This is a genomic window from Pseudomonas sp. BN417 (assembly GCF_029871205.1).
In the GTDB taxonomy this organism is placed as follows: Bacteria; Pseudomonadota; Gammaproteobacteria; order Pseudomonadales; family Pseudomonadaceae; genus Metapseudomonas.
Window position 1 is genome coordinate 1 of sequence record NZ_SSOJ01000067.1, and the last position, 57671, is coordinate 57671.

Annotated in this window: 45 protein-coding genes (1 of these 45 running past the window's edge); 19 read left to right on the forward strand and 26 right to left on the reverse strand. The window is 66.0% G+C overall.

Features of this window, described 5'->3' with window-relative positions; translation table 11 throughout:
• Positions 1–261: 261 nt before the first annotated feature.
• From E8F11_RS06610 to E8F11_RS06620, 3 genes are all read right to left on the reverse strand, one after another.
• Positions 262–1170, reverse strand: a complete 909-nt coding sequence (locus E8F11_RS06610) for a DMT family transporter (RefSeq protein WP_280288037.1) — start codon at positions 1168–1170, stop codon at positions 262–264.
• A gap of 227 nt (positions 1171–1397) precedes the next feature.
• Positions 1398–2129 (reverse strand): TorF family putative porin, encoded by a 732-nt coding sequence (locus E8F11_RS06615; RefSeq protein WP_280288038.1) that lies wholly within the window; start codon positions 2127–2129, stop codon positions 1398–1400.
• 101 nt (positions 2130–2230) lie between these two features.
• Positions 2231–3973, reverse strand: a complete 1743-nt coding sequence (locus E8F11_RS06620; RefSeq protein ID WP_280288039.1) for an amidohydrolase — start codon at positions 3971–3973, stop codon at positions 2231–2233.
• A gap of 105 nt (positions 3974–4078) precedes the next feature.
• On the opposite strand from E8F11_RS06620, the gene E8F11_RS06625 reads away from it, so the two are divergent.
• Positions 4079–4996 (forward strand): LysR family transcriptional regulator, encoded by a 918-nt coding sequence (locus E8F11_RS06625; protein WP_280288040.1) that lies wholly within the window; start codon positions 4079–4081, stop codon positions 4994–4996.
• A gap of 157 nt (positions 4997–5153) precedes the next feature.
• Here E8F11_RS06625 and E8F11_RS06630 read toward each other — a convergent pair whose 3' ends face one another.
• Positions 5154–5885 (reverse strand): TorF family putative porin, encoded by a 732-nt coding sequence (locus E8F11_RS06630; RefSeq protein WP_280288041.1) that lies wholly within the window; start codon positions 5883–5885, stop codon positions 5154–5156.
• Between the two features lie 103 nt (positions 5886–5988).
• Positions 5989–7731, reverse strand: a complete 1743-nt coding sequence (locus E8F11_RS06635) for an amidohydrolase (RefSeq protein WP_280288042.1) — start codon at positions 7729–7731, stop codon at positions 5989–5991.
• Between the two features lie 107 nt (positions 7732–7838).
• On the opposite strand from E8F11_RS06635, the gene E8F11_RS06640 reads away from it, so the two are divergent.
• The 6 genes from E8F11_RS06640 (at position 7839) to E8F11_RS06665 (ending at position 15132) form a co-directional block, all read left to right on the forward strand.
• Positions 7839–8753: a LysR family transcriptional regulator gene (locus tag E8F11_RS06640; RefSeq protein ID WP_280288043.1), complete on the forward strand. Its 915-nt coding sequence runs from the start codon at positions 7839–7841 to the stop codon at positions 8751–8753.
• 133 nt (positions 8754–8886) lie between these two features.
• Positions 8887–10623 (forward strand): bifunctional isocitrate dehydrogenase kinase/phosphatase, encoded by a 1737-nt coding sequence (gene aceK, locus E8F11_RS06645; protein WP_280288044.1) that lies wholly within the window; start codon positions 8887–8889, stop codon positions 10621–10623.
• 13 nt (positions 10624–10636) lie between these two features.
• Positions 10637–11656, forward strand: coding sequence for an AraC family transcriptional regulator (locus tag E8F11_RS06650; RefSeq protein ID WP_280288045.1), 1020 nt, complete (start codon positions 10637–10639; stop codon positions 11654–11656).
• A 569-nt stretch (positions 11657–12225) separates the two neighbouring features.
• Entirely contained in the window at positions 12226–12597 is a 372-nt protein-coding gene (locus E8F11_RS06655) for a hypothetical protein (RefSeq protein ID WP_280288046.1), read from the forward strand.
• A gap of 412 nt (positions 12598–13009) precedes the next feature.
• On the forward strand, positions 13010–14050 hold the full coding sequence (locus tag E8F11_RS06660; RefSeq protein WP_280288047.1) for a histone deacetylase family protein: 1041 nt from the start codon (positions 13010–13012) through the stop codon (positions 14048–14050).
• The gene (locus tag E8F11_RS06665; RefSeq protein ID WP_280288048.1) at positions 14047–15132 is read left to right on the forward strand and encodes an extracellular solute-binding protein; all 1086 of its coding nucleotides are present in this window, start codon (positions 14047–14049) and stop codon (positions 15130–15132) included. The genes E8F11_RS06660 and E8F11_RS06665 overlap by 4 nt, the downstream gene beginning before the upstream one ends.
• A 69-nt stretch (positions 15133–15201) precedes the next feature.
• Here the strand turns inward: E8F11_RS06665 and E8F11_RS06670 are convergent, their stop codons facing one another.
• The gene (locus E8F11_RS06670; protein WP_280288049.1) at positions 15202–16392 is read right to left on the reverse strand and encodes an MFS transporter; all 1191 of its coding nucleotides are present in this window, start codon (positions 16390–16392) and stop codon (positions 15202–15204) included.
• Positions 16393–16500: 108 nt separating this feature from the next.
• Between E8F11_RS06670 and E8F11_RS06675 the strand changes: the two genes are divergently transcribed.
• Entirely contained in the window at positions 16501–17406 is a 906-nt protein-coding gene (locus tag E8F11_RS06675; protein ID WP_280288050.1) for a LysR family transcriptional regulator, read from the forward strand.
• Positions 17407–17611: 205 nt separating this feature from the next.
• Positions 17612–17749, forward strand: a complete 138-nt coding sequence (locus tag E8F11_RS06680) for a PA1414 family protein (RefSeq protein WP_280288051.1) — start codon at positions 17612–17614, stop codon at positions 17747–17749.
• Positions 17750–17754: 5 nt separating this feature from the next.
• On the opposite strand, the gene E8F11_RS06685 is transcribed toward E8F11_RS06680, so the two are convergent.
• From E8F11_RS06685 to speB, 9 genes are all read right to left on the reverse strand, one after another.
• Positions 17755–18480: an MBL fold metallo-hydrolase gene (locus E8F11_RS06685; protein ID WP_280288052.1), complete on the reverse strand. Its 726-nt coding sequence runs from the start codon at positions 18478–18480 to the stop codon at positions 17755–17757.
• A gap of 241 nt (positions 18481–18721) precedes the next feature.
• A complete protein-coding gene (locus E8F11_RS06690) occupies positions 18722–20101 on the reverse strand; it encodes a sodium:solute symporter (RefSeq protein ID WP_280288053.1) in 1380 nt (459 codons plus the stop codon).
• Between the two features lie 108 nt (positions 20102–20209).
• Positions 20210–20932 (reverse strand): class II aldolase/adducin family protein, encoded by a 723-nt coding sequence (locus E8F11_RS06695; RefSeq protein ID WP_280288054.1) that lies wholly within the window; start codon positions 20930–20932, stop codon positions 20210–20212.
• Positions 20932–21663, reverse strand: a complete 732-nt coding sequence (locus tag E8F11_RS06700) for an amino acid ABC transporter ATP-binding protein (RefSeq protein WP_280288055.1) — start codon at positions 21661–21663, stop codon at positions 20932–20934. The genes E8F11_RS06695 and E8F11_RS06700 overlap by 1 nt, the downstream gene beginning before the upstream one ends.
• 10 nt (positions 21664–21673) lie before the next feature.
• Complete coding sequence (locus E8F11_RS06705; protein ID WP_280288056.1) at positions 21674–22417, reverse strand: amino acid ABC transporter permease; 744 nt, start codon at positions 22415–22417, stop codon at positions 21674–21676.
• 78 nt (positions 22418–22495) lie between these two features.
• Positions 22496–23320: a transporter substrate-binding domain-containing protein gene (locus E8F11_RS06710; RefSeq protein ID WP_280288057.1), complete on the reverse strand. Its 825-nt coding sequence runs from the start codon at positions 23318–23320 to the stop codon at positions 22496–22498.
• Positions 23321–23393: 73 nt separating this feature from the next.
• Entirely contained in the window at positions 23394–24914 is a 1521-nt protein-coding gene (locus tag E8F11_RS06715) for a cytosine permease (RefSeq protein ID WP_280288058.1), read from the reverse strand.
• 23 nt (positions 24915–24937) lie between these two features.
• On the reverse strand, positions 24938–25342 hold the full coding sequence (locus E8F11_RS06720; RefSeq protein WP_280288059.1) for a nuclear transport factor 2 family protein: 405 nt from the start codon (positions 25340–25342) through the stop codon (positions 24938–24940).
• 8 nt (positions 25343–25350) lie between these two features.
• Positions 25351–26310, reverse strand: coding sequence for an agmatinase (gene speB, locus E8F11_RS06725; RefSeq protein WP_280288060.1), 960 nt, complete (start codon positions 26308–26310; stop codon positions 25351–25353).
• A gap of 308 nt (positions 26311–26618) precedes the next feature.
• On the opposite strand from speB, the gene E8F11_RS06730 reads away from it, so the two are divergent.
• Together E8F11_RS06730 and E8F11_RS06735 are read left to right on the forward strand one after the other, a co-directional pair.
• Positions 26619–27512, forward strand: a complete 894-nt coding sequence (locus tag E8F11_RS06730; RefSeq protein WP_280288061.1) for a LysR family transcriptional regulator — start codon at positions 26619–26621, stop codon at positions 27510–27512.
• A gap of 12 nt (positions 27513–27524) precedes the next feature.
• On the forward strand, positions 27525–28127 hold the full coding sequence (locus E8F11_RS06735; protein WP_280288062.1) for a DTW domain-containing protein: 603 nt from the start codon (positions 27525–27527) through the stop codon (positions 28125–28127).
• A gap of 131 nt (positions 28128–28258) precedes the next feature.
• On the opposite strand, the gene E8F11_RS06740 is transcribed toward E8F11_RS06735, so the two are convergent.
• From E8F11_RS06740 to E8F11_RS06750, 3 genes are read right to left on the reverse strand one after another with little or no spacing between them, the layout of a single operon-like run.
• A complete protein-coding gene (locus tag E8F11_RS06740; RefSeq protein WP_280288063.1) occupies positions 28259–29611 on the reverse strand; it encodes an HlyD family type I secretion periplasmic adaptor subunit in 1353 nt (450 codons plus the stop codon).
• Between the two features lie 11 nt (positions 29612–29622).
• A complete protein-coding gene (locus E8F11_RS06745) occupies positions 29623–31782 on the reverse strand; it encodes a type I secretion system permease/ATPase (protein ID WP_280288064.1) in 2160 nt (719 codons plus the stop codon).
• Between the two features lie 22 nt (positions 31783–31804).
• Positions 31805–33160: a TolC family outer membrane protein gene (locus E8F11_RS06750; protein ID WP_280288065.1), complete on the reverse strand. Its 1356-nt coding sequence runs from the start codon at positions 33158–33160 to the stop codon at positions 31805–31807.
• Positions 33161–33626: 466 nt separating this feature from the next.
• On the opposite strand from E8F11_RS06750, the gene E8F11_RS06755 reads away from it, so the two are divergent.
• A complete protein-coding gene (locus E8F11_RS06755) occupies positions 33627–40103 on the forward strand; it encodes a retention module-containing protein (RefSeq protein ID WP_280288066.1) in 6477 nt (2158 codons plus the stop codon).
• A 66-nt stretch (positions 40104–40169) separates the two neighbouring features.
• Positions 40170–40508 carry a tryptophan synthase subunit beta gene (locus E8F11_RS06760; protein WP_280288067.1) on the forward strand — a complete coding sequence of 113 codons (339 nt, stop codon included), beginning with the start codon at positions 40170–40172 and terminating at the stop codon, positions 40506–40508.
• 170 nt (positions 40509–40678) lie between these two features.
• Here the strand turns inward: E8F11_RS06760 and lapD are convergent, their stop codons facing one another.
• The 4 genes from lapD to E8F11_RS06780 all read right to left on the reverse strand — a co-directional run bounded on the left by lapD (position 40679) and on the right by E8F11_RS06780 (position 44399).
• Positions 40679–42625: a cyclic di-GMP receptor LapD gene (gene lapD / locus E8F11_RS06765; protein WP_280288068.1), complete on the reverse strand. Its 1947-nt coding sequence runs from the start codon at positions 42623–42625 to the stop codon at positions 40679–40681.
• A 3-nt stretch (positions 42626–42628) separates the two neighbouring features.
• The gene (lapG, locus tag E8F11_RS06770) at positions 42629–43324 is read right to left on the reverse strand and encodes a cysteine protease LapG (protein ID WP_280288069.1); all 696 of its coding nucleotides are present in this window, start codon (positions 43322–43324) and stop codon (positions 42629–42631) included.
• A 72-nt stretch (positions 43325–43396) separates the two neighbouring features.
• Entirely contained in the window at positions 43397–43798 is a 402-nt protein-coding gene (locus E8F11_RS06775) for a YbaN family protein (protein WP_280288070.1), read from the reverse strand.
• 13 nt (positions 43799–43811) lie between these two features.
• Positions 43812–44399 carry a YecA family protein gene (locus tag E8F11_RS06780; RefSeq protein ID WP_280288071.1) on the reverse strand — a complete coding sequence of 196 codons (588 nt, stop codon included), beginning with the start codon at positions 44397–44399 and terminating at the stop codon, positions 43812–43814.
• A gap of 137 nt (positions 44400–44536) precedes the next feature.
• Here E8F11_RS06780 and recQ point away from each other — a divergent pair, with 137 nt between their 5' ends.
• From recQ to E8F11_RS06810, 6 genes are all read left to right on the forward strand, one after another.
• Positions 44537–46666, forward strand: a complete 2130-nt coding sequence (gene recQ, locus E8F11_RS06785) for a DNA helicase RecQ (protein ID WP_280288072.1) — start codon at positions 44537–44539, stop codon at positions 46664–46666.
• A gap of 235 nt (positions 46667–46901) precedes the next feature.
• On the forward strand, positions 46902–48074 hold the full coding sequence (locus tag E8F11_RS06790; RefSeq protein ID WP_280288073.1) for a GGDEF domain-containing protein: 1173 nt from the start codon (positions 46902–46904) through the stop codon (positions 48072–48074).
• An 87-nt stretch (positions 48075–48161) separates the two neighbouring features.
• The gene (locus E8F11_RS06795; protein WP_280288074.1) at positions 48162–49178 is read left to right on the forward strand and encodes a DUF2804 domain-containing protein; all 1017 of its coding nucleotides are present in this window, start codon (positions 48162–48164) and stop codon (positions 49176–49178) included.
• A gap of 76 nt (positions 49179–49254) precedes the next feature.
• Entirely contained in the window at positions 49255–49689 is a 435-nt protein-coding gene (locus tag E8F11_RS06800; protein WP_280288075.1) for a MarR family transcriptional regulator, read from the forward strand.
• Positions 49689–51092, forward strand: a complete 1404-nt coding sequence (locus E8F11_RS06805) for a DHA2 family efflux MFS transporter permease subunit (RefSeq protein ID WP_280288076.1) — start codon at positions 49689–49691, stop codon at positions 51090–51092. The genes E8F11_RS06800 and E8F11_RS06805 overlap by 1 nt, the downstream gene beginning before the upstream one ends.
• A 334-nt stretch (positions 51093–51426) precedes the next feature.
• Positions 51427–53490, forward strand: a complete 2064-nt coding sequence (locus E8F11_RS06810; RefSeq protein WP_348529759.1) for a FimV/HubP family polar landmark protein — start codon at positions 51427–51429, stop codon at positions 53488–53490.
• A 151-nt stretch (positions 53491–53641) separates the two neighbouring features.
• Here E8F11_RS06810 and E8F11_RS06815 read toward each other — a convergent pair whose 3' ends face one another.
• The 4 genes from E8F11_RS06815 to E8F11_RS06830 form a co-directional block, all read right to left on the reverse strand.
• On the reverse strand, positions 53642–54553 hold the full coding sequence (locus E8F11_RS06815; protein WP_280288078.1) for an urea transporter: 912 nt from the start codon (positions 54551–54553) through the stop codon (positions 53642–53644).
• Positions 54554–54696: 143 nt separating this feature from the next.
• On the reverse strand, positions 54697–56112 hold the full coding sequence (gene pyk, locus E8F11_RS06820; RefSeq protein WP_280288079.1) for a pyruvate kinase: 1416 nt from the start codon (positions 56110–56112) through the stop codon (positions 54697–54699).
• Positions 56102–57382, reverse strand: coding sequence for a glycerate kinase (locus E8F11_RS06825; protein WP_280288080.1), 1281 nt, complete (start codon positions 57380–57382; stop codon positions 56102–56104). Before E8F11_RS06825 ends, pyk begins: the two co-directional genes overlap by 11 nt.
• A gap of 263 nt (positions 57383–57645) precedes the next feature.
• Positions 57646–57671, reverse strand: the 3' end of a protein-coding gene (locus tag E8F11_RS06830; RefSeq protein ID WP_280288081.1) for a 2-hydroxy-3-oxopropionate reductase. Its footprint extends 865 nt past the window's final position; only the last 26 of its 891 coding nucleotides appear in the window; its start codon lies off the right edge, out of view; its stop codon occupies positions 57646–57648.

Consider the following 57671-nt stretch of genomic DNA (forward strand, 5'->3'; position numbering starts at 1 on the left):
GAGGCGTGCGGGGCCATGGATGGCCCCTCACGCCGGGCCCCCGGAGCAACGATGGAGCGAGGGCACCCGACGAAGTCGGGCCGGATGCAGGGGCAAGCCCTTTTGGTTTCTTTTGGGGCGACTGCCAAAAGAAACTCGCCGGGAGGCGAAACAGGGACTCGCAGCCCACTCGATAAGCAACTCGGCTCAGGACGTTCTAGCAACACTTAATGCAGACATAGCCAATGAATTCGCCCCTACACCAATCGCCCGACCTCTGTTTCAACCCGCCGATTTCGCCGCAGCCGGCACCGCCGCCGGCTTGAGCACCAGCCACAGCGCCAGGGCGATCAGCACGCCGCCTTGCAGGTGCGCCATGGACACCGACTCATCGAGCAGCAACACACCCCAGAACACGCCGAAGGGCGGGATCAGGAAGGTCACGGTCATGGTCTTCACCGGCCCGACATTGGCGATCAGGCGGAAATAGAGGATGTAGGCGAAGGAGGTGCAGAGGAACCCCAGCGCCGCCAGGGCCAGCCAGGTCCCGGGTTCCAGCAGGGGCGCGAGGGGCATGGCCGGGGCGTCCCAGGCGAACACCGGCAGCAGGCAGAGCGTCGCGCCGATCTGGCAGCCGAACGCCACCAGGCCGCTGTCCATGCCGCCGGCCTCGGTGATCCAGCGCTTGGTCATGAAGCCGGCGAAACCGTAGCAGGTGGTCGCCACCAGGCAGGCGGCGGCGCCCCAGAGCAGTTGAGCGTCGAAGGCCACCGGCCCGGTGCGGGTCAGCACGGCCACCCCGGCCAGGCCCATCAGCACCCCGGCCGCCTTGGCGCCGGTCAGCTTCTCGCTGAAGAACAGCGCGCCGATCAGCACGCCCATCAGCGGCGTGGTGGCGTTGAAGATGGCCGAATAACCGGCCGGCAGCACCTTCGCCGCCAAGGCATACATGGCTGCAGGAACCCCGGAGCTGACGATGCCGATCACCAGGGTCTTGCCCAGCTTGCCGCGAAAATCCCAGTTGCTGCGCAAAAAGGCGAGGATCACCGCGAGGCCGATGGCCGACAGCAGCACCCGCAGGAAGGCCGTGGGCAGGGCGCCGATTTCCGGCACCAGCATGCGGATGAACAGGAAGCTGGCGCCCCAGATGGCGGCAAGGCTCAGCAGGCGGAGGAGGTCGGCGGGTTTCATGGGCAGCTCCTTGCGACGAGAGCGCGCACGATGACGCCGCCCGGACGGCGGCGCAATCCACAACTTGCTTTCAAATTGGCGGCACAGTTTCAACGGCAGGGCGGTGGCCTTCCTTGTAGGGGCGAATTCATTCGCCAAGCAGGCCGAAGGTCTGCCCTTGTGGCTTCCATGGGGCTGCTGCGCAGCCCTTGGCGAATGAATTCGCCCCCACAGTGGATTGTGCGGCGCTAGAAGCTCTTGCTCACACTGGCCACCCAGGTCGCGGTGCAGACGTCCGTGAAGCCGAAGTTGCTGGCGCACTCCGCTTCGGAGAGGTCGGTGTCGACGTAGGCGAGGCCCCAGGTGACGCCGACGAAGTCGCGGGTCAGCTTGGCTTCCCATTCGTGGTAGTCGTCTTCGCTTTCGCCGCTGGTGGACCAGAACATCGGGTCCTTGAAGTCCATCCGCCCGTAGCGCAGTTCCAGGCCCAGTTCCAGCGGCAGGCGGGTTTCGTAGGCGAGGTAGCTGTAGAGCGTGTCCTGCTTCTCGCCGAAGATGTTCGAGGCGTCGTTGGAATATTGGGCGGCGAGCTTGAAGCCGTAGGCGCCGAGGATCGCGTAGACCTCGCTCTGGTTGAACTGGCTTTCCCTGGGATAGGTGTACTTCAGGTAACCCAGGTCCAGGCTCACCGCATCGGTCGCCTGCCAGTACCAGCCGGCGTAGTAGTCCACTTCCTGGCGGGTCTTGAGGCCGAAGCCGTAGTCCACGTTGGAGGTCCAGGCGCCGGCGTACAGGCCGCTGCTGTGGATGAGCGTGGCGCCGGCCTGGGCCGCCGGGTCGTTCTGGGTCTGGGAGATGCCACGGGTGCGGTAGTCGCTGGCCAGGTTGAGGTCGATCTGCAGGGTGAAGTCGTCGGAAAGTTGCAGGGCCTGGCAGGCTAGGGGGGCCAGGGTCAGGGCGAGGAGGGTGATGCGGCGCATGGTGGTTCCCGTCGTTGTGATTGTTATGGCGGATGCGGGCAAGGCTCCGCCCGTCCCCCGCCTGAAGGGCGGGAGCGGAGCGCGGAGCAGGGGGCTTGTACTTAGAGGGCGGCGCTGAAGACTTCGCGGCCGGCGAACCAGGTTTCGAGCACGCGGGTTTCGGCCAGGGCCTTGTCGTCGACGCTGAACACGTCGCGGTCGAGGATGATGAAGTCAGCCTGCTTGCCGGGCGCGAGCGAGCCGATCTGCTTGTCCAGGCCGATGGCGCGGGCGGCATTCAGGGTGTAGGCCTGGAACATGGTCTGGCGGTCAATGCGTTCGTCGGCGTTGAGCACGCCCTTGGGCCCTTCGCGGGTCACCGCCTGGTAGATCGCCTGCCAGGGATTGGGCGTGGACACCGGCCAGTCGCTGGCGCCGGCGATGCTCGCGCCCTGTTGCAGCAGCGAATGCGCCGGGTACTGGTAGCGGAAGGCGAAGGCGCTGACATAGGGCTTGACCATGTCCAGGGTGTAATCGTCGCCCGAGGCCCAGAGCAGCTGCATCGACGCGGTCACGTCCAGCGGCTTGAACCGCGCGAACTCCTTGGGGTTGACCAGTTGCAGGTGGGTGATGGAGTGGGCGATGCCGCTCTGGCGGTCCTTGCGCGCCTGCTCGATGCCATTGAGGGATTCGCGCACCGCGCGGTCGCCGATGGCATGGATATGCACCAGCCAGCCCCTGGCGTCCGCCGCGCTGACCAGCTCGCCGAAGTGCTTCGGGTCGATCAGCAGTTCGCCCTGCTTGTGGGAGTTGGTGTAGGGATCGATCAGCGCCGCACTCTGCGCCGGGTACTCCAGCACGCCGTCGGCGAACACCTTGATGCCGGGCAGGCTCAGGTTGGGCACGCCCTGGAACTGCTGGCGCACCTTGTCCAGCGTTTCGAGGTCGGCCGGGGTGCTCTTCGGGTTGGCCACCAGCAGGGCGGCGACATGGGCGTTCAGTTCACCCTTCTCGGCCAGCGCCTTGTACACCGGCAGTACGCCAACGGTCTTTTCCGTGGGTTTCAGGGCGAACACCGGTTCGCCCGGGGCGGCATTGGCTGCCGGGTCCATCCAGGCGGTGATGCCCTGGCTGTTGTTGAACTTCACCGCGGCCTCGCCGGCGCGCAGCAGTTCCTCCGCGCTGGCGGCCGGCAACGCGGCGGCGATGCGGTCCCAACCGGCGTCGACCGTGAAGCCGTTGGGCTTGCCGTCCTTGCCCAGGCCGATGGTGCCGCGCTCGGCCTCCGGCAAGGAGGCGACCAGCCTGGCGTCGATACCGGCGCGTTTCAGCATGGCCTGGTTGGCCCAGCCGGTATGGTGGTCGCTGCCGCTGAAGACCACCGGCACGTCGGCCCACTCGCCCCGGTTGAAGATCTGCCCGAGGCCCTCGGCCTGGCTCCAGTAGGTGGAACTCATGCCGGCCACGTTCAGCACATCGCCGTGGCGGGCGCTGCCATCGTCGCGCCAGGCGCGCAGGCGTTTTTCCAGTTCCGCGAGTTCCACCTGTTCGTCGGCCATGTTCGCCGAGGCCAGCTCAAGGCCGCCGAAGATGGCATGCGAATGGCTGTCCACCAGCCCCGGCATCAGGCGCTTGCCGGCCAGGTCGATGACCTGGGTCGAGGCATCGGCCAGGGCCCTGATCTCGGCATCGCTGCCGACCTTGAGTACCTTGCCGTCGGCCACCGCCATGGCTTGCGCCATCGGCTGGGAAGGCTCGGCGGTGAACACCTTGCCGTTGAGCAGCACCAGGTCGGCCGCCGCCATGGACTCCATCGAGGAAAAAGCCAGCGCCAGGGCCAGCAGGGTTGGAGCGTAGCCTTTCATTGGGAAACCCCTTGTTTTTATTGAGCTGGCAGCGAGACTAACGGCTGGCCCGGGCCGGCAGAACGCCCGTATCGCGCAAAACCCTTTTTCCTGAATGGAAAAACCATGGACAAGCTTGGCGCCATCACCATGTTCGTCGTCACCGCGGAGCAGGGGAGTTTCAGCCGCGCCGCCGAACGGCTGGGCAAGACGCCCTCGGCCCTGACCAAGGCGGTCAGCCACCTGGAGGCCGAACTCGGTGTGCGCCTGTTCGAGCGCAGCACGCGGCGCACGGTGCTGACCGAAGCCGGGCGGCTCTATCTGGAAACCGCTCGACAGGTGCTGCAGCGCCTGCACGAGGTGGGCGAGGAGATCGGCCAGCTGCAGCACGGCCTCTACGGCAGCCTGCGGCTGACCGCGCCGCTGGCGTTTGCCCGGGCCTTTCTCGATGAAGTCTGCGCCGGCTTCCTCGCCGAATACCCGCAGATCCAATTGCGGGTCGACCTGTGCGATGCCTTCGTCGACCTGGTGGAAAGCGGCTACGATCTGGGCCTGCGCGAAGGACGCGGCGACCTGCCGGGGCTGATCGCCAAGGTGGTCGGGCGCAACCGCCTGGCGCTCTGCGCGAGTCCCGCCTACCTGGCCCGCAAGCCGCTGCCGGTGACCCCGGAAACCCTCGATCAGCATGACTGGCTGCTTTACCGCCATGCCGCCCTGAGCCGCACCTACTGGTGGGTGGAGAAGGACGACCAGCGCCTGAGCCTGTTGCAGCCCACATCGCCGAGGCTGGAAAGCGACAACTACGACCTGCTGCTGGCCAGCGCCCTGGCCGGTTGCGGCCTGCTCCATGTGCCGCTGTGGAGTGCCGCGCCGTACATCGCTGACGGGCGCCTGGTGCGCCTGATGGCCGACTATGCGATCGACCCCGACGCCTTCGGCCCGCAGATCCTGGCCGTCTATCCCAGCCACCGCCGCGCCACCGGCAAGGTGTTGGCCTTCATCGATTATCTGGCCAGGCACCTGGAGGAGCGGGGGTTGGCGTGATGGATCGGTTCGTTGTGGGGAATGCCCTTGTGGGGCACAACATTGTGGGGGCGAATTCATTCGCTAAGCAGTCCGCAGGACTGCCCGTGTGGCTAACAATTGGGCTGCTGCGCAGCCCTTAGCGAATGAATTCGCCCCCACAGTGGCTTGCGCGGCGCTAGAAGCTCCTGCTCACACTCGCCACCCAGGTCGCGCTGCAGACATCGGTGAAACCGTAGTAGCTGGCGCATTCGGACTCGGAGAGGTCGGTGTCGACGTAGGCGACGCCCCAGGTCACCCCGAGGAAATCGCGGGTCAGCTTGGCTTCCCACTCGTGGTAGTCCTCCGTGCTTTCGCCGCTGGCGGACCAGAACATCGGGTCCTTGAAGTCGTTGCGCCCGTAACGCAGCTTCAGGCCCACATCCAGGGGCAGGGCGGTTTCGTAGCTGACATAGCTGTAGAGGATGTCCTGCTGTTCGCCGAAGACGTTGGTGGCGTCGTCCGAGTAGTAGGCGGCGAGCTTGAAGCCATAGGCGCCGAGGATGGCGTAGACCTCGCTCTGGTTGAACTGGCTCTCCTTCGGATAGGCGTACTTGACGTAGCCCGCGTCCAGGCTCACCTCGTCCGTGGCCTGCCAGTACCAGCCGGCGTAGTAGTCCACTTCCTGGCGGGTCTTGAGGTCGAGGCCGAAGTCCACGTTGGAGGTCCAGACGCCGGCATAGAGGCCGCTGGAGTGCAGCAGGGTGGCGCCGGCCTGGGCCGCCGGGTCGTTCTGGGTCTGGGAGATGCCGCGGGTGCGGTAGTCGCTGGCCAGGGTCAGGTCGACCTGCAGGGAAAAGTCGTCGTTCAGCTGCACGGCCTGGCTGGCGAGGGGCGCCAGGGCAAGGGCGAGGAGGGTGAAGCGTTTCATCGAGTGGTTCCCGTTGTTGTGATTGTTCGGGCAGGTGCGGGCAAGGCTCCGCCCGGCCTCCGCACGAACGCGGAGGCTGGGTGTGGAGCAAGGGTTGTGCTGCTTAGAGAGTGGCTTCGAAGACTTCGCGGCCGGCGAACCAGGTCTTGAGCACCCGGGTATCGCGCAGTGCTTCGGGCTCGACCTCGAACACATCGCGGTCCAGCAGGATCAGGTCGGCCTGCTTGCCAGGCTTGAGCGAGCCGATCTGCTGGTCCAGGCCGATGGTGCGGGCGGCGTTGAGGGTGTAGGCCTGGAACATGGTCTGGCGGTCGATGCCTTCGGCAGCGTTGAGCACGCCTTTCGGTCCCTTGCGGCTGACGGCCTGGTAGATGGCCTTCCAGGGTTCGGGCGTGGTCACCGGCCAGTCGCTGGCGCCGGCGATGGTGGCGCCGTTCTTCAACAGCGAGCGGGCCGGGTACTGGTACTGGAAGGCCATGGCGCTGATGTAGGGCTGCACCAGGTCCATGGTGGAGTCGTCGGCACTGGCCCAGTAGAGCTGCATGGAGGCGATCGCTCCCAGCGGCTTGAAGCGGGCGAACTCCTTCGGGTTGACCATCTGCAGGTGGGTGACTGAGTGGGTGATGCCGCTCTGCCGATCCTTGCGCGCCTGCTCGATGCCATTGAGGGACTCGCGCACCGCGCGGTCGCCGATGGCGTGGATGTGCACCAGCCAGCCACGGGCATCGGCCGCGCTGACCAGGTCGCCGAAGTGCGCCGGGTCGATCAGCAGCTCGCCGTACTTCTGCGAGTTCTTGTAGGGCTCCAGCAGGGCCGCGGTCTGCGCCGGGTATTCGGGCACGCCGTCGGCGAAGATCTTGATGCCTGGCAGGCTCAGGTTGGGCAGGCCCTGGAACTGCTGGCGCACCTTGTCCAGGGTGTCCAGGTCGGCCGGGGTGCTCTTGGGATGGGCCACCAGCAACGCGGCGACGTGGGCGCTCAGCTCACCCTTCTCGGCCATGGCCTTGTATACCGGGAGGATGCCGAGGGTCTGGGCGGTGGGTTTGAAGTCGAACAGCGGCTCGCCCGGCGCGGCGTTGGCGGCCGGGTCCATCCAGGCGGTGATGCCCAGGCTGAGGTTGTAGCGCAGGGCGGCGCGGCCGGCTTCCAGCAATTGCTCGGCGGTGGCCTGGGGGAACTGCGCCAGCACCGGGTCCAGGCCAGCATCGGCGAGGAAGCCGTTGGGACGCTTGTCCGGGTGGTGGCCGATGGTGGCCAGTTGTTCGCCGGTGAGGGCTTTCACTGTAGTGGCGTCGATGCCGGCGCGTTTCAGCATGGCCCGGTTAGCCCAGCCGGTGTGGTGGTCCCAGCCGACGAAGACGATCGGCACCTCTGCCCATTCGCCCTGGTTGAAGCGCTGCTCGAACTCTGCCACCTGGCTCCAGTACGCCGAAGGCAGGCCGCCGACGCTGAGGATGTCGCCGTGGCGTGCCTTGCCGTTGTCGCGCCACTGGCGCAGGCGTTGCTCCAGTTCGGCCATGGGCAGGAGATGGGTGTCGACGTTGGCCGAGGCCAGCTCCAGCCCGCCCATCACGGCGTGGGAGTGGGAGTCGACGAAGCCCGGCATCAGCACCTTGCCGCCCATGTCGATCACTCGGGTGCCGGCCTCCTTCAGTCGCAGCACCTCGGCGTCATTGCCGACGGCGCGGAGCTTGCCGTCCTCCACCGCCACGGCCTGTTGCAGGGCCTGGCCGGGTTCGGCGGTGTAGACCTTGGCGTTGTGAAGAATGAGATCCACCGCGGCCATGCTTTCCATCGAGGCACAGGCCAGCGCAGCGGCGATCAGGGTAGGGGCTAAGGGTTTCATCGGATGCCTTCTGATTTTTGTTGGAATGGCGCTGAGCCTAACCAAGCCGGCCGGACAGCAGAATGCTATCTTTCCGCACAACTTTTGTGCCGAACCGGAACAGATCCTTGGACAAGCTCAGCGCCCTCACCATGTTCGTCGCCACCGCCGAATACGGCAGCTTCAGCCGTGCCGCCGAGCAACTGGGCAAGACGCCTTCGGCCCTGACCAAGGCGGTGGGCCACCTGGAGTCCGAGCTGGGCGTGCGCCTGTTCGAGCGCACCACCCGGCGCATGGCCCTGACCGAGGCCGGGCACATCTACCTGGAGGGCGCACGCCAGGCGCTGATGCAGTTGCAGCTGGCGGGGGAGGAGGTGGACCAGTTGCAGCACGAACTGCGCGGCACCCTGCGCCTCACCGCGCCGCCGTCGTTCGGCCCGGCCTTCCTGCAGGACGTCTGTTGCCGTTACATGCGCGAGCATCCCCAGGTAAGGCTGGAAGTGGACCTGAACGACGCCTTCGTCGACCTGATCGACGGCGGCTACGACCTCGCCTTGCGCGACGGCCCCACCGACCTGCCGGGGCTGATCGCCAGGCCGTTGACCGAGAACCGCATCTACCTCTGCGGCAGCCCGGCCTATCTGGAGCGCAAGGGCATCGAAGTGTCGCTGGAGACCTACCAGCAGCATGACTGGCTGATGTTCCAGCATCCATTGCTCAACCGGCATTTCTGGTGGCTGCGTCTGGGCGAGGAGCGCATCCGCGTGGCCCAGCCCGTACCGCGAATGGCCAGCGACAACTACGACTTCCTGCTCGCCTGCCTGCTGCGCGGCCATGGCCTGCAGGTGCTTCCGCGCTGGAGCGCCGAACCCTACCTGGCCAGCGGCCAGCTGGTGCGGGTGATGCCCGAGTACCTGCTGGAACCCGATGCCTTCGGCCCCTGGGTCCATGTCCTCTACCTCGCCCACCGCCGGCGCACCCGCAAGGTGCGGGTGTTCATCGAGATGCTGGAAGGCTACATGCGGGAGAAGGGGATTGCCTGAGGGAGCCGTGCCTCAAGGCTCTGGGGACTTCACAAATTTCTTTGCCCCGGCCAAAGTACCCGACCGACGCTTTTTTTCGCCGCGCCCTCTGGCTAAGCTCGCCTTTCCCGTTCCCGCAGCCGAGAACAACTCCATGGCGCAGCAATGGCCGGCCGAAGGCATCGCCCGACTGATCCTCGAAGGCTTCGACGATTACCGTGAGCATTTCCGCCAGATCACCGATGGCGCCCGCGCCCGCTTCGAACAGGCGCAGTGGCCGGCTACCCAGGAGGCGGCGGCCGAGCGGATCGCCCTCTACGAGGTGAAGGTCAGTGAAACCAGTGCGCGGCTGCGCGGCGTCTATGCGACGGACGAATTGCTGGACGTGCAGCTCTGGCCCCTGGTGAAGAGCGCCTACATCGACCTGATCGACCTGCGCCTGGACGATGAGCTGTCCGAGACCTGGTACAACTCGATTTTCTGCAGCCTGTTCAGCCACGACCTGATCAGCGACGGCTGCATGTTCATCCATACCACCCGGCCATCCCTGCGCGCCCACGAGCGCGCGCCGCAGACTCGCAGCTACCGCCCCGAAGGCCGGTTGCACGCGGTACTGTCGGCGATCCTCGACGACTACCGCTTCGACGTGCCCTACGATGACCGCGCCGGCGACCTCGGGCGCCTCGAGGTCCAGCTGCGCGAGAACCTGCCGGACTGGGTGTGCAAGGACCCGGAGCTGTGCATCGAACTCTTCGCCGCGCCGCTGTTCCGCAACAAGGGCGCCTACCTGGTGGGGCGCATCTACACCCGCGACGAACAGTGGCCGCTGGTGATCCCGTTGTTGCACCGCGAAGGCCGCGGCATCCAGGTCGACGCGCTGATCACCGATGAAGCGGAAGTCTCGATCATCTTCTCCTTCACCCGCTCCTATTTCATGGTGGACGTGGCGGTACCGGCCGAGTTCGTCGGCTTCCTCAAGCGCATCCTGCCGGGTAAGCACATCGCCGAGCTGTACACCTCCATCGGCTTCTACAAGCACGGCAAGTCGGAGTTCTACCGCGCCCTTATCAACCACCTGGCCAACACCGACGACCGCTTCATCATGGCCCCGGGCGTGCGCGGCATGGTGATGAGCGTATTCACCCTGCCGGGCTTCAACACTGTGTTCAAGGTGATCAAGGACCGCTTCGCCCACGCAAAGACGGTGGACCGCAACACCGTGATCGAGAAGTACCGCCTGGTGAAGAACGTCGACCGGGTGGGGCGCATGGCCGATACCCAGGAGTTCGCCGACTTCCGCTTCCCGAGATCCAAGTTCGAGCCGGAGTGCCTGGCCGAGTTGCTGGAAGTGGCGTCGTCCACGGTGGCCCTGGAAGGCGACGTGGTACTGATCCGCCACTGCTGGACCGAGCGCCGCATGACCCCGCTGAACATCTACCTGGAAAGCGCCAGCGAGGCCCAGATGCACGAGGCGCTCTACGACTACGGCCTGGCCATCAAGCAACTGGCGGCGGCCAACATCTTCCCCGGCGACATGCTGCTGAAGAACTTCGGCGTCACCCGCCACGGCCGCGTGGTGTTCTACGACTACGACGAGATCAGCTACCTCACCGAGGTGAACTTCCGTGTCATCCCGCCGCCGCGATACCCGGAAGACGAGATGTCCGCCGAGCCCTGGTACTCGGTGGCGCCCAACGACGTGTTCCCCGAGGAGTTCCCGCGCTTTCTCTTCGCCGACCTCAAGCAGCGCCGGCTGTTCGCCAAGCTGCATGGCGACCTCTACGACGCCGCGTACTGGAAGACCCTGCAGGACGCCATCCGCTCCGGCAAGGTGATCGACGTCTTCCCCTACCGGCGCCAGGAACGGGAACTGACGGAGGCCATCCAGTAAGGCTGGAGCCGCTATGGTCGAACATGTCTTCACCCGCGCCACCTGGCTGAACTCGCTGCACATGTCGGCGTTGACGGTGGCGTTGTTGCAGGAGGAGGGAATAGCCGCCTGCGACGTGCTGGCCGGCAGCGGCATCAGCGAGCAGGACCTCGGCGAGCTGCAACGCCTGGTCAACCCCGAGCAGGAGCAGCAGGTCTACGCCAACGCCGCGCGCCTGGCGCCGCGCCCGGCCCTGGGGCTGGTGCTGGGGTTGCGCACGCGCATCTCCGCCTATGGCCTGCTGGGCTACGCCATGCTCTCCGCGCCGACCTTCGGCGAGGCCCTGCGCATTGGCCTCAGTTACCCGGTGCTGCTTGGCACCTACTTCCGCCTGGCCCTGGAACAGGAAGGCGAAACCGTCTGGCTGACCGCAGCCGGCTACAGCGAAGACGAAGCCTTGCGGCCCTTCAATACCGAGCTGTGCCTGGGTTCGCTCAAGGTCATCTTCGCCGACCTGCTGGGCCAGCAGCTGCCGTTGCACGCGGTACAGCTGGACTACCCGGCCGCCAGCGGCATGGCGCGACCCTACGCCCGTGGCTTCGGTTGTCCGGTGGAGTTCGCCGCAAGCCGCAGCGCCATCGGCTTCGACGCGGCCTGGCTGACGCGCCGCCTGCCGCTGGCCGACCCGGTGACGCACAAGGAAATGCTCGAGCAATGCCGGCGGCAGAACGTCGAATTCGCCGCCCGCCGCGCCTGGCTGGAGCGCGTGCGCGGCCTGATCAAAGTCCGCCTGCAGGCCCCGCCGGGACTGGACGAGCTGGCCAAGCAGATGAACTGCTCCTCCCGCAGCCTGCGCCGCCACCTGGCCCAGCAGCAGACCAGCTACCAGCAACTGCTGGACGAACTGCGCTTCACCCGCGCCAAGGAAATGCTCCAGCAGGGCGATATCCCCATCTACCGAATCGCCGAGGAACTCGGCTTCAGCGAAACCGCCAGCCTGCGCCACGCCTTCCAGCGTTGGAGCGGGCAGCCGCCGAGTCATTTTCGGGGGTAGTGGAAGGGGGCTGGGAATCTGTGGGGGCGATTTCAATCGCAAAGCGGACCGCAGGTTTGCCCTAAGTGGCGTCACGGGGGCAGCTGCGCTGCCCTTAGCGAATGAATTCGCCCCCACAATGCCGCTCGCAGCCTCGTAGCCCGGACGAAGTTGCAGGTGCTCATTGACCTTTTGATGCCGGGAATTTTCGGAAGCTGCTACAGGCCCGCTTCGGCTCCGAGGTCCTTCTGGCATGGTTCATCTCCTTTGTGCAACGAAGTAAAGGAGATGTCATGAAAAGGTTGGAAGGCTGGGCACCGCCCACCGGAGTCGGGGGCCCTTGGGTGGTAATCGCCGAACAGATGGGGGGACCGATCTCTTACAAAGTCGATTTCGACACGTCCTCCGGGTCCTCGACTTTTGACGCTGAGATTCGTTAGTTCCAAGGAGGGATAGAGTCGAGCGACATAGTGGTGGGACCAGGTACCCACTTCTTCACCAGCGGCATCTGCGCCTGTGTTTCCCGGATCAGGTTCAGAAGTCACAGCTTGGGGCAGGTCATTACTGTCACTGTTTACTGAGAGGGCAAGATGAAGGCGCTTCTCTTTCTACCGCTACTTGTACTTGTCGTTTCGGGCTGCGCTTCTTCGACTTCTGAAGGGGTTCTGTTCAACGTCGGCGACAAGGATTACCTGCTCACCCGCCAATGCGTCGAGAAGTCCACGGTCTTGCAGGACCAGGAACGGCGGGCCTATGTGCAAGTGGAACTGAATAATGCTTGCGCGGCGTCGTTGGCCGACTTCCTGAACGCTCATCGTGGAGCGTTGCTGTCGGTGTCCCTGAATGGCCGCGATTTGTCTCGCGCGCTGCCGATCATGGGTGAGTTCCAGGCAACGAGCCTGAGTATCGCAAGCCCGGATGCGGAGTTGGCTCACGACGTTCAGCGGGCCTTGTCCCCGTGATTGCGCCGTAGAGCGGTGCTCACCAAAACCCCTGTGGGGGCGATTTCAATCGCAAAGCGGACCGCAGGTTCGCCTCGTGTGGCCTCAGGGGGGCAGCTGCGCTGCCCTTAGCGAATGAATTCGCCCCCACAATGCCGCCACGCCGCAGCTCTCGCCGCGCGCAGTTCGTAGGTTGGGCCGGGCGGCGTGCCGCTGAGCGTAGCGAAGCCCAACAGCGGAGTTGCCGATCTGCCACGATGTTGGGCTTCGCGTAGCTCAGCCACAACCTACGAATGCAAGATCAAGACGGGATTGCCGGCCATTCATGTTGGCCACATCGATCCCCTATTGGCCGCCGCCACCACTGCGCAACCAACCCCTGTCCCGCGCAGAATCCCTCCATCAATAACAAGACCCAGATGAGGTGCCCTCCATGCTGACCGTCTACAGCGACGATCACCGTCTCCACTTCGGCCAGTCGGAATTGGTCGATGGCAAGCTCCAGCCCTGTTTCGAGATGCCCAGCCGCGCGGACACCGTGCTGGCGCGGGTTCGCCAGCAGGCAATCGGCGAGGTGATCGAGCCGAAGGACTTCGGCCTGGAGCCCATCCTGCGCGTGCACGACGCCGCCTATGTGGAGTTCCTCAAGGGCGCCTGGGGCCGCTGGGCTGCCGAAGGCCACAGCTGCGACTTGCTGCCGACCACCTTCCCGGCGCGCCGCTTGCGCCGCGACGGGCCCATCCCCACAGCGTTGCATGGCCAGCTCGGCCACTACTGCTTCGACACCGAGGCGCCCATCACCGCTGGCACCTGGCAGGCCGTGTACAGCTCCTCCCAGGTGGCGCTGACCGCCCAGGACCACATGCGCCAGGGCGCCAACACCGCCTTCGCCCTCTGCCGTCCGCCGGGGCACCATGCTGGCAGCGATTTCATGGGCGGCTACTGCTTCTTCAACAACGCCGCCATCGTCACCCAGGCCTTCCTCGACCAGGGTGCCAGGCGCGTCGCCATCCTCGACGTCGACTACCACCACGGCAACGGCACCCAGGAGTTGTTCTACGAGCGCAGTGATGTGCTCTTCGCCTCCATCCACGGCGACCCGCTGGTGGAATACCCCTACTACCTGGGCCATGCCGACGAGCGCGGCGAAGGCGCGGGCGCCGGCTTCAACCACAACTACCCGCTGCCCCATGGCACCGATTGGGACGGCTGGTCTGCCGCCCTGGACGACGCCTGCCGCAAGATCGCGGCCTACGCGCCGGACGCCCTGGTGATCTCCCTGGGTGTGGACACCTACAAGGACGACCCCATCTCCAAGTTCAAGCTGGACTCGCCGGACTACATCCGCATGGGCCAGCGCATCGCCGCACTCGGCCTGCCGACCCTGTTCATCATGGAAGGCGGCTACGCGGTGGAAGCCATCGGCGTGAACGCGGTCAACGTGCTCCAGGGCTACGAAGGAGCGGCCAGATGAAGACTCGCATCCTGCTCGCGGGTGCCCTGCTGGGCGTCTCGCTGAATGCCGCCGCCGAGCCCGTGGTGCGCATCTACAACTGGTTCGACTACATCGCCCCGGACACCCTGAAGAACTTCCAGGCCGACAGCGGCATCAGGCCCCAGTACGACGTCTACGACAGCAACGAAGTGCTGGAGGCCAAGCTGCTTTCCGGCAACTCCGGCTACGACCTGGTGGTGCCCAGCGACGGCTTCCTGCCCAACTACATGAAGGCGGGCGTGTTCCAACCGCTGGACAAGAGCAAGCTGCCGAACTGGAAGAACCTCAATCCGGCGCTCCTCAAGGTGCTGGCCGCCAAGGACCCGGGCAACCAGTACGTGATGCCCTACATGTGGGGCACCAACGGCATCGCCTACAACGTCGACAAGGTGAAGGCGGTGCTGGGCGAGAACGCGCCAGTGGATTCCTGGGAGTTGATCTTCAACCCGGACAACCTGGCCAAGCTCAAGGAGTGCGGCGTGGCCTTCCTCGACGCGCCCACCGAGGTCATTCCGGAAGTGCTGCATTACCTGGGCCTGCCGCCCAACAGTCACAACCCGGAGGACTACAGGAAGGCCGAGGAGCACCTGGCGAAACTGCGGCCGAGCATCACCTACTTCAGCTCGTCCAAGTTCGTCACCGATCTGGCCAATGGCGAGGTCTGCGTGGCGCTCGCCTGGTCCGGCGGCGCCATGCAGGCGGCGGCGCGCGCGCGGGAGGCCGGCAACGGGGTGAAGGTGGAGTACCGCATTCCCAGGGAAGGCACCGCGGCCTGGTTCGATGTGCTGGCCATTCCGAAGGACGCGAAGAACGTCGAGCAGGCCCACGCCTTCCTCAACTACTTGCTGCGCCCGGAAGTGGTGGCGCCCATCTCCGACCACGTGGCCTACGCCAACCCCAACCAGGCGGCGGACAAGCTGATCTCGGCGGAGCTACGCGACAATCCCAACGTCTATCCGCCGGTCGAGGTACAGGCCAAGCTGTTCTCGGTGGAGATGCTGCCGCCGAAGCTGGAGCGCATCCGTACCCGCACCTGGACCAAGATCAGGACCGGGACCTAGGACCTTTCCTCGTTGGAGCCTGCTCTTTGTGGGGGCGAATTCATTCGCAAAGGGCTGCGTAGCAGCCCCTCAACCTTTTTGGGGCAGGCCTGCGGCCTGCTCAGCGAATGAATTCGCCCCCACAGGTTCAGCAGCACGGCTTACCAGCAACCCACCCGCCAGCAACAATCCCGCCCCCGCCACATAGAGCGCCGCTTCCAGGCCGCCACTGAGGTGGCTGCTCACCGCCGCCAGCAAGGGCCCCAGCATTTGTCCCAGGGCGAATCCCGCGGTCAGCAAGCCGACATTGCGCTGGTGCCCCTGCGGGTCCAGCTCCCGCGCGTACTGCATCACCAACTGCATACCAGCCAGGAAGGGCCCGCCGGTCAGCGCGACGCCCAGCGCCAGCCCGGGCATGCCCGGCAGGGTGCAGGCCAGGGTACCCAGGGCCTGAAGCCAGAGCACCACCACCAACCAGTGCCGGGTACCACCGGGGCGCTGCCGGCGCAGGCTGACCAGCACGACCCCTATGGCCGCCGCCAGGCCGAAGGCAGGCCAGAACAGGTCCGCCTGCCACTGCCCATGGAAGCGCGCGGCGGCCATCTGCGAAAGAAAGGTGGCAGGAATGATGTAACCCAGGCCCACCAAGCTGTAGGCAGCGAGCAGGGCATTCAGGGCGTGCGGGCGTTCCTGCGGGGGCAGGGTAGTGGCCGCAACGGCTGGTCGCGGGCTGGGTAGCAGTGGCTGGGTGACCAGGGAAAGGACCAGTGCCACGGCGGCGAAGGCCAGCCAGATAACGGCGGAACCTTGTCCATGCAGGTTCAGGCCCAGCGCCATGAGGCCGGTCAGCATCACCCCGAACGCAGGGCCGGCGAACACCAGGCTGCCCAGGCGCGGCCTGCCGGCTTCGACGGCGATGCGCTGGCTGAGGCCGGTGACCACCACCAGCACCCAGGCGCTGGCGACGCCCAGGCCGAAGCGCAGCAGGGCGTGAGGCCAAAGGCCTTCCGCCGGCACCGAGGCCAGGGTCAGCAGCACGCAGGCCCAGAGGCCAAGCATCAGGCGCAGGCGGGACTGGCGCGGCGCGCGGGCATTCAGGGCATCCAGGGCGCCGACCAGGTAGCCCAGGTAGTTGGCCGCCGCCACCAGCCCGGCGCCGGTCAGGCTCACCTGGCCTTCGGCGATAAGGTGCGGCAGTTGCGGGGTGAGGGCGAAACGGCCGACACCCATGGCGACCATCAGGGCGAGGAAGCAGGCGAGCAGGCGGATCAGCGTGGGCATGGCGATTCTCCGGAGCTGGTCATCGGATTTCCATGCTAGGGGCTGGATGTGTTCATTAAAAACGAATAAAAAAGAAATACTTCTTCATTAAATGTGAATGGTATCGCCATGGAACTCAGCCAGCTCCGTATCTTCCAGGCCGTGGCCGAAGAGGGCTCCATCACCCGTGCGGCCAGCCGCCTGCACCGGGTCCCGTCGAACCTGTCCACGCGCTTGCGCCAACTGGAGGACGCCCTGGGCGTCGAGCTGTTCCTGCGCGAGCGCCAGCGCCTGCAGCTGTCGCCAGCGGGCAAGGTGTTGCTGGGCTACGCCGAGCGCATGTTCGCCCTGCAGGCCGAGGCCGAGGCAGCGCTGCGTGGCGGCGAGCCGGCGGGGGATTTCGTCATCGGCTCCATGTTCAGCACCGCCGCCATCCACTTGCCGCCCATGCTGGTGAGCTACCACCGCAGCTGGCCCGCGGTGAACCTGCAGGTGCAGACCGCGCCCAGCGGCGAACTGCTGGAAGGCCTGCTCGGCGGCCGCCTGGACGCGGCCCTGGTGGATGGTCCGCTGGAATTCGCCGAGCTGGACGGCCTGCCAATGTTCGAGGAGGAAATGGTGCTGATCACCGAGGCCGCCCACGGGCCGGTGCAGTCGGCCCAGGACGTGGCCGGACTGGAGGTCTACGCCTTCCGCCAGAGCTGTTCCTACCGCCGCCGTCTGGAGGCCTGGTTCGTCGCATCGCGGGTGCCCATGGCGCCGCCCATGGAGATCGAGTCCTACCACAGCATGCTGGCCTGCGTGATCGCCGGCGGCGGCATCGCCCTGGTGCCGCGCTCGATGCTGGAAAGCCTGCCGGGCCGTGACGAGGTGCGGGTGCACCAGTTGGCGGCGCCGTTCAACCGCACCACCACCTGGCTGATGTGGCGCAAGGGCATGCTCGGCGCCAACCTGCGGGCCTGGATCGATTTGCAGCAGGGCCGCCTGCAAGCGGCGAGCGGCCCGACCCAAGTCGCGGCTGCAACGAATTCGTAAGGTGAGTCTTGCTCTATCGATCCACCGAGAGTCGGAGCACGTGCGTAGGCATTTTCCCAGATACCGTTCGGCGGCTTGACCCAGATCAGCAGGGAATTTTCGTCGGGGCGTATTTTTGATCTTGCCCGGAGCAACTAAGCTCCTGACTAGGGTGGCCCAAGAAGCACGGGCCACCCGCCCAACGTCCCAGGAAAGGGGGTCAAGCATGAAGAAGCGGCTAGAAGCGTGGATGTGGCAGCTGGGTGTCGCGCTGGGCCTCATCGAGGCACCGCGCCTGCAACCCATTCCCGTCCGTAGTGAAGAGCAGCGCCGTCTCGTCGAGCAGCGCCGCCAGAGGCAGTAACCGGTTTATCCGTGAGCCCTGAGCCAGTTGTCCGCCAATTCGCGCAGGCGCTCACCGGAGAAACTGGGGAAATGGCCACCGTGCACGGTGCGCACCGGAAGGTCGCGCAACCGTGCGAGGCTTTTCGCGTAATCGTCCAGGTTCGAATGGTAGGCATTATCGACCAGGGGACCGTCGTAGATGATGTCGCCGCTGAAGAGGGTGCCCGTCTTCGCTTCCCACAGGCTGATGCCGCCCGGTGAATGGCCGGGGGTATGCAGCACTTCCAGCACCCGATCACCCAGATCCAGGAAATCCCCTTCATCGATCAGCCGCGTCGCCGGCGCCGCCTTCACGCGGTACTCGGCGTAGCACAGCGGACAGTCCGGATGCGCCTCGAACATCTCATCGCCGACGAAATCCGTCGCCAGGGTATTGGCCCCGGTGGGGGCGGCCAGTATGTCCGCTTCTGCCGGGTGCACCAGACGTTCGGGGAACTCGTGGTGGCCGGCGATATGGTCGAAGTGGGTGTGGCTGGCCACCGCCAGCAAGGGGCGCTGGGTGAGCCAGGGCAGTTGCTCGCGCAGGCTGACCAGGCCGGAACCGGAGTCGATCAGCAGGTCCCGGTCGCGGCCCTGCACGTGCCAGAGGTTGCAACGGTAGAAGGGCCGCACGTAGGGCTCGCTGATCAGGCTGATGCCGTCGTAGCGGTGCTCGACTTCGAACCATTGGTCGCGGCTGACGATTTTCATGGGGTGCTCCTTGCAGTGTATTGGCGCTGATTGGCAGCAGGATGGCACTTGTGGGGGCGAATTCATTCGCTAAGCAGACCGAAGGTCTGCCATGGAACCCCTAGTGGGGCGGCGTTGCCACCCTTAGCGAATGAATTCGCCCCCACGAAGAGCAGCCCTGCTCCGCGGGACGAAAAAAAGCCCCGGTCGGCAGGGCCGCACCGGGGCGTCAAGGCCGCCCCGGGAGAGGCGGCAGTGCATATCAGGCCAGTTCTCCGGCCGCTTCCGGGCGGCGGGACAGCAGGCTGACCACCACGAAGCTCACCAGGCCTACGGCCAGGCTGTAGTAGATCGGGGTGTTGGCCTCGAGGCCGTCGGTGAACATGAACACCAGGGCGGTGATGCAGCCCAGGAACATGCTGGCGATGGCGGCGGCGGTGGTGGCGCGCTTCCAGTAGACGGCGCCCAGCAGCGGGATCAGCATGCCGCCCACCAGCAGGTTGTAGGCCAGGGTCAGGGCGCCGAGCACGTCGTTGACGATCAGGGCGATGACCAGCACGGCGATGCCGGTGAGCAGGGTGAACAGACGGCTGATGCCCAGGGTGGATTCCTTGCCGCCGCGCAGCTTGGGCAGCAGGTCCTCGGAGATGGTGGTGGAGGCGGCGAGCAGGCCGGCGCTGGCGGTGGACATCATCGCGGCCAGGGCGGCGGCGATCACCAGGCCGCGGATGCCATCCGGCAGGGACGCCTGGACGATGGCGGCGAAGGCGTTGTTGACGTTGTCCAGGTCAGGCAGCAGCACCTTGGCGCACATGCCGATCAGGGCGCCGACCAGGCCGTAGATCACGCAGTAGACACCGGCGACGGTGCCGGCGTACTTGGCCACGCCCTCGCTGCGTGCGGTGAACACCCGCTGCCAGATGTCCTGGCCGATGAGGATGCCGAAGAAGTAGATCAGGAAGTAGGTGATGATCGTGTCGTAACCGATGGTGGTGAAGTTGAAGGCGGTTTCCGGCAGCTTGGCCACCAGCTCGTCCCAGCCGCCCACGCGGTACAGGCAGATCGGCAGGAGCAGGAACATCAGGCCCACGGTCTTGATGATGAACTGGACGATGTCGGTCAGGGTCAGGGACCACATGCCGCCGATGGTGGAGTAGACCACCACCACGCCGCCGCCGAGCAGGACGGACACCCAGAAGGGCAGGCCGAAGAGCACTTCCATCACGGTGCCGATGGCCAGGGTGGAGACGACGCCGATCATCAGCGCGTAGGCGAACATGATCACCGCGCTGGCCTGGCGCGCCATGGGGTTGTAGCGGCGCTCGAGGATCTGCGTGACGGTGAAGATGCGCAGCTTCAGCAGCGGCTTGGCGAGGAACAGGTTGAGCACGATGATGCCCGCGCCCAGGGCGGCGCAGAGCCAGAAACCGGAAATGCCGTGAACGTAGCCCAGGCGTACGGTGCCGACGGTGGAGGCGCCGCCGAGTACGGTAGCGGCCATGGTGCCCATGTAGAAGGCCGGGCCCAGGTTGCGCCCGGCCACCAGGAAGTCCTCATGGGACTTGGCGCGGCGCATGCCGTACCAGCCGAGCAGCAGCATGCCAGCGGCATAGATCAGTACTACGAAAATATCCAAAGCCATTTCAGGTCTCTCTTTCTATTGTTGTTGCCGCGGCTCGTAGAACCGCGACAGGTGTTGCAAGGCGCGCAACGCTTCACACTGCGCCGTTTCAAAGCAATCCCGCTTTTCCTAGTCCTTGTATTCGGGGCACTCGCGTTCGAGCTTGCGCAGCCAGGCTTCCCAGACCAGCTGGCGCTGCCACTCGCAGGCCTGGAACTGTTCACAGGCGTGCACGCTGAGCTCGTTCGGCATCTCGCGGATGCCGCGCAAGGTCGAGGCGGCGAGTTGGATCTCGCACGCCTTGTTCAGGTAGTACATGACGTAGAAGGCATCGGCGACGCTGGCACCGACACTGAGCAGGCCGTGGTGGCGCAGGATCAGGGCGATGTTGTCGCCCAGGGATGCCACCAGGCGATCGCGCTCGCCCAGGTCCAGGGCGATGCCTTCGTAGGTGTGGTAGCCCACGCGCTGGTGGAACTCGGCGCTGATCTGGTTGAGCTGGGCCAGGCCGTTGTCCGCCGCGGCCACCGCCATGCCCGCCAGGGTATGGGTGTGGACCACGCAGTGGGCGTCGGCGCGGGCCATGTGCACCGCGCTGTGGATGGTGAAGCCGGCGACGTTGTAGTCGGCATTGCCTTCCACCACGCGGCCGTGCATGTCCACCACTATCAGGTCGCTGGCGCGGATCTCCTCGAACATGAGCCCGAAGGGGTTGATCAAAAAGCGCGGCTCGACGCCCGGCAGGCGCACCGAGAAGTGCGTGTAGAGGGTGTCGTCCCAGCCGAACAGGGCGGCCAGCCGGTAGGCGGCCGCCAGGTCCCGGCGCAGGATGGCTTCGTTTTGTGCGTTCATCAGTGACGGATCTGCGACAGGAAGGCGCGGGTACGCGGGTGTTGGGGATTGTCGAAGAACTCGGCCGGGCTGGCGGTCTCGACGATTTGCCCGGCATCCATGAACACCACGCGGTCGGCCACCTTGCGGGCGAAGCCCATCTCGTGGGTCACGCAGAGCATGGTCATGCCGTCCAGGGCCAGTTCGGTCATCACCTCCAGCACTTCGCCGACCATTTCCGGGTCCAGCGCCGAGGTGGGCTCATCGAACAGCATCACCTTGGGGTTCATGCACAGGGCGCGGGCGATGGCCACGCGCTGCTGCTGGCCGCCGGAGAGCTGGCCGGGCTTCTTGTGCGCCTGGGAACCGATGTGCACCCGGTTGAGGTAGCGCAGGGCCAGTTCCTCGGCATCCTTGCGCGACATGCCGCGGACCTTCATCGGCGCCAGGGTGCAGTTGTCCAGCACCGTCATGTGCGGGAACAGGTTGAAGTTCTGGAACACCATGCCCACTTCGCGGCGCACGTGGTCGCTGCCGGACTTGGTGGAGATGTCCTGGTCTTCCACGGTGATGGTGCCGCTGTCGTGGGGATTGAGGCGGTTGATGCAGCGGATCAGGGTCGACTTGCCGGAGCCCGACGGGCCGCAGATGACGATCTTCTCGCCCTGGCGCACGGAAAGGTTGATGCCCTGCAGCACCTGGAAATCGTCGTAGTGCTTGCCGACGTTCTGCAGACGGATGATTTCGTTCATGTCGGGCTCCTCAGATACGGCGCATGCGGGCCAGGGTGCGCTGCACCAGGCCGACGGATTTGCTGCTGGCGCTACCGTGGGCATCCCACGACAGGCGCCGTTCGAGGCCGCTCTGCAGCCAGGTCAGGGTGTAGACCATGGCGAGGTAGTAGACGAGGGCTACGGCGTAGTACTCGGAGAACTGGAAGGTGGTGGAGACCGTCTGCGAGGTCACCGCCATCAGCTCCTGCAGGGAGATGACCGAGGCCAGCGAGGTGATCTTCAGCAGGGTGATGAATTCGTTGGCCGTCGGCGGCACGGCGATACGCGCGGCCTGGGGCAGGATGACGTAGCGGAAGGTATGCCAGCGCGACAGGCCCAGGGCATGGCCGGCGGCGTACTGGCCCTTGTCCACGGCCTGCAGGGCGGCGCGGTTGATCTCCACCTGGTAGGCGGCCTCGTTGATGGAGAGGGCGATCCAGGCGGCGATGAAGGGGGTGAACCACTCTTCACGGAAAGCCGGGAAGAACTGCGGCAGGGCGTTCCAGACGAACAGCAGCTGCAGCAGGGTGGGGGCGCCGCGGAAGACGCTGAGCACGGCGCGCAGGGTAGTGCGCCAGACGGCTGGCGGGCCGTCCAGGGCCAGGGCGCAGGGAATGGAAATCAGGATGCCCACCGAGTGGGACACCAGCGCCAGCACCAAGGTGATGCAGGCGCCGCGGAAGAAGTGCCAGGACGTCAGGGCGTCCCAGAAGACAGTCACATCGAAGTTCATGTACGTGTCCTGCGTGAATGGAAGCGTGCCGTTGCACCCTCTCCCGCGTGCGGGAGAGGGGCCGGTTGCGGGCCTTGCTTACTGGGCGGCGGTTTCCAGGTTGGCTGGATCGAGCTTCCATTTCTCGGCGATGGCCTTCAGGGTTCCATCGGCCTTCAGTGCAGACACGGCGTCCTGGACGGCCTGCTGGTCTTCCGGGTTCGGCCGCATGTAGGCGCCGAAGATGTCCTTCTCGGGGAAGGCATAAAGGGTCTTGAACTGGCCGGGAGTCTGCAGTTCGCGGTAGGCCAGTTCGGTGTCCTGGGACAGGCCGGCGGCGGCGCGGCCGACCAGTACCTGTTGGGCCACGTCGCTGCCCTTGGGGTAGGTCTGCAGTACGGCCGGGGTCTTGCCGGCGGCCTTCAGGTCAGCGTTGAGCTTTTCCATGATGGTCACGTAGCGGGTGCCGGACTGCACCGCCACCACCTTGCCGGACAGGTCATCCAGGGAATTGAGCTTGATGTCGCCCTTGCCGCTGCCGAAGACGATGGTGGCGCTGGCCAGGTACGGAACTGCGTTCAGCTTCTGGGTGCGTTCGGGAGTGATCAGGGTGCCGCTGATGACCGCATCGCAGCGCTTGGATTCCAGGCCTGGCAGCAGGCCGGTGAACTCGGTGACGATGAAGCGCGGCTTCACGCCCCAGTGCTTGGCCAGTGCGCGGATCAGGTCGGTGTCGAAACCGCTGGGCTCGCGATCACCGGTCTTCTCGAAGAACTCCAGCGGCGGGAAAGTCGGGTCGGAGCAGACCTGGAAACTTCCCGAACTCACGAACGAAGGCTTGCCGTCGGCGGCCATCGCGCCACCACCGAGGGTAGCGGCGCACAGGCCGGCAAGGGCGAGCAGTTTCAGCGAACGTTTGGTCATCGTTAACTCCTTCAAGGCGTTTTGCATTGGTTGTTGTTGTAGGCAGTCGCAATAAAGTGGAGCTATTTCGTTGTTACGCAGCTTCAGGGGAACCCTGAGCGGACGCTTGGGAAGTCTTGCCCGAGGGGACCCAGCGCGGGCCTTTGGGACCGTAGATGGCGGCCGGTTCCGGGAAGATCGCCAGCAGTACCAGGTACAGCAGGGCGGCCGTGCCCAGAGTGACCGGCAGGCTGATATCGATGCCACCGGCCAGCTCGCCAAGCGGGCCGACGAATTGGCCCGGGAGGTTCACAAAGCATAGGCCGACCAGTGCACTCGGGATCCAGGCGCCCATGCCGCGCCAGTTCCAGCCATTGGTGAACCAGTAGCGGCCGCCGGACTGGCCACGGGTGAAGACCTGCAGGTCGTCCGGGCAGTAGAAGCCGCGGCGGATGATCAGGCCGAGGATCATGATCACCATCCAGGGGCTGGTGCAGGTGATGATCAGCACGGCGAAGGTGGACACGCTCTGCACCAGGTTGAAGGCGAAGCGACCGATGAAGATGAAGCCGATCGACAGCACGCCGATCATCACGGTGGCCTGTACGCGGTTGAGCAGGCGTGGGAAGACGCTGGACATGTCCAGGCCCGTTCCGTAGAGCGAGGTGGTGCCGGTGGACATGCCGCCAATCACCGCGATCAGGCACACGGGCAGGAAGAACCAGGTCGGGGACACCGCCAGCAGGCCGCCGACGTAGTTGTTCTGGGCGATGTAGTCCGGTGCCTGCACGGCGACTATGGTCGCGGTGACCAGGCCGAACAGGAAGGGGATCAGGGTGGCGAACTGCGCGGCGATCACCGCCAGCATGATGCGCTGCTTGGAGGTCTGGCGCGGGATGTAGCGCGACCAGTCGCCGAGGAAGGCACCGAAGGACACCGGGTTGCTCATGGCCAGCAGGGCGGCGCCGATGAAGGCGGCCCAGAAGCCTTCCTGGCCGAGGTTCACGGAACCGGCGTAGGCGGCGTCAAAGGGGCCAGCGAAGGCGAAGATGCCCAGCAGGAACATGACGCTGGCGGCCCACACGGCGACCTTGTTCACCAGCAGCATGAAGCGGAAGCCGTAGATGCACACCGCCAGGACCAGCACGGCGAACAGGCCGTAGGCCAGGCCCAGGGTCAGGTCGGTTTCCGGCAGCTCGAACAGGCGCTTGGCACCGCCCACCAAGGCGTCACCGGAGCTCCAGACCGACAGCGAGAAGAAGGCGATGGCGGTGAGCAGGGAGAGGAATGAACCAACGATACGACCATGCACGCCGAAGTGCGCACCCGAGGACACCGCGTTGTTGGTGCCATTGATTGCGCCGAACACGCCCATGGGGGCGAGGATCAGCGAACCCACCAGCACGCCCAGCAGGATGGCCCATACGCCCGCCTCGAAGGACAGGCCGAAGAGCACCGGGAAGCTGCCGAGCACGGCGGTGGCAAAGGTGTTGGCGCCGCCGAAGATCAGGCGGAACAGGTCCAGGGGACCGGCATCCCGTTCGGCGTCGGGAATCTGCTCGACGCCGTGGGTTTCGATTCGGGTTACTGCGTGATCATTGTTGTTGTTATTCATGTGTTCTCTCCCGGGGAGCCTCGTCAGGTTTGCGGCAGCTGCTCCGGCATCGCCGACAAGTGCTCGTGACAGGCCAACCAGCGGCCACTTTCTTGTTGCCGGCGGAAGACGATGGTCTCCCGTTCGCGGCTTTCTATTTCTTCACCCTGGATGCGCAGGCGGGTGGCGACGTCGTGGTAGAAAATCGCCACATCGCCCTGCAGGCTCACCACGGGGTTGAGGGATTGGCACGCCAGCACGGCAAAGCCGTCCTGCTGCCAGCTGTCCCACAGCTCGCGGTAGGCCGCGCGGTTGGGCAGCGGCTGCTCGCAGGTGTGGAAGACGAAGCTGGCGTCCTCGCTGAAGGCGGCGAAGTAGGCTTCGGTATCGTTCGCGGCGAAGGCGGCCACCAGCGAGCTGGCGGCCTCCAGTACGTGCTGTTCGCTCATGTCTGCTCTCAGCGGCGCTCGACGCCCGGCAGGATGCAGAGCATTTCGTAGAGCAGGTTGGCGCCCAGCAGCGAGGTGTTGCCGGTGGTGTCGTAGGGCGGGGAAACCTCGACCAGGTCGCAGCCGATGACGTCCAGGCCCTGGCAGCCACGGATGATCTCGATCGCCTGGATGGTGGTCAGGCCGCCGATTTCCGGGGTGCCGGTGCCGGGCGCCCAGGCCGGGTCGATGCCGTCGATGTCGAAGGACAGGTAGACCGGGCCACCGCCGACTTTCTCGCGGACTTCCGCCATCAGCGGCTCCAGCGACTTGTGCCAGCACTCTTCGGCCTGGACCACGCGGAAGCCCTGCTTGCGGCTCCAGTTGAAGTCCTCGGCGGTGTAACCCTGGGCACGCAGGCCGATCTGCACCACGCGGTCGCAATCGAGCAGGCCTTCTTCCACCGCGCGGCGGAAGGTAGTGCCGTGGGCGATCTTCTCGCCGAACATGTGGTCGTTGACGTCGGCGTGGGCATCGATGTGCACCAGGCCCACCTTGCCGTGCTTCTTGTGGATGGCACGCAGGATCGGCAGGGTGATGGTGTGGTCGCCGCCCAGGGTCAGCGGGACGATGCCGTAGCCGAGGATCTTGTCGTACGCCTCTTCGATGATGCGCACGGCGTCCAGCAGGTTGAAGGTGTTGATGGCCACGTCGCCGATGTCGGCCACGTTCAGCGAATCGAAGGGCGCGGCGCCGGTCGCCATGTTGTACGGGCGGATCATCACCGATTCGGCGCGGATTTCGCGGGGGCCGAAGCGGGTACCGGAACGCAGGGAGGTGCCGATGTCCAGCGGCACGCCGACGAAGGCGGCGTCGAGGGCTTCGAGTTCGGCAGGGGTCTGGATGTGCGGCAGGCGAAGCATGGTGGCGATGCCGCCAAAACGGGGCATTTCATTGCCGCCCAGGGGCTGATGGAGTTTCTTGTCCACGGGGTGGCCTCACGGTTGTTGTGGTTGTAGGTAGTTGGGCGATTCTGGTGACAGTGCCATCACGGAAAAATCGCTGGCTGCAAATAATTACTTCAAGGATTTCTAAACTATCGGGAGCGGGTAAACTGCTGGTCTGCCGACAGGGGCACTGGTTCCTGTAGGGGCGAATCTGTGGGGGCGAATTCATTCGCTAAGGGACGCGCAGCGGCCCCCTGGGAGCTGGGGGCAGGCCTACGGCCTGCTCAGCGAATGAATTCGCCCCCACAAAACAGAGTCCAGCATCTGCTTTCGGTTTATCTGGAGCCCCCATGTCCACCGCCATGCCCGACCTGAAACTCCTGCGCATCTTCGCCAGCGTGGTCCGCCACCAGGGCTTCGCTGCCGCGCAGCAGGAGCTGAACCTCTCCACGTCGGCCATCAGCACCTACATGAGCCAGCTGGAGGCGCAGGTAGGGCTGAGCCTCTGCCACCGCGGGCGTGCCGGCTTCCGCCTGACCAGCAAGGGCGAGCTGTTCTACCAGGAGACCCTGCGTCTGTTGGGCGAACTGGAAAGCTTCGAGCGCTACTCGGCGTCGCTCAAGGGCGAGCTGCGCGGCACCCTCAACCTGGGCGTGCTCGACTCCACCGTCAGCGACCCGGCCCTGCCGCTGGCCGAAGTGATAGGTGCCTACAGCCAGGAACACGCGGCGGTGCACCTGCACCTGTCGGTGATGAGCCCCTACGACCTGCAGCTCGGTGTGTTGGACAACCGCCTGGACCTCGCCATCGGCGCTTTCTCCACGCGCATGAACGGCCTGGTCTACCAGCCGCTCTACCGCGAGCAGCACTGGCTCTACTGCAGCGAGCGCCACCCGCTGTACAGCGAGCGGCGCATCCCTGCCGAACTCATCACCCAGCAGCGTATGGTGGGGCGCGGCTACTGGAGCCAGGCGGAGCTGGCGCGGCACGGCTTCAAGCACAGTGCGGCAACCGTGGAGTCCATGGAAGCGCAGCTGATCCTGGTGCTGTCCGGCGCCTACATCGGCTACCTGCCGGAGCACTACGCCCATCCCTGGATCGAGCAGAAGCGCCTGCGCGCGCTGCTGCCGGCGACCTTCGGCTACCAGGCGCCGTTCTCCATGATCCTGCGCCGCGGGCGGGCCAAGGAACCGCTGATCCTGACCTTCCGCGACCTGCTGCGTGCGCAGCTCAACCTGCGCTGAGGAGCCGTCGCCATGTCCCGTCCACAGTGCCCGCGTTGCCAGCGCCCCGAGAGCCATTGCCTGTGCCCGCTGATCCCCCACCTGACGAGCCGTACCCGTGTGCTGCTGCTGCAGCATCCCAGTGAGGTGAACCACGCCCTGAATACCGCGCGCCTGGCCGCCCTGGGGCTGGAGAATGCCGAACTGCGGGTGGGCGAGCGCTTCGAAGACCTGGGCGAATGCCTGGCCGATCCCCGTTACCGCGCCTGCCTGCTGTTCCCGGGTGAGGAGGCCCGATCCCTGGTGGAGATGGCCGCCAGCGACCCGCGCCCGCTGCTGCTGGTGGTGCCCGACGGCACCTGGCGCAAGGCACGCAAGCTGCTGCACCTGAATCCTGAACTCAGGGCCCTGCCCAGGGTGACCCTGCCCGCGGGCCTGACCTCGCGCTACCGCCTGCGCAAGGCGCCCATGGCCGGGGCGCTGTCCACCCTCGAAGCCGTCACCGTGGCCTTGGATATCCTCGAAGCGCCAGCACGGTTCGATGAACTGCTGCGGCCTTTCGAGGCATTGATACAGGGGCAGATCGAGGCGATGGGGGAGGAGACCTTCAGGAGGAATCACGGGGGAGGGGAGTAGGGTCCATGAGCAGGACTGCGTCCTGCTCAGCGATTGAAATCGCCCCCACAGGAGAACGGCCCGACCGGGCACGGGCTGTGCTTTTCTGTGGGGGCGAATTCATTCGCAAAGGGCCCGCGCAGTGGCCCCGGTCACCGCTCCCGCATCGCCTCCTGGCGGGCCTTGAGCACGGGTTTCAGCAGGTAGTCCAGCACGCTCTTCTCGCCGGTGATGATGTCCACCGTGGCGACCATGCCCGGAATGATCAGCAGCGGGTGGTCGTCCTTGCCCAGGTGGCTCTTCTCGGTGCGCACCTGGATCAGGTAGTAGCTCTTGCCTTCTTCGTCCGTGATGGTGTCGGCGCTGATCAGCTCCAGGCCGGCCCTGAGGCCGCCGTAGATGGTGTAGTCATAGGCGGTGAACTTGACCATGGCCTTCTGCCCCGGATGGAGGAAGGCCACGTCCTGCGGGCGGATGCGCGCTTCGATCAGCAGGCTGTCTTCCAGGGGCACCACTTCCAGCAGGTCACTGCCGGGCTGCACTACGCCGCCTATGGTGTTGACCTTGAGCTGCTTGATCACGCCGTGTACCGGCGAGACCACCGTGGTGCGGCTGACGCGGTCGTCGATGGCCTTGCTGGTGGAGGTGATCTTCGACAGTTCGGTGCGCACCTCGTTGAGTTCCTTGATCGCGTCGGAGCGGAAAGACAGTCGGCTTTCCTCCATCTTCCGCTCGATCTCCGTCACCGCCGACTCGGCGCGGGGGATGGCCAGGTTGGTGGCCGCCAATTCGCCGCGGGTTTCCACGGCGCTGCGCTGCAGGCGGAGGATTTCCACCTGGGAGATGGCGCCGGCCTTCACCAGCGGCTGCGACATGTTCAGCTCCTGCTGGATCAACCCCAGGCTGGAGCGGTACTGCTGGCTCTTGGAGCGGAACTCTTCGAGCTCCTGCTTCTTCTGCCGCAACTGCTCGCTGAGGATGCGCTGCTCGCTGTCCAGGCGCTGCGCGCGGGCGCGGTACAGCGACAGTTCGTCCTCGGCCAGTTGCGGCGCCTCGCGAGTGATCTCCTCGGGCAGGGCCATTTCGCGGCCCTCGGCTTCGGCCGACAGGCGTTCGACGCGGGCGGTCAGGGCCAGGCGGTCGGCCTCGCTTTCGCCCTTGTTGGAGCGGAAGCGGGTGTCGTCGAGGCGCAGCAGTACAGTGCCCTTGTCCACCACCTGGCCCTCGCGAACCAGGATCTCCGAGACGATGCCGCCCTCCAGGTTCTGGATGACCTGGATCTTGCTGGAAGGAATCGCCTTGCCTTCGCCGGTGGTGACTTCCTCCAGCACCGCGAAGCGTGCCCAGGCCAGCGCCACCAGCAACAGCACGCAGGCGACCCAGACGGTGACGCGGGTGGCGCGGGGCGAGTCTTCGAACATGGCGCCGGCCACTTCGGGCATGAATTCGGTGTCGCCGTTGCTGCGCCGGTCGAAGTAGCTGCGGGGTTTCTCTGCGCTGGCCATGCCTTGCCTCCTCACCCGTTGGCCTGGCCGATACGGCCTTTGCGCAGAGCGTCGATGACGGTGTCCTTCGGCCCGTCGGCGACCACCTGGCCGTTGTCCAGCACCACCAGGCGATCGACCAGGGCCAGCATCGAACTGCGGTGGGTGATGAGGATCAGCGTCTTGTTCGCCGACCAGGTGGCCAGGCGCTGGCGCAGTTGTTCCTCGCTGCTGTTGTCCATGGCGCTGGTGGGTTCGTCGAGCACCAGCAGCGGCGGGTCGAGCAGCAACGCGCGGGCCAGCAGCACCGTCTGGCGCTGGCCGCTGGAGAGTAGTTGGCCGCGCTCGCCCACCGGGCGGTCGTAGCCCTGGGGATGTTGCCGGGCCAGTTCGGCGACACCGGTCATCTCCGCCACTTCGAGCATGCGTTCGTCGCTGGCGTAGCGCGCGCCCAGGGTCAGGTTGTCGCGCAGGCTGCCGGCCAGCAGGGGCAGGTCATGACTGACGTAGCCGATCTGCTGGCGCAGGTCGCCGATATCGGTCTGCCGCAGGTCGAGGCCATCCAGCAGCAGCTGGCCTTCGTCCGGGGCATAGAAGCCGAGGATCAGGCGCGCCAGGGTGCTCTTGCCCGAGCCGCTGCGGCCGATGATGCCGACCTTCTCGCCCGCCGCCAGGCGCAGGCTGACCTTGTTCAGGGCCGGCCCGGTCTGCCCCGGGTAGCGGAAATCCACCTGGCGCATGTCCAGGTTGCCTTTGAGCGATTGCTGTTCCAGGGGGCGCTGGCCGGCTTCGCGCTCCTGGGGCAGGCCCATCAGCGCATCGGTGGACTTCATGGTCAGCCGCGCCTGCTGGTAGCGGGTGATGAGTCCGGCGATCTGGCCCAGGGGCGAAAGCACCCGGCTGTTGAGCATGTAGCAGGCGACCAGGGCGCCAACGCTGAGGCCACCGGCGATGATGCTGTAGACGCCGCTGACGATCATTGCCAGGCCGGCGAACTGCTGCATGAACAGGGTACCGTTGGTGGCCAGCGCACAAAGGAAGCGGGCATGGCTGTCGAGGCGGGTGAGGGCGCCGTGGGTGTGCTCCCAGCGGTGCTGGCGCTCGCTTTCGGCGCCGCAGGCCTTGAGGGTTTCCAGGCCGGACAGGGTTTCGATCAGCAGTGCCTGGCGTTCGGCACCCAGGGCGAGGCTGCGCTGCACCGTGTCGCGCAGGCGCACCTGGATCAGGTAGGCGAAGAGGGCGGCAATGGGGAAGGCGAGGACCGGGATCACCACCAGCCAGCCGCCGAGCAGGCCGATCACCAGCAGCATCAGCAGCGAGAACGGCAGGTCGATCAGGCTGGTGAGGGTCACCGCGGTGAGGAATTCCCGCAGGCCCTGGAAGTCGTGGATGCTCTGGGCGAAACCACCGATGGTGACCGGTCGGGCCTTGAGCGACATGCCGGTGATGCGTTCGAAGAGGGTGGCCGAGAGGACGATGTCGGTCTTCTTCCCGGCGCTGTCCAGCAGGTTGGCGCGCAGAATCCGCAGCAGCAGGTCGAAGCCGGTACCGATCAACAGGCCGATGGTGAGTACCCAGAGGGTCGAGGTGGCCTGATTGGGCACCACGCGGTCGTAGGTCTGCATCACGAAGAGCGGCACAAGCATGCCCAGCAGGTTGATCAGCAGGCTCGCCAGCATGGCGTCGGCGTAGAGCCAGCGGGACAGCTTGAGGGTGTCGCGGAACCAGGACTGCAGGCGGGGAACCAAGGGGTTGCGGGCTTCCTCCAGCTCATGGCGCGGGCGGGCGAACAGGGCCTGGCCGGCGTACTCCAGGGCCAGCGCCTCGCGCGCTACCCACTGCTCGCCGCCGTCCGCCTCGCTGGGCAGGATCAGTGCACGGCCGCTGGTGTCCAGCTGGGTCAGCACCGCGCTGCGGTTGCCCTTGAGCAGCAGCAGAAGCGGCAGGTTGAGCGGCGAGATGGACGCCAGGTCGCGACGCAGCAAGCGCGCCTGCAGGCCGACGCGGGCCGCCGCGCGGGGCAGCAGTTCGGCGGACAGACGCTGGCCGGGCAGTGGTAGGCCGCTGCAGAGGCTGGCACGGCTGGCCGCGCGGCCATGCAGCCGGCAGAGGATCAGCAGGCCATCGAGCAGCGGGTCGTCATGGCCCTGGTGCGGGTCCCGCGGGCTGTCAGTCCGCTCCATCGTGGTCATTGGCATGCACTCCCACGGCCGCTCACTGCATGTCCGGCAGCTGGGCTTCGCTCTTCACCTCGCTGGCGGCGACGGCTTCGGCCGGGACCACGACGTTCTGGCGGCGCAGCAGGTCGCCCATGGCCGAGGTCACCCGGTACATCGAGAACTCCTCGGTGTAGCGCACTTCCACATAGCGGCGGTTGGCGGTGAAGAGTTCGTTCTCGCTGTCCAGAAGGTCCAGCAGGGTGCGCTGGCCGAGGCCGAACTGTTGCTGGTAGGCCTCGCGGACGCGCGCCGTGTAGTCGGCGTAAGCGCGGGCCTCGGGGGTCTGCTTGCGGGCGTTTTCCATGGCGTTCCAGGCCAGGGAAATGTTTTCGTTGAGCACCCGCAGGGCGTTGTTGCGGATGTCCATGGACTGGTTGATCTGGTGCGCGGCGGCCTGCAGCCGGGCCTTGTCGCGCATGCCGTTGAACAGGTTGTAGTTCATCACCACGCCGGCCCGCCAGGTGTTGTAGTGGCCCTCATCGCCCTGCACGTTGTCGTCGGCGGTGGTGGCCAGCTCGGCATCCAGGCGAGGGTAGAAGGGTGCCTTGGCGGACTCGTACTGGCTCTCGGCGGCCTGCACGTCGGCCTGGGCCGATTTCAGCAGGGGATTGGCGTCCATCACGCCCTGGCGCGCGGCCATCAGGTCGGCGGGCATTTCGCCCTTGATGGTGGCCGGGGTCACCAGCTCGTCGGCGGGCACGCCGACGGCGCTATAGAAGCTGGTTTCGGCATCGGCCAGGTTCACTTCCTCGGTGTAGAGGTTGTTCTTGGCCAGGGCCAGGCGCGCTTCGGCCTGGTCGAAGTCGGCGGTGCTGCCGACACCGCGCTCGCTGCGCAGGCCGATCTGGTCGTGGATGCGCTCGTGGGCCATCAGGTTGTTCCTGGCCAGCGTCACCATCTCGCGGCGCTTGAGCACCTCCAGGTAGACCTCCACCGTACGCAGCGCAAGGCTCTCGGCGGTTCCCAGGGTGAAATAGGCGCGGGAGTTAACCACCGCGCCGGTGCGTGCCACTTCGTTTGGCGTATTGAAACCGTCGAACAGCATCTGTCGCAGGCGCAACTCGGCGTCGCGGAAGTTCAGGGTTTCCTTGTTGTGATCGCCGAGGGCGCGGGTAGTGGGGCTGTCGGATTGCTCGCGGCCCACGCCGGTAATCAGGTCGACGGTCGGTAGGTATCCCCCTTTGGCGACCTTTGCCTCTTCGTCGGCGACGAGCCGGTCCTGGGCGCTGGCGAGAAGTTCGGGATGCTTGTCCAGGGTGCTCTGGATGGCGTCGGTAAGCGTCATGGCCTGGATTTGCGTGGCGGCCATGGCCAGCAGGATGCTGCTCCACAGGGGGGTTACGGTGCGCATTTCTTGTCATTCTCCTAGTCGGTACTTCGCGTCCCTGACGCCGACAAATTGGCGGAAATCCATGGCAAACCGTTTCAGGCTTGTAACATCAGAGCTAAGAACATCTTTTGCTTGGGCTAAGAAGAAATCCTCACAAGGGATATCAGGAAAAATTCTTATGCACTCGTCGGAAATCCAAGACATCTTTTTTCCAGCAAGTCGCGTGTTTTGGGGCTTTCAGAGCCCATGTGCGAATGCGGGTTGCGGTCAGGCACAAAAACAGGGTTTCGGGGTGGGCTAGTCCCGAAGGAGCAGTCTGGCGCCGGGTCGTGCGACATTTTTTTGACTTGGTGGCTTTTTGGCGCCGTACTTCTTCCTCTCGATTCTTCTTCACGTACCCGTCGTTCGGTTCGGACGTGCTGTGACCCCTCATTGACTGGGATCGGCGCTGTCCGGCTGGCAGCACGTCGTGCGGGAGGAAGGAATCATGGTGGGTTCAATTGGGGTCGTTCGGCAGGTCGTGGGTGAAGTCTTCGCGGTCCGGCTCGATGGTTCGCGCCGGTTGCTCACCGAAGGCGACCGCGTTTATTTCGGCGAGCAACTGGTAACCGGCAGCAATGGGGCCGTGGCGGTGGCCCTGGGCAATGGCCAGGAACTGGTGCTCGGACGCGACAGCAGCATGACGCTGGACAACACCCTGCTGGCCGGCAATCGCGACCCCGACCGGACGGCCGACAGCGCACCGGCCGCTCCTGGCCAGCAGGACCTCGCCGACGTCGAGAAACTGCAGGCGGCCATCCAGGCGGGCGTCGACCCGAGCAGGGCTGCCGAGGCCACCGCCGCAGGGCCCGGTTCCGGCGGTGCCGGAAGCGGCAACGCCGGTGGCGGGCACTCCTTCGTGCTGCTGGGCGAGACCGCCGGCTCGGTGGACCCCACCATTGGGTTCCCCACCGGCCCCATCGGCTTCTTCCCGGAATTCCCCCAGCCCGAGACGGCCATTCCGGCCGAAGAACCGGTCAACGGCGTGCCGCTGGCCCGCGACGATGGGCGGACCGCCAACGAGGATGGCCCGCGCGTGCTGGGCAGTGTGCTTGATAACGACGACGGCGGGCCGGACCTGCCCCTCAGGTTCGTGTCCTGGCAGGTCGGCGTGGCCCTGGAGGGCACCAACGGCAGCCGTCAGGTGAACACCGACTTTGGCGTGGTGACCCTGAATCCGGACGGCAGCTTCGACTTCGAACTGGCCAGGGCCATCCCGCTGCTGAGAGCGCTGGACGAGGACCAGCGCGTCGACCTCAGCTTTGGCTACACCATCGAGGACAGCAACGGCGACCAGAGTTCGGCGACCCTCACTATCACCATCGTCGGCCGCAACGACGGCCCAACGGTGGAGGTCAGCTTTCCGCAGAGCGAAGGCGGCCTGACCCAGGTATTCGAGCGCGGCCTGCCCGGCGGCTCCGGGACCGGGGATGGCAGCGCGGTGGTGAATGGCAACTTCCGGCTCGCCGACCCCGATGGCCTGGATGACCTGAAGTCCATCAGCGTGGGCGGCCTCACCCTCGACCTGACCACCAGCAGCTTCGCCAGCCTGGTGGGGCAGAGCTTCGCGGCGGAACACGGCACGGTGCTGATCACCGGCTTCGATGCCGCCAGCGGCATCTACAGCTTCAGCTACACCCTGACCGAAGCCACCCTCGATGCCGCCGGTCCGGAGACGGACGGCTTCCTTATTAATGTCAGCGATGGCCTGGCCAGCGCCTCGACCACTGTCAGCATCGAGATCGTCGATGATGTCCCGCAGGCCAATCCGGACAGCGTCAGCCTGACCGAGGGTGCCGTGCCCGCCAGCCTCAGCGGCAATGTACTGGGCAACGATGTCGGCGGCGCCGACCAGTCCAAGGCCTTCACCAGTTGGAACGGCGTCGCCGGCGCCACTCCCGGGGCCAATGGCAGCCTGCTGGTGAATACCCCCTACGGCCTGGTGACCCTGAATGCCGATGGCAGCTACGCCTTCGCGCTGGCCAATGGCTCGGCGGCGGTGGAGGCGCTGGACCAGGGCGAGCAGGTCACCCTGCAGTACGCCTACTCCATGCGCGATGGCGATGGCGACCCCAGCGACGCCGTGCTGACCATCAGCATTCTCGGCAGCAATGACGCGCCAACGGTGCAAGTCAGTTCCCCGGATACCACGGGCGGCCTGGCCCAGGTCTTCGAGCTTGGCCTGCCCGCGGGCTCCAGCGCCGGCGATGGCAGTACCGTGGTGACCGGAAGCTTCAGCCTTGGCGATTCCGATGGGCTGGATAACCTCAAGTCGCTGACCGTCGGCAGCCTGAATCTGGACCTGACCAGCAGCAGCTTCGCCAGCCTGGTGGGGCAGAGCTTCGCCGCGGCCCATGGCACCGTGCTGATCACCGGCTACAGCAATGGCACCTACAGCTTCAGCTACACCCTGACCGAAGCTACCCTCGATGCCGCCGGTCCGGAGACGGACGGCTTCCTTATTAATGTCAGTGACGGCCTGGCCAACGCTTCGGCCACTGTCAGCATCGAGATCGTCGACGACCTGCCCCAGGCGAAGGCCGATAGCGCATCGCTCGGTGAGGGCGACAGCGTCAGCGGCAATGTCGTGACCGTCACCGGGCTGGGCTCGGTGGCCGATGTGTTCGGCGCTGATGGTCGGCCCACGCCCGTGTCTGGCGTGGTGGGCGTGCGCGCCGGCGGCGACACCTCGACCCCGGCTTCGGGGGGCGTGGGTGTGGCCATCACCACGGCGTTCGGTACCTTGGTGCTGCACGTCGACGGCAGCTACCGCTACACCAGCCACCCCGACAGCCTGGCCCAGGCCGGCGCCGTCGATATGTTCACCTACAGCATCGTCGATGCCGACGGCGACCTCAGCACCACCACCCTGACTATCGACATTGCCAACTTCACCGTGGTCGGCAGCGTCCAGGCCGGTTCCGACGAGGAGGTGCGCGAAGCCGCCCTCGGCTTCGGCAGCGAACCGGCGAGCAGCGACGAGCTGGCCAGCGGCACCCTGGTCGGCAGCGGCGGCAGCGGGCCCTACAGCTTCAGCCTGGGAGCCGGCGCCGGTATCGGCCAGTACGGCCAGCTGGTGGTAGGCAGCGATGGTAGCTACAGCTACACCCTGACCTCGGCGCCCAAGGTCAACCCGGGCGATAACGGCAACAACCTGCAGTTCACCGAGACTTTCACTTTCCTGGTGACCGACACCAATGGCAACACGGGCACCGGCACCCTGACCGTGGCCATCATCGACGATGTGCCGGACATCCGCGTCAAGGGCCTGGACGGCTTCGAGCTGCAGGTGGACGAAACCAGCCTCGGCAGCACCGACAGTACCAACTTCGCCGGCGCCTTCACGTCTGTATTCGGCGCCGACGGCGCTGCGCCCGACAACGCCATCACCTACAGCCTGGGTGTGAAGTCGCCGGGCGTGGACAGCGGCCTGCGGGATATCGAAACCGGCAACGGCATCCTGCTGTTCAAGGAGGGGACGGATATCGTCGGCCGCGTGGCCGGGGGCGGACAATTGGCCTTCCGTCTCAGCGTGGCGGCCGATGGAACCCTGACCCTGGAACAGTCACGGGCCATCTTCCACAGCCCCGACAGCGGCCCGGACCAGGCGACCGGCCTGGCTGCCGCCGACCTGATCACCCTGACCGCCACCCTCACCGACGGCGATAGCGACAAGGACAGCGCGACCCTCGAACTGGGCGGCGCCATCAGCTTCCGGGATGACGCTCCCTCCATCGACCCACATGTGACGGTCTGCCTCGACGACGATGCCTTGCCCTATGGCAACCCCGGTGGCGTGGGCGACGACTCTCCGGACAGCCACAACACCAGCGGCGTCATCGCCCAAGACTTCGGCGCCGACGGCCCCGGCGAGATCGAGCTGCAGGACAGCGGTGCGCCGCAAGGCTTCACGTACGTGGAAGTCTACGGTGGCCTGCTGATCAAACAGGGTGATGTCACCGTCATCACCATTACCCTGGACAAGTTCACCGGCGCCTACACCGTGACCCAGAATGCGCCGATCCTGCATGCCTATGGCGATGGCGAGAACAACCTGACCTTCGAGGTCGTGTACAAGATCACCGACAGCGACGGCGACCGCGCCAATGGCTCGCTCTATATCAAGGTGGACGACGATTCGCCTGAGGTCAGCAGCTACCTTGACCAGGCCGGCTACCTGGACGTGGACGAAACCTGGCTGGGGCAGACCGCTTCGAGCGGCTTTTCCGGATTCTTCAGCGGCAGCCATGGCGCCGATGGTACCGGCTCCAGCGTATACAGCCTGAGCGTCAGCAGCGCCGGGGCGGACAGCGGGCTGGACGACTCCGAAACCGGTGGCGACATCCTGCTCTACACCCTTGGCGATGACGTAGTCGGCCGTGTTGGCGGAGCCGATGGCGCGATCGTTTTCCGGGTCTCGGTGGGCCAGGACGGCCAGGTCACCCTGGAACAGCTGCGGGCGATACTGCATGTGCCGGACAGTGGCCCGAACCAGGCCACCAGCCTGGCCACCGCCAGCCTGGTCAGGTTGACCTTGACGCTCACCGACCGCGATGGTGACAGCGCCTCGGCCTCGGTCGGCCTGGGCACTGCCATCAGCTTCCGCGATGACGCGCCCACGATCTACGCCAATGAAGCTGTCCAACTGGATGACGACGCCCTGTCGGGCGGCAATCCGGGTGGCTCTGGCGATGTCGACCCCGATACCGCCAACCTCACCGGCACGCTGGGCCACAGCTTCGGTGCCGATGGCGCGGGCTCCATCAGCCTGCTGGATTCCGACGCGCCCTCGGGCTTCAGCTACGAGAGGAGCGGCAACGACCTGCTGATCAAGCAGGGCGGGGTCACCGTCATCACCCTGACCTTGAACCCAACCACCGGCGCCTACAGCGTGAGCCAGAACGCTGCCATCCGTCATGCGCCGGGCGGCGACGAGAACGACCTCAGTTTCACCGTGGGTTACCAGGTCACCGACCAGGATGGCGACTCGGCTCGGGGCTCACTGACCATCAATGTCGATGACGATACCCCGACCCTTATCGCGACCTCCAACCTGGTCTACTCCAATAGCAGCAATCCGGGCGGCGCTTCGGGTACCTTCCTCTACAGCATCGGGGCTGACACCCGTGGCAGCGGTCCCTATTCGGCCTCGGACTCGGACTTCACCCCCATCAGCCTCAGTGGCACTGTGGGTGGCACGGCCATTTCGTCGCAATCGGTGACCTGGCTGTCCGAGTCCAGCACCAGCGCGACCTTCGATATCAGCTTCAGGTACGCACCCAATCCCGCGAACCCGGGAACACTCGAGGAGGCAACCGGTACGCTGGTGTTCGACAAGGTCAACGGCACCTACAGCGTGTCGCTGGACGAGCCCATCCAGGGTTTCACTGTCTTCAAGACCAGCACTTCGCTGAGCATCACCGGCTACGAGGTGAACAGCACGGAGCCGGACAACAGCCAACCGGCGGTGTCGGTGGTGGCGCTGGACAATGACTTCTTCGTCCAGTACACCAGCGCTGCCGAACCGGGAGGCGGCACCGGAAGCAATAACCTCCAGGCCGGTACCAGCGACGTCACGACATTTGCCAATGGCGAACTCTTCACCCAGGCGGCCTCCTGGGTCAGCGTGTCCAATTCGGCCAACGGCGTGGGTGGCGACACCCTGGGCCAGGGCGAGGTGCTGGACCTGAACTTCTACACCTCCAATCCCAAGGGCAGCCTGGGCGTCGAGCCGAGCGCCCGCGCCTCCGGGATGTTCCTGAAGTTCGACGGGGTCAATGGCGAAGACCTGGTGGTGGTGCTCAAGCTGATCGGCGCCGGCGGAGTCAAGACCACGCGCGCGCTGCTGGTGAGCAGCAGCGACGTCATGACCGCCAACTCCGCGGCGCTGGCGGCCTATGGCGTCGTCCTGGACAACAACGACGGCGCCATCGTCATCGAGGGCAATGACTTCAACGCACCCGGAGAGAACTGGCAGATCTATGGCGCGCAGCTCCTCACCAGCGTCGAGGGCATCACCACTTCCAGTGCCATCAACTACAGCTCGGCATTGGGCAATGACGGCGCCTCGGACGTCTCGAACGGGACCAGCTTCGACGCCTCGGCAACCGATAACGACGTGCTGAAAGTGTCGGACGTCGGCTTCATCACCGCCGAGAACAACACCCTGGATACCGAGCTGGACTTCCAGGTGGGTATCAAGGATGCCGACGGCGACGCCTCCGCGACCCAGGTCTTGCACGTGACCATGGAGGCCGGCAGTACCTTCGCCGGCACCACGGGCAACGACGTGATCCAGGGCACCAGCGGCAACGACAACCTCTCCGGGATGGGCGGTGACGACCTGCTGGTGGGCGGCCTGGGCGATGATGTGCTGGATGGTGGCGAAGGTATCGACGCCGCGTCCTACCAGGGGGCCTCGGTGGGTGTCACGGTGAACCTCTCCCTGCTGGGCGGGCAGAACACCCTGGGCGCCGGCACGGACAGCCTGAGCGGCATCGAGAACCTGCTCGGCTCGGATTTCAACGACAACCTGACCGGCAACAGCGGCGACAACCTGCTGGCTGGCAATGGCGGTTCGGACCGGCTGACTGGCGGAGCTGGGGTGGACACCTTCAAGTGGCTGCCCGGCGACAGCGGCGTTACCACCATCGCGGACTTCGTGAAGGGCGTGGATAACCTGGACCTGTCGCAGTTGCTCACCGGCGAGCACAGTACGGCCGGCAGCCTGGACGATTACCTGACCATGGCCTTCGGCGCCAACACCACTATCACGGTGGACAGCAATTCGTCCGCCACGCCTGGGGGAACGGGCCAGACCATAGTGCTGGAAGGGGTGAACCTGCAGGCGGCCTACTCGGCGCCGGATGCGGCTTCGGTCATTACGCAGATGCTCGATGATGGCTCCTTGAAGGCAGACGTCTAGTCTCAAGGTGCGGTGGCCCGCTCCCGCCTCGGGGCGGGCCCGGTTTCTATCGGGACAGGGGGAACCATGGTCTACGTGCAACGCGATGAAAAGGGCAGGGTCCTGCGGGTGGAGCACGAACCCTTCGACAACATGACCCAGAGCATGCCGGCCCACGACCCGGAGGTGTGGACCTGGTTCGCCAGCCGCTGCCTGCACGACCACCTGATGTCTCTGCAGCACTCCGACCTGGAGCTGGTGCGGGTGCTCGAGGACCTGGTCCAGGTCCTGGTGGACCGCGGGCTGATGAACTACACCGACCTGCCGGACCCAGCCCGCCAGAAGCTCCAGAACCGCGCCTACGCCCGCGCCCAGGTGGGCGACCTGGGGGATCTGGTCATGGACGAGATGCAGCTGCCGTATTGAGCGGCTTGACGCTGAAACATCCACGTTCGTAGAACGTGGACTTGCTTTTGCCCCCTACAGGGAGCGGGGCCTATCTACGCATCCGGGGCGCAACTCCTGCACTTGCTAAACCGTAACCTGGTCAACTCCGTCGTTCTATCCACCGAGGCTGCCGGTCCGCTCCGGCTCTATCACTCATGCCAAGGCGCCGGCGCCCCGATCAGGCGGCCCATGGCGCCCTGTATCCCCAGCTCACGCAGCACGTCCAGCTCGCCCTGGGACTCCACCATCTCGGCGATCAGCGGCAGGTCGATGCTGTTGGTGGCGCGGAACAGGGCTTCGATGAACAGGCGCTTGTCGCTTTCCTGGTCGATGGCGCGGATATAGGTGCCGTCGATCTTCAGGTAGGCCAGGCCCAGGTGGGCGAGGTTGCCGATCAGGCTGAAGCGTCCGCCGAAGTGCTGCAGGCCCAGGCTGTAGCCGCTTTCGCGGATGGCCTGGCAGACCTCGGCCAGTTCGCCGGAAGGGGGCAGGTGGCGTTCGTCCAGCTCCAGGGTGAGCAGCGCTGCCTGCTGCGGGTGGGCCTTCAACTGCGCCAGCAGGCGCTCGCGGTTGGCCGCGTCGCGCAGGCTGGCAGCGGAGAGGCTGAGGGCGATGGGCGCGGGGTGGTGCTCCAGATGCGCCAGGCAATGTTCGAGCATCGCCAGGTCGAAGCGCGCGGCCCAGCCCAGGCGCTCGATCCAGGGCAGGAAGCGGCCGGCGGCCACGGCTTCGCCCTGGGGATCGAGCAGGCGTGCCAGTACCTTGTGGTGCAGGCTGCGGGAGGTGTCCGAGCACAGGTTCACCGGCTGGAAGTAGAGGCGCAGCTTGCCCTTGCTCAGGGCGTCGTCGATCCAGCTGCGCCATTCGTGCAGGCTCTGGCCCGGCGCGGCGTCGTAGTCGTCCAGGCGCGCCCAGGGCTGGTCAGGGCGTTGTGCGGCCTGGGCCAGGGCCTGGTCGGCGCGGCCCATCACCTTCTGGATGTCTTCCCCCGGCCGGTAGGCGGCGATACCGAGGAAGGCCACCGGGCTGCGGTCGCTGGCGCCGGTGCCGTGCAGGTTTTCCAGCAGGTGGGCGAACTCGTGGGCCAGGTGTTCGGCGTCGTCGCCGGTGAGGCCCGGTGCGAGCAGGGCGAATTCTCCGCCGCGGCTGCGCGAGGCCAGCCAGTCCACGCTGCCGCGGCGTTGCTGCAGGTCGCCCAGCAACTCGCCGATATCACGGATCAGGGCATCGGTGCGCTGGCCGCCGAGGCGCTGGTTGAGCCCGGCCAGGTCGTTGACCCGCAGCAGTACCAGGTAGCCGGCGGCGTTCTGGTCGTTGGGCACCAACTGGTTGGCGAGGCGGATGTCGAACTGGCGTCGGTTGGCGAGGCCCGTGAGGCTGTCCTGGTAGGCCTCTTCCCGCAGGCGTTCGCTGCGCGCGGCCTCCTCGGCGAAAAGGTTGCGCAGCTTGTCCACCATCTGGTTCATCGCCAGCACCACGCGGCGCAGTTCCGGCGTGCGCGGCACCCTGGGCAGGGCGAGGAATTCGCGGCGGCTGATGGCCTCGGCCTGTTGCACCATGGTGTCCAGGGGGCGCAACTGGGTACGCAGCAGCCAGGCGCCGACCAGGGCGCTGAGCACGCCGCAGAGCAGCAGCCAGGCCAGGCTGCCGAGGGCGCTGTCCCATAGCTTGGCCAGGGCGAACTGCGGATGGCTGAGCACCTCCACCCGCGCGGCCTGCTGCCAGCCACGCATGATCAGGGCATCGCCGCCCTGGGGTCGCAGGTTGACCAGGTGGGCGAACCAGCTCGGCACCTGATCGCTGGTGGTCGTCGTACGGCGTTCGGCAATCACGCCGCCATCGGGAATGCGCACGACGCGGATGCTGGCGAAATAGCCACTGTCGAAGATGGAGCTGACCATCAGTTCGATCATCGCCGGGTCGTCCACATGGGGTGTCATGGACAGGCCGAGGGCGGTGGCGGCGTCCTGGGCATGGGAGCGCAACTGGCTGAGCAGCTGCTCGCGGGAGCTTTCCACCCCGGCGAGGAAGCTGCCGGCGAAGGCCAGCGCGAGCAACAGGCAGATGGCCAGGAAAAGTTGCTTGAGTAACGACATGGGCTAGCCCTCTCCAATGGCGAAGCCTTCGGCTCGCATCTTTTTCAGCAAGTCCTGCCAGCGCGACAGTTTCTTCGTGTCCCCGGCGCGCTTGGCGCCGGTGTAGAGCCCTTCGGCGTTGAAGGCGTAGACCGGCAGCAGGTCGGTACGCTGGGACGCAGGGCGGATTTCGCCGATCAGGTTGTCCAGCACCAGCGGATCGGCAGAGGGGCTCTTGTAGTAGGTGAGCACCATGTGTGCCTGGTTCTGTCGCAGGGCCTTGACGTAGGTGATGCGCAGCTTTTCGGCGGGGATGCCGAGGCGGCGCAGGGTGAAGTACTTGGCGATGGAGTAGTCCTCGCAGTCGCCGGCGCCTTTCACCAGGGCTTCGATGGGGGTGGCCCAGTAGTCGTTTTCGCGCCAGGTGCGGCCATCGTCGGTGAAGCGCAGCTGGCGGTTGAAGAAGTGGTTCACCGCGCTGAGCTTTTCGGCTTCGGGTAGCGCGACGCTGGCCTGGATCAGCTCGCTCCAGGCGAGGATGCGTGCCTTGGCGGGGCCCAGGTCGCCGTAGCGTTTCCCGGCGTTCTGCAGGATCAGGTCGAAGTCCCAGTTGGCCAGCACGCTGGCCAGGCAGAGCAGCAGGCCGGCGAGCAGGCAGGTGCCTTGCCATGCCAGCCACGAGGGTTGCCGCAGTCCCTTCGCCAACCACCGCTGCCGCATCAGCCACCCCTTCGCCCGGAATGCAGAGATTCTAGGCAGGCAATTCCGGGTTTGCCGGCCGTCTTGTGCGTTTCAGCGGTTGCGCAGGGTCTTCTGGCGCAGGATGTAGATGCTCACCAGCACTGCGCTGGTGAGCATGAACCCACGCGCCCAGGGCAAGGGCACGAGGTAGCAGGACAAGCTGATGCTCGCCCACATCAGGACCAGGGCGTAGACCTTGCCCTTGAGCGGGATGCCCTGGCCTTCCAGGTAGTCGCGGATCCAGGGACCGAGCCTGGGATGCTCCACCAGCCACAGGTAGAAACGCCGCGAGCTGCGCACGAAGCAGGCCGCGGCGAGGAGCAGGAAGGGGGTGGTGGGCAGCACCGGCACGAAGATGCCGATCACGCCAAGGGCGACGCTGAGCCAGCCGATGACCAGCAGCACCATGCGCAGCGCCGGGTGGCGCTGCTGCCGGATATCGCTGTGCGCCATCCGCGCGCCGGTCTTAGTGCTGGCGGGGCTTGAGCAGGGCGGGCTTTTCTTCCGGGGCGTTGCAGAGGAGGAAGAGGGCGGTCAGCAGTTCGGGGATCTGCTCGATCATCTCGTCCACCAGGTTGCGGTCCTTGGCAATTTCGGCGAACTCGGGTTGCTCGTCGAACAGGCCGGAACCGACCATGATTGGCAGCAGCAGTTCGCTGACTTCTTCCTCGGCGTCCTCGAACCAGGCGGCTTCGCGAAGGAAAACGCCTTCCATGAAGCCGATGCACCAACCGCGCAGGTCGGAATCGTCCGGATCATCACCCAGATCGAGGTCGCAAGGCATCTCCGGGTCCTCGTCGCTGGCCAGTTGGCGGGCGATGTGGGCCTTGAGCAGCACCAGGGTGGCTTCGATCTCTTCGCGCTCGGCGTCGCTGCGATAGTGCGGCGGCTCGGCGAACAGGGCGTCGATCCATTCCCGCTCGGACACCTGGTCCGGGCAGATCGACAGGGCGGTCAGGTAGCCGTGGGCGGCCACATAGTCCAGAGCTTCCTCGTGCAGATCGTCGGCGTCGAGAAAGGCTTGCAGGCGGGACAGTTGCTCAGCGAAGGACATCGTGGGACTACCTTGAGGAATAAACGACGCTGAATTCTAGTCGAGTGCGAGGCCTGCGGCAAAAGGCAGGACCGATGGGCGTGGGCATTTTGCCGCTGCGGCTGACGTATAATGCGCGGCTTGTTCCGGAGACCCCCATGCTCGACCAGGCACAGCGCATCCTCAAAGACGTATTCGGCTACGACGCTTTCCGCGGCAACCAGGCCGCGATCATCGAACGCGTGGCGTCCGGGGGCGATACCCTGGTGCTGATGCCGACCGGTGGCGGCAAGTCCCTCTGTTACCAGGTACCGGCGTTGCTTCGCAACGGCCTGACGGTGGTGGTTTCGCCGCTGATCGCGCTGATGGAGGACCAGGTCGCCACCCTGGACGAACTGGGCGTACCGGCGGTGGCGCTGAATTCCACCCTGTCGGCCGAGGCCCAGCGGGATATTGCCGAGCGCATCCGCCGTGGCGAGATCAAGCTGCTCTACCTCGCCCCCGAGCGCCTGGTGCAACCGCGCATGCTGGCCTTCCTGCAGCGCCTGGAGATCGGCCTCTTCGCCATCGACGAGGCCCACTGCGTGTCTCAATGGGGCCATGACTTCCGCCCCGAGTACCTGCAGCTGGGCCAACTGGCCGAACTCTTCCCCAATGTGCCGCGCATGGCCCTGACCGCCACTGCGGACATGCGTACCCGCGAGGAGATGGTCCAGCGCCTGCACCTGCAGAACGCCGAGCGCTTCCTCTCCAGCTTCGACCGGCCGAACATCTTCTATCGCATCGTCGCCAAGGATCAGCCGCGCAAGCAGCTGTTGGGTTTCCTCGCCGAGCGCCGTGGCGATGCCGGCATCGTCTACTGCCTGTCGCGCAAGAAAGTGGAGGAGGTGGCGGCCTTCCTCTCCGAGCAGGGCTTCCCGGCGCTGCCTTATCATGCGGGCCTGGCCAACGATCTGCGGGCCTACCACCAGAAGCGTTTCCTCAATGAGGAAGGGCTGATCATGGTCGCCACCATCGCCTTCGGCATGGGCATCGACAAGCCCAACGTGCGCTTCGTCGCCCACCTCGACCTGCCCAAGTCCCTCGAGGCCTACTACCAGGAGACCGGCCGCGCGGGGCGCGACGGCCTGCCGGCGGATGCCTGGATGGCCTACGGCCTGCAGGACGTGCTGCTGCTCAAGCAGATGCTCAGCAACTCCGAGGGCGACGACCGTCACAAACGCGTCGAACAGCACAAGCTGGACGCCATGCTTGCCCTCTGCGAGGAGACCCGCTGCCGTCGCCAGACGCTGCTGGCCTACTTCGACGAGGAACTGCCCAACCCCTGCGGCCATTGCGACATCTGCACCGACGGCGTGCAGACCTGGGACGCCACCGAGCCGGCGCGCCAGGCGCTCTCGGCGATCTATCGCAGTGGCCAGCGCTACGGCGTCGGCCACCTGGTGGACCTGCTGCTCGGCCGCGACAACGAGAAGGTGCGTGCCTCCGGCCATCAGCACCTCTCGGTGTTCGGCGTGGGCAAGGGCATGTCCGAGGCCGAGTGGCGCACCCTGTTCCGCCAGCTGGTGGCGCGTGGCCTGGCCGATATCGACCTGGAAGGCTACGGCGGCCTGCGTCTGACCGAATCCTGCCGTCCGCTGCTGCGCGGCGAAGTGCGCCTGGAGCTGCGCCGCGACCTCTCGGCCAAGGCCCCCAAGCCCGCCGCCAGCGCCGCCAGCCAGTTGGTGCGGAGCGAAGAGCGCGAGCAATGGGAAGCCCTGCGCACCCTGCGCCGCAAACTGGCGGAGGAGCACAGCGTGCCGCCCTACGTCATCTTCCCCGACGCCACCCTGCTGGAAATGCTGCGCAGCAAACCGCGCAGCCTCTCCGAGATGGCCCAGGTCAGCGGCGTCGGCGCGCGCAAGCTGGAGCGCTACGGCGAGGCCTTCCTTGAGGTGTTGAACGGCGCCGGCACTGCCGAAGCGCCCCGTGCCGTCACGGACTTGCGCCATGAACTGGTCAGCCTGGCCCGCGCCGGCATGACTCCGGCGCAGATCGCCCGCCAGCTCGACTGCAGCGAGAAGAACGTCTACAGCCTGCTCGCCGAGACCATTGGCAACCAGCAGCTGAGCCTGGAGCAGGCACTGGACCTGCCTGAGGAACTGCTCGGCGAGATTCAGGACGCCTTCCTCGACGGCGAGGGCGAACTGCCGCCGGTGGCGGAGGTGGCCGAGCTGTTTGCCGGCCGCGTGCCGGATGGCGTGCTGCACTGCGTGCGCGCGGCGCTGGTGGCGGAATTCGAGGCCTGATCGGGGCACGAGCCGGTAGTGCCGTAGGGTGGATCACGCTTCACTGATCCACCGTTGGAGCCTCACCGGCTGCGCTGGTGGATATGAAAAGCGATATCCACCCTACGGAATGGAGGGACCGCGCGAGTAGGGGACAGGTGTTGCGTCGGAATCATGACGGGGCAAAACGACGAACTTGTGACGCATCTCCCAACCAGCTAATGTGCGCCAGAGGCCTCCGGCAGAAGAGGTAGATGTGTCCTACAACAATCCAGCCTGGCTGAATGACGTCCGCCCCAATCCCTATGCCGACCAGCTGGCCCTGGGGTTTCGTCACTTGCGCTTCGCGCGTTCCCTGGAGCGCGAATACCGCGACTATTTCCTCGAAGAGAACTTCGACCTCAAGCGCATCGCCCTGAGCGTCGGCCTGTTGATCTGGCTGGCCTTCGCCGTGCTCGACTTCTACCTGGTCAGCAGCGAGACGCGCTGGTGGATGCTGGCCGTGCGCCTCGGCGTGCTCGGGCTGCTGCTGGCCTGCGGCGTGCTGATGGTCCAGCGCAGCCACCGGCACCTGCTGGCGCCACTCAGCCTGGTGTGCATCGGTGCCCTCGGCATAGGCGCCGGAGCGGTGGTGGCCATCGCCCACCGCAGCGACCCTTCCTTTCCTTATGAAGGGTTGTTGCTGGTGTGCATGGCGGCCTACTTCCTGGTGGGTCTGCGCCTGGTGGAGGCGCTGGCTGTCTCACTGGTGATACTGCTTGCCTATGTGGGGCTGGAGATCTGGGCCGGACTGCCGCTGCCGCGGTTGATCAACAACCTCCTGTTCCTGCTGTTCGGCAACCTGGCCGGAGCCGTCGGCTGCTACCTGCTGGAGTTCAAGTCCCGCGAGCATTTCCTCATCAGCCGCCTGATGCGCGTGCTGGCCGACCACGACAGCCTCACCGGCCTCTACAACCGCCGCAGCTTCAACCGCCAGCTGGAACGCCTGTGGCGCCAGGCCCAGCGCGAAGAGCACGGCCTGGCCCTGTTGCTCTGCGATGTGGATCACTTCAAGGCCTATAACGACCGCTACGGCCACCAGGCCGGCGACCAGGTGCTGCAGCAGGTCGCGCGGGTGCTGGAGGAAACGGCGCGCCGGCCGCTGGACATGGCGGTGCGCCTGGGCGGCGAGGAGTTCGCCGTACTGCTCTATGGCATCAACGAGCAGGAGGCGCGCAACTGCGCCGAGAAGCTGCGGGCCGCATTGGAGCACCGGGCAATCCGCCACGAGGCGTCACCTACCGCGCCGGTGCTGACCATGTCCATAGGCGTGGCCTGCGTGCGGCCGGTGCCGGGCATGGCCCTGGGCAGGCTCTACGAGCTCTATGAGCACGCGGACCGTGCGCTCTACGAGGGCAAGGCGTTCGGCAGGAACCGTGTGGTGGCCTAGTTGGTCGCTCCGGATGGCGCCGCCTGTGACTGTCCGCCGATTCGGCGGGTGCTAGCATCGCCGCTCCTACCGCCATGAGCGATCCGCATGGACAAGCTGATCCAGGCCGACGGCCAGCCGCATTACGGCATCTTTCCCGCTGCGCCGGGCCTCATCAACCACCGTGACTTCGACTTCCGCTCGCCCATGGGGCGCCGTCTCGGGGCGCTGGCCAAGTGGCGGCGCTTCCACCAGTTCCAGTACTTCGGCCTGATCAGCGACGAGCTGATCGGCGGCTGTGCCCTGGCCAACCTGAGCCTGGTGGGTATCGGCTTCGTCTATCTCTTCCATCCCGCCAGCGGGCGCATGATCGAGCGCCAGTTCAAGTTGCCGCTGGGCCTGGGCACCGAATTTTCGCAAACCCCGGATCAAGGCATCTGCCAGCTGCGTCAGGGACGCAACCTGCTGCGCCTGGAGAATCGCGCCGGGCCGAAGGAGAAACGGCTGCTCGTGGAACTGGATGACGGCACCCGTATAGATGCCTGCTTCAGCGAGCGGGAGCCGGCTTTCCAGCCGATGTGCATCTGTACGCCGACGGCCACCAATGGCTGGGTCTATGCGCAGAAGGTTGCCGGAGTCGCCTGTCGCGGTGAGGTGAGCTGCGCCCTGGGGGATTTCAACCTCGGGCGAATAGGCGCCTTTGCCCACCACGACTGGTCCGCCGGCTACATGCGCCCGGAAACCAACTGGAACTGGGCCTGCCTGTCGGGCATGGCCGACGGGCTGCGACTGGGCATGAACCTGTCCTGTGGCGTGAACGAGACCAGCTTCACTGAAAACTGCTTCTGGCTCGACGGCGAACTGCTGAAGGTGGACAGCGTGCGCTTTGCCTTCGATCGCAAACAACCGTTGGAGACCTGGACCATCGACTCCCATGACGGCCAGGTGGCGCTGACGTTCGAGGGCGAGGGGCTGCATCAGGAACGCTTGAACCTCGGATTCATTGCAAGCAATTTCAAGCAGGTGTTCGGTCGATTCAGCGGCACGCTGCGGCCGCCGGGGCGCCCGCCGGTACGGATCGATCGGATGTGGGGCTTCGTCGAGGACCAGTACGTGAAGTGGTAGGGCAGGGGGCTTGCTCGCGGCTTAAGGCTATGATTAGCTGGCTAATTATTAGTATAAGAAGTCCGAGTCAATTTCGATGTCCTACCCCGATCAACACCGTTTCGCCATGCAACTCGCCCAGATGTCCCGGGCGTGGCGCGCCGAACTCGACCGTCGCCTGCTCGGCATGGGCCTTTCCCAAGCCCGGTGGCTGGTGCTGCTGCATCTTTCCCGCTTCCAGGAATTGCCGACCCAGCGCGAGCTGGCCAAGAGCGTCGGCGTCGAAGGGCCGACCCTGGCGCGCCTGCTCGACAGCCTGGAAGCCCAGGGCCTGATCCAGCGCATGGCCGTCGCCGAAGACCGTCGCGCAAAGAAGATCGCTCTCTGTCCGCCGGCCCGTCCGTTGATCGAGAAGATCGAGAACATTTCCAGCCAGCTTCGTCAGGAGCTCTTCGCCGGTATCGACGAAGAAGAACTGCGCCGCTGCCAGCAGGTTCACGCGCGGATACTGGCGAACCTGGAACACCTCTGATGGGGCAGGATCTGGAGGCGCTGCACGGGCGCTTCGGCAGCCGCTATCCGCAATGGCTGCTGGGCCTCCTGATGCTCGGCAGTATGGCGATGATTCTCGCCTCCACCAGCATCAACGTCGCCTTGCCGGCGATCATGGCCGACTTCGATATCGGCCGGCCGCTGGCGCAATGGCTGTCCACCGGTTTCCTCGCCTCCATGACCGCCGGCCTCCTGCTCGCCGCCTGGTGCCAGGCGCGGCTGGGCGCAAGGCGCACTGTGCAGTTCGGCCTCGGCCTGTTCGGCCTGGCCTCGCTCCTGGCCCTGGTCGCCACGTCGGCCTGGCAACTGATCGCCCTGCGCATCCTCATGGGCACCTGCGCCGGCATCATCCAGCCCTTGGCCATGGTGCTGATCTTTCGCGTCTATTCCGACGGCGGAAGGGGCATGGCCCTGGGTACCTACGGCCTGGGCGTCATGGTCGCGCCGACCCTGGGGCCGACCATCGGCGGTTACCTGATCGACCATTTCGGCTGGGAAGCGGTGTTCTGGCTGCCCCTACCGCTCTGCCTGCTCGCCCTGATCGGCGCCCAGTGGCTGATGCCCAGCGACCGTGACCGCAGCACGCCAGGGGTGGATCTGCCGGCCTTTGCCTTGCTCAGCGTTGCGCTGTTCGCCCTGCTCGGCGCCCTGGCCGAGGCCCAGCGTTTCGGCTGGCTGGCTCCCAGCGCCTGGATTCCGGGATTGCTCGGCCTGGGTTGCGCTGCTGCCTTCCTGCGGCGCAGCCGTGTCTGTGCCCGACCCCTGCTGCCGTTGCAACTCTGGCGCCATGCGGCGTTCCGCCGGGCCAGCTGGGTTGCGCTGGCGCTGGGTGTGGGGCTCTACGGTTCCACCTACCTGATCCCGCTGTTCCTGCAGACGGTGGAAGGCTACAGCGCCGGCGAGGCCGGGCTATTGCTGCTGCCGACCGGTGTGGTGCTGGGGCTGTCCTCCTTTATCGGCGGCTGGGCCAGCGACCGCTTGTCGGCGGCCTCCATGCTGGTAGTCGGCCTGCTGGTGTTCGCGCTGTCTTCGGCAGCGCTGGGGGTGGTGGGGGCGGGTGCGTCCTTCCTGGTGCTTTGTGGCTGGGCTTGCGTCGGCCGCCTGGGCCTCGGGTTGCTCCTGCCGGCGCTGAGCACCGGTTCGCTGGATATCCTCACCCCGGAGGAACTGGCCCTGGGAGCGGGCGCCATCACCTTCGTCCGCCAGATGGGTGGCGCCTTCGGGATCAACCTGCTGACGTTCTTCCTCGAGTGGCGCCACGTCGCTGCCGGGGGCGATGCGCTGGCCGAGGCACTGGCCTTCGAACAGAGTTTCTGGCTGGTTGCGCTACTCTTCCTGGTGGCCGTGATACCTGCCTGGGGCGTGCGTCCTGCAAGGGTTTGAACGTGCAAATCGCACGATGAAAAATTTGTCAAGACCCTGGCGAAATCTTTCCTATAGTGGAGTAAGCTACAGCACATGTTTGTGGCCAGCTGCCATTACGGTGGGCGAGGGAGCAGGGAGCCCGCCATTACAGGTCTGCAGTGGGATGAATAAGGAGCGCCATCCCGCTATTATTGCTGTTTTAAGGTCAACGTATTTCGCGTCGCCTCGAGGATGCCCGGGCGGGACATCGGGGGTGCAACTCGTGGGTACGGATGGCCGGGGAGGACGTATGGCGAGGGTTCACAGGCTCCTTCTGACGCTTGCGTCAGGCTCTGCATTCTATTCAGGCCTGGTGCCAGCCTTGGGGCTAGGCGAAATCTCCCTGCACTCCGCCCTCAACCAGCCACTGGATGCCCAGATCGAACTGCTCGAGGTCGGCGACCTCGACAACAGCGAAGTCAAGGTCAGCCTGGCCTCGGCCGACGCCTTCGAGCGTGCCGACGTCGATCGCTTCATCTTCCTCAACGACCTGCGCTTCAGCCCGGTTATCCGTGGCTCCAGCAGCCATATCCGCGTGGTATCCAATAAGCCGGTCCTCGAGCCTTACCTGAATTTCATCGTCGAAGTGGCCCGCCCCAACGGCAAGCTGCTGCGCGAGTACACCCTGTTGCTGGACCCGCCGGGATCCGCCGCCTATACCGCCAGCGCCGCACCGGTCAGCCCCGCTCGCGCCGTTCCCGTCGCAACCAGGAGCCAGGCTCCGGTACAACCCAAACCCGCGCCCGCAGCCACGCAAGGCAAGCATTACCAGGTTGCACGGGGCGACAGCCTCTGGCTGATCGCCAAGCGCCTCAGCGCCGGCAGCGGCATGACCCAGCAACAAGTGCTGGATGGCATCCAGGCCCTGAATGCCCAGGCCTTCCCCGGTGGCGACATCAATCGCCTGCATGTGGGCCAGTCGCTGCTGTTGCCGGATGAAATTGCCGTTGCCGAAGTCCCTGCCGCTCCAGTCGCACCAGCCGCTGCTCCAATCGAGGCGCCGGCCCCGGTCGCCGCTGGTCCGAGCCTGACCGAGCTGACCCAGGCCCAGCAGCGGGTAGACTCCAGCCTGGAGCAGGGCGAAGCCGAGCGCGCACAGCTACGTCAAGACATCGCCGAACTGCAGGCGCGCCTGGAGTCCATGCAGCAGCAATTGAGCGGCAGTGATCGCGAGATGACCGAGTTGCAGGCCCAGGTCCAGAACATCACCGCCGAGCCGGTCGCCGCACCGATCAGCGAAGCTCCGCAAGCCAAGCCTGAGCCGGTGCTGGCCCTGATCCCGGCCGCCCAGGCCACCGAGCAGTTGGCACCGGCCCAGGCTGGTCAGTCCGGTATCAGTCCGTTCTGGTGGGTAATCATGTCGACCGGCCTGGTCCTGCTGTTCATCCTGGACTGGGTCCTGCTGCGCCGCTCCCGCCAGGAGAACCAACAGCAGGAGCTGGAAGAGGCCCAGACCACCGGCAAGGCCAAGGTGGCCTTCCAGCATCGCCAGGCTCACCTTCAGCCCGTCACCCCGGCCAAGCCGGAACTGGTGCCGGCCACCGTCAGGCCGGCGGTTGCGCTGCAACTCGTGCCGGCTCCTGCCGTCAAGGCCAGCCACGACGCCCTGGAAGGCGCCAACATCTACATCGCCTACGGTCGCTGGCGTGAAGCCTTGGGCGTACTGCGCCCGGCCATCGACCAGGAGCCAAAGCGCCTGGAACTGCGCTATCGCCTGCTGGAAGTCCTGGGCGAACTGCGCGACTCGGCGGCCTTTGCCCACGAAGAAGCCGCGCTGCGTGACCTGCAAGCCGACGAAGAGTGCATCGCGGCGATCCGTGCACGCTATGCCGAAGTCGGCCCGGCCAGTACTCCGGCCGAGCCCGTCTTCGTGCTGGATGAACTCTCGCCGATCGAGGTAAGCAACGAGCCCATCGATAGCCGGCAGTCCGACTTCGACGGCTATCCAATGGATGCCGACTGGGAACAGGTCAGCCCCTTCAAGACTGCCGAGCCCAAGCGCAAGGCTGCCGTTGTCCAGGCCTTCCCGACCGTGGAAGAGGATATCGGCTTTCCCGCCAACCTCCAGGAACTGCCGGAGGTCTTCGAGCTGACCCTGGACGCCGACACCCTGACGCCCTTCGGCGAACTGCCCGAACTGTCCCAGGCCGAAACCCTGGACGAATTCACCGCGGAATTCGTCGACCCCCTGGTCAGCCTGGAAGAACTGGACAAGCTGGATGCCCGCAAGGAAAACCTCATCAAGCTCAACCTGGCGCTCGCCTATATCGAACAGGGCAATATCGAGGCGGCCTGCAGCATCCTCAACGAGGTGATCAGCGAAGGCGACGACCAGCAGAAACAGGAAGCGCGTGACCTGCTGGCGAAGATCGCCTGAGCGGCTTCAGCCCGAATGAAAAAGCCCGGACCTGGTCCGGGCTTTCTTTTTGGGGCGGTGCAGAGTTGCAGGCAATTTCGTAGCCCGGATGCAATCCGGGAGGGTGGTGCGGTGATTCCCGGATTTCATCCGGGCTACGTTCTGGCGATTCCTACAGCGACCGCGATGCCGCCGGCTGCGCCAGTCCCATCATCCGCTTGGCGGCCAGCACCAGCCAGCAGGCGAGGATGAAGGGCGCGGTCATGGCCGGCAGGCCGATCAGGGCAAATCCTGGCTGCAGTACGACACCCAGCAATATGCCCGCCAACGCGCACCAGGGGCGGCGGAAGTCCTTGCCCAGGGCCAGGGCTATCAGTGCGCCATTGAGGCTGAACAGCCCACCCAGCACCGCCTGCATCGGCATGCCCATGAGCGACGCCAGGGCCAGGGCGGTGGCCGAGCCCAGAAGTGCCCAGAGCGCCGTCCGCCAACCGGCGAGGAAGAGGGCGGCCAACACGCAGGCGCCGGCCAGTGGCTGGTCGAGGAAGATCACTTGGCCGATACCTCGCACCACCGCCAGCGGCGTGTCGATCCAACCCGCCTGCAGCGGCGCCGCGGCCGGGGCGAAGGAGGGCAACAGTTCCAGCGGGCCGCCGAGGGCCAGCAGCAGCCAGCCGAGAGCGACGAAGGGAGAGGTGTAGGCCGGCAGCCAGCTGCGCTGGCGCACGGCTTTCAGCAATGGATTGAGCAGCAGGCTGGACAGGCCGCTGGCACAGATGATCAGCAGGGCGAGGTAGAGCGAGAGCTCGAAGCGGACGCTGAGCAGGAGGCCCAGGAGCACGCCGTTGTAGCCGTAGAGGCCGGCCTCTATGTCCTCACGGGCGTAGCGCCGGCGCACCGCCGTGAGCCAGCCGACCGCACCGCCGAGCAGGGCGCCGCCCAGCAGGTCCGGGGCGCCGATGGCGATGGCGAGCAGGATCAACGCGCCGCATCCGGGGTGGCGCTGGAGGAAGATCTGGCTGAAGCCGTTCAGTTGGGCGGAGGCCCAGCTACGGACTTCGGGTCGTAGTGGCAGTCGTTGCATGGCAGTTCAAAAAAAGAAGCGCCCTGGTGAGAGGGCGCCGATTAACTGGCGGTGGCCAGATGGGATTTCTTTTCCGCCCGGCATCGCGGCCGGTGCGGGGAGCGTGGGTTCTCTATGGACCCCGTCGCTCCGGACGTTTCATATCAATTCAGGGTTTCGATTCGCAGGCTGTTGGTAGTGCCCGGCTGGCCGAAAGGCACGCCGGCGGTGATCACCACGGTATCGCCACGCTTGGCCATGCCTTGGGCCTGGGCAATCTCCAGCGCGGTGCTGGTGACCTCCTCGACCTTGTGCAGGCGTTCATTGACGACCGAATAGATGCCCCAGGCCACAGTCAGGCGACGCGCGGTGTGGAGGTTTGGCGTCAGGCTGAGGATCGGTGCCTTCGGCCGCTCGCGAGACGCGCGCAGGCTGGAGCTGCCGGACTCGGTGTAGTTCACCAGGGCGGCCACCGGCAGGATGCCGCTGATGCGGCGGATGGCGCAGCTGATGGCGTCCGAGGCGGTGGCTTCGGCCTGCGGGCGGCTGACGTCGAGCTGGCTCTGGAAGTCGGGGCCGTTCTCCACCTGGCGGATGATCTTGCTCATCATCTGCACGGTTTCCAGCGGGTAGTCGCCGGAGGCGGTCTCGGCGGAGAGCATCACCGCATCGGTGCCTTCGGCCACGGCGTTGGCGACGTCGGTCACCTCGGCACGGGTCGGGGCCGGGGAGAAGCGCATGGATTCCAGCATCTGGGTCGCCACCACCACCGGCCGGCCGAGCTGGCGGCAGGTGCGGATGATGTCCTTCTGGATGCGCGGCACGTTCTCCGCCGGCACTTCCACGCCCAGGTCGCCACGGGCGACCATGATGGCGTCGCAGAGGCGGGCGATCTCTTCCAGGTGCACGACGGCGGAAGGCTTCTCGATCTTCGCCATGAGGAAGGCGCGGCCCTGGATCAGCTCGCGGGCCTCGACTATGTCTTCCGGGCGCTGCACGAAGGACAGCGCCACCCAGTCCACGCCCAGCTCCAGGCCGAAGTCCAGGTCGCGGCGGTCCTTGGCGGTCAGCGGGCTGAGTTGCAGCACGGCCTCCGGCACGTTGACGCCCTTGCGGTCGGACAGCTCGCCGCCGGCCACCACCTGGGTATCGACGCCGTCGGCCTGCTTGGCGATCACCTGCAAGCGCAGGCGGCCGTCATCCAGCAGCAGGTTCATCCCCGGCTCCAGGGCCGCGATGATTTCCGGGTGGGGCAGGTTGACCCGGCGCGCGTCGCCGGGCGTGTTGTCCAGGTCCAGGCGGAAGGCCTGGCCCCGCTCGAGGTTGACCTTGCCGTCGGCGAAACGGCCGACGCGCAGTTTCGGGCCCTGCAGGTCCATCAGGATGCCGATGGGGTAGTTCAGCTGGCGCTCCACCTCGCGCACCCACTGGTAACGCTGGGCGTGGTCGGCGTGCTCGCCGTGGCTGAAGTTCAGGCGGAACAGGTTGACGCCGGCCTCCACCAGTTGGCGGATGTCGTCGATGCCCTTGATCGCCGGGCCGAGGGTGGCGAGGATTTTTACTTTCTTGTCAGGCGTCATTTTCAGGGCTCTCGAGAATCAGGATGGCGCGGAAGTCGTTCACATTGGTACGGGTCGGTTCGGTGACGATGAGATCGCCGAGGGCGGCGAAATACCCGTATCCGTTGTTGTTGTCCAGCTCATCGCTGGACGAAAGACCTTGTTTGGTGGCGCGGGCGTAGCTGCACGGGGTCATGATGGCGCCGGCATTGTCCTCCGAACCGTCGATGCCGTCGGTGTCGCCGGCCAGGGCATAGACGCCCGGCAGGCCTTTCAGGGTATTGGTCAGGCTCAGCAGGAACTCGGCGTTGCGCCCGCCACGGCCGTTGCCGCGCACGGTAACGGTGGTCTCGCCGCCGGAGAGGATCACGCAGGGAGGCTTGATCGGCTGGCCATGCAGCACCATCTGGCGGGCGATACCGGCGTGGACCTTGGCCACTTCGCGGGATTCACCCTCCAGGTCGCCGAGGATCAGCGGGGTCAATCCGGCGGCGCGTACCTTCTCGGCGGCGGCGTCGAGGGATTGCTGCGGCGTGGCGATCAGCTGGAAGTGGCTGCGGGCGAGGCAGGGGTCACCCGGCTTGACGGTTTCCGAGCGCGGGTCCTGCAGCCAGGCGCGCACATGGGCCGGGATCTCGATTGCGTAGCGGGCGAGGATGGCCAGAGCTTCGGCGGAGGTGGTCGGGTCGGCCACTGTGGGGCCGGAGGCGATCACGGTGGCCTCGTCGCCGGGCACGTCGGAGATCGCGTAGGTGTAGACGGTGGCCGGCCAGCAGGCCTTGGCCAGGCGGCCGCCCTTGATCGCCGAGAGATGCTTGCGCACGCAGTTCATCTCGGAAATGGAGGCGCCGGATTTCAGCAGGGCCTTGTTGATCGCCTGCTTGTCCTTGAGGGTCAGGCCCTCGGCGGGCAGGGCCAGCAGGGAGGAGCCGCCGCCGGAGAGGAGGAAGATGACCCGATCGGATTCGCTGAGGCCGCTGACCAGCTTCAGCACGCGCTGGGCGGTTTCCAGGCCGGCGGCGTCGGGCACCGGGTGCGCGGCTTCCACCACTTCGATCTTCCGGCAGTCGGCGCCATGGCCGTAGCGGGTCACCACCAGGCCGGAAATCTCGCCCTGCCATTCACGTTCGATCACTTCGGCCATGGCCGCGGCAGCCTTGCCGGCGCCGATGACGATGACGCGGCCGGAACGATCGGCGGGCAGGTGGTCGGCCAGGACCTGGCGCGGGTGGGCAGCGGCGATGGCGGTGGCGAACAGGTCGCCCAGGAAGGCTTTGGGGTCGAGGGACATGGCACACTCCAGGTGTCTGGATTCTTGTTGTGGGGCGGCGTGCCGGCGAGCGGCGTCGCCGGGCGTATGTGGCCGATTTCAGTCCCGAACCGCCGCGCGCGCAGAGGCTCGGGACTGGAATCGACCTTCCTGGTCCTTGGCGCCGTGTCACCGCGGACCAGGAGGGTCGAAGGGGGTCGTAGGGCGGGTGGAGCGGGCGCCGGCCATCGCGGGAGCTGCCGGATCGATGGGCAGCGCTGACGCTCAACCCGCCCTACGAAACATCACTCCTCGCGAATCGAGAAGTTGG

Bases quoted from the DNA above. Each gene is read 5' to 3' on its own strand.
- E8F11_RS06610 (WP_280288037.1), bottom strand. From the start codon at position 1,170: ATGAAACCCGCCGACCTCCTCCGCCTGCTGAGCCTTGCCGCCATCTGG.
- E8F11_RS06615 (WP_280288038.1), bottom strand. From the start codon at position 2,129: ATGCGCCGCATCACCCTCCTCGCCCTGACCCTGGCCCCCCTAGCCTGC.
- E8F11_RS06620 (WP_280288039.1), bottom strand. From the start codon at position 3,973: ATGAAAGGCTACGCTCCAACCCTGCTGGCCCTGGCGCTGGCTTTTTCC.
- E8F11_RS06625 (WP_280288040.1), top strand. From the start codon at position 4,079: ATGGACAAGCTTGGCGCCATCACCATGTTCGTCGTCACCGCGGAGCAG.
- E8F11_RS06630 (WP_280288041.1), bottom strand. From the start codon at position 5,885: ATGAAACGCTTCACCCTCCTCGCCCTTGCCCTGGCGCCCCTCGCCAGC.
- E8F11_RS06635 (WP_280288042.1), bottom strand. From the start codon at position 7,731: ATGAAACCCTTAGCCCCTACCCTGATCGCCGCTGCGCTGGCCTGTGCC.
- aceK (WP_280288044.1), top strand. From the start codon at position 8,887: ATGGCGCAGCAATGGCCGGCCGAAGGCATCGCCCGACTGATCCTCGAA.
- E8F11_RS06650 (WP_280288045.1), top strand. From the start codon at position 10,637: ATGGTCGAACATGTCTTCACCCGCGCCACCTGGCTGAACTCGCTGCAC.
- E8F11_RS06655 (WP_280288046.1), top strand. From the start codon at position 12,226: ATGAAGGCGCTTCTCTTTCTACCGCTACTTGTACTTGTCGTTTCGGGC.
- E8F11_RS06660 (WP_280288047.1), top strand. From the start codon at position 13,010: ATGCTGACCGTCTACAGCGACGATCACCGTCTCCACTTCGGCCAGTCG.
- E8F11_RS06665 (WP_280288048.1), top strand. From the start codon at position 14,047: ATGAAGACTCGCATCCTGCTCGCGGGTGCCCTGCTGGGCGTCTCGCTG.
- E8F11_RS06670 (WP_280288049.1), bottom strand. From the start codon at position 16,392: ATGCCCACGCTGATCCGCCTGCTCGCCTGCTTCCTCGCCCTGATGGTC.
- E8F11_RS06675 (WP_280288050.1), top strand. From the start codon at position 16,501: ATGGAACTCAGCCAGCTCCGTATCTTCCAGGCCGTGGCCGAAGAGGGC.
- E8F11_RS06680 (WP_280288051.1), top strand. From the start codon at position 17,612: ATGAAGAAGCGGCTAGAAGCGTGGATGTGGCAGCTGGGTGTCGCGCTG.
- E8F11_RS06685 (WP_280288052.1), bottom strand. From the start codon at position 18,480: ATGAAAATCGTCAGCCGCGACCAATGGTTCGAAGTCGAGCACCGCTAC.
- E8F11_RS06690 (WP_280288053.1), bottom strand. From the start codon at position 20,101: ATGGCTTTGGATATTTTCGTAGTACTGATCTATGCCGCTGGCATGCTG.
- E8F11_RS06695 (WP_280288054.1), bottom strand. From the start codon at position 20,932: ATGAACGCACAAAACGAAGCCATCCTGCGCCGGGACCTGGCGGCCGCC.
- E8F11_RS06700 (WP_280288055.1), bottom strand. From the start codon at position 21,663: ATGAACGAAATCATCCGTCTGCAGAACGTCGGCAAGCACTACGACGAT.
- E8F11_RS06705 (WP_280288056.1), bottom strand. From the start codon at position 22,417: ATGAACTTCGATGTGACTGTCTTCTGGGACGCCCTGACGTCCTGGCAC.
- E8F11_RS06710 (WP_280288057.1), bottom strand. From the start codon at position 23,320: ATGACCAAACGTTCGCTGAAACTGCTCGCCCTTGCCGGCCTGTGCGCC.
- E8F11_RS06715 (WP_280288058.1), bottom strand. From the start codon at position 24,914: ATGAATAACAACAACAATGATCACGCAGTAACCCGAATCGAAACCCAC.
- E8F11_RS06720 (WP_280288059.1), bottom strand. From the start codon at position 25,342: ATGAGCGAACAGCACGTACTGGAGGCCGCCAGCTCGCTGGTGGCCGCC.
- E8F11_RS06730 (WP_280288061.1), top strand. From the start codon at position 26,619: ATGTCCACCGCCATGCCCGACCTGAAACTCCTGCGCATCTTCGCCAGC.
- E8F11_RS06735 (WP_280288062.1), top strand. From the start codon at position 27,525: ATGTCCCGTCCACAGTGCCCGCGTTGCCAGCGCCCCGAGAGCCATTGC.
- E8F11_RS06740 (WP_280288063.1), bottom strand. From the start codon at position 29,611: ATGGCCAGCGCAGAGAAACCCCGCAGCTACTTCGACCGGCGCAGCAAC.
- E8F11_RS06745 (WP_280288064.1), bottom strand. From the start codon at position 31,782: ATGACCACGATGGAGCGGACTGACAGCCCGCGGGACCCGCACCAGGGC.
- E8F11_RS06750 (WP_280288065.1), bottom strand. From the start codon at position 33,160: ATGCGCACCGTAACCCCCCTGTGGAGCAGCATCCTGCTGGCCATGGCC.
- E8F11_RS06755 (WP_280288066.1), top strand. From the start codon at position 33,627: ATGGTGGGTTCAATTGGGGTCGTTCGGCAGGTCGTGGGTGAAGTCTTC.
- E8F11_RS06760 (WP_280288067.1), top strand. From the start codon at position 40,170: ATGGTCTACGTGCAACGCGATGAAAAGGGCAGGGTCCTGCGGGTGGAG.
- lapD (WP_280288068.1), bottom strand. From the start codon at position 42,625: ATGTCGTTACTCAAGCAACTTTTCCTGGCCATCTGCCTGTTGCTCGCG.
- lapG (WP_280288069.1), bottom strand. From the start codon at position 43,324: ATGCGGCAGCGGTGGTTGGCGAAGGGACTGCGGCAACCCTCGTGGCTG.
- E8F11_RS06775 (WP_280288070.1), bottom strand. From the start codon at position 43,798: ATGGCGCACAGCGATATCCGGCAGCAGCGCCACCCGGCGCTGCGCATG.
- E8F11_RS06780 (WP_280288071.1), bottom strand. From the start codon at position 44,399: ATGTCCTTCGCTGAGCAACTGTCCCGCCTGCAAGCCTTTCTCGACGCC.
- recQ (WP_280288072.1), top strand. From the start codon at position 44,537: ATGCTCGACCAGGCACAGCGCATCCTCAAAGACGTATTCGGCTACGAC.
- E8F11_RS06795 (WP_280288074.1), top strand. From the start codon at position 48,162: ATGGACAAGCTGATCCAGGCCGACGGCCAGCCGCATTACGGCATCTTT.
- E8F11_RS06800 (WP_280288075.1), top strand. From the start codon at position 49,255: ATGTCCTACCCCGATCAACACCGTTTCGCCATGCAACTCGCCCAGATG.
- E8F11_RS06805 (WP_280288076.1), top strand. From the start codon at position 49,689: ATGGGGCAGGATCTGGAGGCGCTGCACGGGCGCTTCGGCAGCCGCTAT.
- E8F11_RS06815 (WP_280288078.1), bottom strand. From the start codon at position 54,553: ATGCAACGACTGCCACTACGACCCGAAGTCCGTAGCTGGGCCTCCGCC.
- pyk (WP_280288079.1), bottom strand. From the start codon at position 56,112: ATGACGCCTGACAAGAAAGTAAAAATCCTCGCCACCCTCGGCCCGGCG.
- E8F11_RS06825 (WP_280288080.1), bottom strand. From the start codon at position 57,382: ATGTCCCTCGACCCCAAAGCCTTCCTGGGCGACCTGTTCGCCACCGCC.